This is a genomic window from Colwellia sp. F1 (genome assembly GCF_056238625.1).
Map to the genome: position 1 here is coordinate 156,672 of NZ_JBWDLI010000001.1, position 57,671 is coordinate 214,342.

At 37.8% G+C, this 57,671-nt stretch carries 50 protein-coding genes and 1 tRNA gene (1 of these 51 only partly in view); 25 read left to right on the forward strand and 26 right to left on the reverse strand.

Going from position 1 to position 57,671, the window contains the following annotated elements; translation table 11 throughout:
* Positions 1-373 precede the first annotated feature (373 nt).
* The 6 genes from AC0UA9_RS00765 to AC0UA9_RS00790 all read left to right on the forward strand — a co-directional run bounded on the left by AC0UA9_RS00765 (position 374) and on the right by AC0UA9_RS00790 (position 8,029).
* A complete protein-coding gene (locus AC0UA9_RS00765; protein ID WP_475655792.1) occupies positions 374-1,810 on the forward strand; it encodes a DUF3943 domain-containing protein in 1,437 nt (478 codons plus the stop codon).
* 181 nt (positions 1,811-1,991) lie between these two features.
* Positions 1,992-2,546, forward strand: a complete 555-nt coding sequence (locus AC0UA9_RS00770) for a phosphoribosyltransferase (protein ID WP_475655793.1) — start codon at positions 1,992-1,994, stop codon at positions 2,544-2,546.
* An 83-nt stretch (positions 2,547-2,629) separates the two neighbouring features.
* Complete coding sequence (locus AC0UA9_RS00775; RefSeq protein WP_475655794.1) at positions 2,630-3,895, forward strand: alkaline phosphatase family protein; 1,266 nt, start codon at positions 2,630-2,632, stop codon at positions 3,893-3,895.
* A 106-nt stretch (positions 3,896-4,001) separates the two neighbouring features.
* The gene (locus AC0UA9_RS00780) at positions 4,002-5,237 is read left to right on the forward strand and encodes an EAL and HDOD domain-containing protein (RefSeq protein ID WP_475655795.1); all 1,236 of its coding nucleotides are present in this window, start codon (positions 4,002-4,004) and stop codon (positions 5,235-5,237) included.
* Positions 5,238-5,380: 143 nt separating this feature from the next.
* Complete coding sequence (locus AC0UA9_RS00785; RefSeq protein WP_475655796.1) at positions 5,381-6,619, forward strand: tyrosine-type recombinase/integrase; 1,239 nt, start codon at positions 5,381-5,383, stop codon at positions 6,617-6,619.
* Between the two features lie 153 nt (positions 6,620-6,772).
* Complete coding sequence (locus tag AC0UA9_RS00790) at positions 6,773-8,029, forward strand: valine--pyruvate transaminase (RefSeq protein WP_475655797.1); 1,257 nt, start codon at positions 6,773-6,775, stop codon at positions 8,027-8,029.
* A gap of 183 nt (positions 8,030-8,212) precedes the next feature.
* Here the strand turns inward: AC0UA9_RS00790 and AC0UA9_RS00795 are convergent, their stop codons facing one another.
* Complete coding sequence (locus AC0UA9_RS00795; protein ID WP_475655798.1) at positions 8,213-8,461, reverse strand: DUF417 family protein; 249 nt, start codon at positions 8,459-8,461, stop codon at positions 8,213-8,215.
* 16 nt (positions 8,462-8,477) lie between these two features.
* Here AC0UA9_RS00795 and AC0UA9_RS00800 point away from each other — a divergent pair, with 16 nt between their 5' ends.
* Positions 8,478-8,618, forward strand: coding sequence for an AraC family transcriptional regulator (locus AC0UA9_RS00800; RefSeq protein ID WP_475655799.1), 141 nt, complete (start codon positions 8,478-8,480; stop codon positions 8,616-8,618).
* Between the two features lie 377 nt (positions 8,619-8,995).
* Here the strand turns inward: AC0UA9_RS00800 and AC0UA9_RS00805 are convergent, their stop codons facing one another.
* A complete protein-coding gene (locus AC0UA9_RS00805; RefSeq protein ID WP_475655800.1) occupies positions 8,996-9,571 on the reverse strand; it encodes an excalibur calcium-binding domain-containing protein in 576 nt (191 codons plus the stop codon).
* Positions 9,572-10,416: 845 nt separating this feature from the next.
* Here AC0UA9_RS00805 and AC0UA9_RS00810 point away from each other — a divergent pair.
* The 8 genes from AC0UA9_RS00810 (at position 10,417) to AC0UA9_RS00845 (ending at position 18,054) form a co-directional block, all read left to right on the forward strand.
* Positions 10,417-11,325 (forward strand): tyrosine-type recombinase/integrase, encoded by a 909-nt coding sequence (locus tag AC0UA9_RS00810; protein WP_475655801.1) that lies wholly within the window; start codon positions 10,417-10,419, stop codon positions 11,323-11,325.
* Between the two features lie 207 nt (positions 11,326-11,532).
* Positions 11,533-12,888, forward strand: a complete 1,356-nt coding sequence (locus AC0UA9_RS00815) for a sigma-54-dependent transcriptional regulator (RefSeq protein WP_475656159.1) — start codon at positions 11,533-11,535, stop codon at positions 12,886-12,888.
* A 32-nt stretch (positions 12,889-12,920) separates the two neighbouring features.
* Positions 12,921-13,169: a histidine kinase gene (locus AC0UA9_RS00820; RefSeq protein WP_475655802.1), complete on the forward strand. Its 249-nt coding sequence runs from the start codon at positions 12,921-12,923 to the stop codon at positions 13,167-13,169.
* Positions 13,170-13,224: 55 nt separating this feature from the next.
* Complete coding sequence (locus AC0UA9_RS00825; RefSeq protein ID WP_475655803.1) at positions 13,225-14,706, forward strand: sensor histidine kinase; 1,482 nt, start codon at positions 13,225-13,227, stop codon at positions 14,704-14,706.
* Positions 14,707-14,791: 85 nt separating this feature from the next.
* On the forward strand, positions 14,792-15,250 hold the full coding sequence (locus AC0UA9_RS00830; protein ID WP_475655804.1) for a response regulator: 459 nt from the start codon (positions 14,792-14,794) through the stop codon (positions 15,248-15,250).
* Positions 15,251-15,289: 39 nt separating this feature from the next.
* On the forward strand, positions 15,290-17,296 hold the full coding sequence (locus AC0UA9_RS00835) for a response regulator (protein ID WP_475655805.1): 2,007 nt from the start codon (positions 15,290-15,292) through the stop codon (positions 17,294-17,296).
* A 258-nt stretch (positions 17,297-17,554) separates the two neighbouring features.
* The gene (locus AC0UA9_RS00840; RefSeq protein WP_475655806.1) at positions 17,555-17,731 is read left to right on the forward strand and encodes a DUF1328 family protein; all 177 of its coding nucleotides are present in this window, start codon (positions 17,555-17,557) and stop codon (positions 17,729-17,731) included.
* A gap of 71 nt (positions 17,732-17,802) precedes the next feature.
* Positions 17,803-18,054 (forward strand): hypothetical protein, encoded by a 252-nt coding sequence (locus AC0UA9_RS00845; RefSeq protein WP_475655807.1) that lies wholly within the window; start codon positions 17,803-17,805, stop codon positions 18,052-18,054.
* A 106-nt stretch (positions 18,055-18,160) separates the two neighbouring features.
* Here the strand turns inward: AC0UA9_RS00845 and AC0UA9_RS00850 are convergent, their stop codons facing one another.
* The 9 genes from AC0UA9_RS00850 to yejK form a co-directional block, all read right to left on the reverse strand.
* Positions 18,161-18,670: a regulatory protein RecX gene (locus AC0UA9_RS00850; RefSeq protein ID WP_475655808.1), complete on the reverse strand. Its 510-nt coding sequence runs from the start codon at positions 18,668-18,670 to the stop codon at positions 18,161-18,163.
* Positions 18,671-18,677: 7 nt separating this feature from the next.
* On the reverse strand, positions 18,678-19,595 hold the full coding sequence (locus tag AC0UA9_RS00855) for a DUF7281 domain-containing protein (protein ID WP_475655809.1): 918 nt from the start codon (positions 19,593-19,595) through the stop codon (positions 18,678-18,680).
* Between the two features lie 46 nt (positions 19,596-19,641).
* The gene (locus AC0UA9_RS00860; RefSeq protein ID WP_475655810.1) at positions 19,642-20,886 is read right to left on the reverse strand and encodes a hypothetical protein; all 1,245 of its coding nucleotides are present in this window, start codon (positions 20,884-20,886) and stop codon (positions 19,642-19,644) included.
* Between the two features lie 52 nt (positions 20,887-20,938).
* Entirely contained in the window at positions 20,939-21,562 is a 624-nt protein-coding gene (locus AC0UA9_RS00865) for a hypothetical protein (protein ID WP_475655811.1), read from the reverse strand.
* Complete coding sequence (locus tag AC0UA9_RS00870) at positions 21,562-25,317, reverse strand: ATP-binding protein (RefSeq protein ID WP_475655812.1); 3,756 nt, start codon at positions 25,315-25,317, stop codon at positions 21,562-21,564. Before AC0UA9_RS00870 ends, AC0UA9_RS00865 begins: the two co-directional genes overlap by 1 nt.
* Before the next feature lie 164 nt (positions 25,318-25,481).
* Positions 25,482-26,312 (reverse strand): M23 family metallopeptidase, encoded by an 831-nt coding sequence (locus tag AC0UA9_RS00875; protein WP_475655813.1) that lies wholly within the window; start codon positions 26,310-26,312, stop codon positions 25,482-25,484.
* On the reverse strand, positions 26,305-27,186 hold the full coding sequence (locus AC0UA9_RS00880) for a 6-carboxytetrahydropterin synthase (RefSeq protein WP_475655814.1): 882 nt from the start codon (positions 27,184-27,186) through the stop codon (positions 26,305-26,307). Before AC0UA9_RS00880 ends, AC0UA9_RS00875 begins: the two co-directional genes overlap by 8 nt.
* Positions 27,187-27,337: 151 nt before the next feature.
* The gene (pyrC, locus tag AC0UA9_RS00885; RefSeq protein WP_475655815.1) at positions 27,338-28,396 is read right to left on the reverse strand and encodes a dihydroorotase; all 1,059 of its coding nucleotides are present in this window, start codon (positions 28,394-28,396) and stop codon (positions 27,338-27,340) included.
* 129 nt (positions 28,397-28,525) lie between these two features.
* Positions 28,526-29,662, reverse strand: coding sequence for a nucleoid-associated protein YejK (yejK, locus tag AC0UA9_RS00890; protein ID WP_475655816.1), 1,137 nt, complete (start codon positions 29,660-29,662; stop codon positions 28,526-28,528).
* Between the two features lie 94 nt (positions 29,663-29,756).
* Here yejK and AC0UA9_RS00895 point away from each other — a divergent pair, with 94 nt between their 5' ends.
* The 3 genes from AC0UA9_RS00895 to AC0UA9_RS00905 all read left to right on the forward strand — a co-directional run bounded on the left by AC0UA9_RS00895 (position 29,757) and on the right by AC0UA9_RS00905 (position 32,044).
* Positions 29,757-29,975, forward strand: a complete 219-nt coding sequence (locus AC0UA9_RS00895) for a YejL family protein (RefSeq protein WP_475655817.1) — start codon at positions 29,757-29,759, stop codon at positions 29,973-29,975.
* Positions 29,976-30,036: 61 nt separating this feature from the next.
* Positions 30,037-31,776 (forward strand): DUF3413 domain-containing protein, encoded by a 1,740-nt coding sequence (locus AC0UA9_RS00900; RefSeq protein WP_475655818.1) that lies wholly within the window; start codon positions 30,037-30,039, stop codon positions 31,774-31,776.
* Positions 31,777-31,967: 191 nt separating this feature from the next.
* A tRNA-Pro gene (locus tag AC0UA9_RS00905) sits at positions 31,968-32,044 on the forward strand.
* A gap of 282 nt (positions 32,045-32,326) precedes the next feature.
* Here the strand turns inward: AC0UA9_RS00905 and AC0UA9_RS00910 are convergent.
* The 7 genes from AC0UA9_RS00910 to tpx form a co-directional block, all read right to left on the reverse strand.
* Positions 32,327-32,971, reverse strand: a complete 645-nt coding sequence (locus AC0UA9_RS00910) for a hypothetical protein (RefSeq protein ID WP_475655819.1) — start codon at positions 32,969-32,971, stop codon at positions 32,327-32,329.
* 243 nt (positions 32,972-33,214) lie between these two features.
* Positions 33,215-35,431: a TonB-dependent receptor plug domain-containing protein gene (locus AC0UA9_RS00915; RefSeq protein ID WP_475655820.1), complete on the reverse strand. Its 2,217-nt coding sequence runs from the start codon at positions 35,429-35,431 to the stop codon at positions 33,215-33,217.
* A 132-nt stretch (positions 35,432-35,563) separates the two neighbouring features.
* Positions 35,564-35,893: a quaternary ammonium compound efflux SMR transporter SugE gene (gene sugE / locus AC0UA9_RS00920; RefSeq protein WP_475655821.1), complete on the reverse strand. Its 330-nt coding sequence runs from the start codon at positions 35,891-35,893 to the stop codon at positions 35,564-35,566.
* Positions 35,894-36,014: 121 nt separating this feature from the next.
* Positions 36,015-36,620: a pentapeptide repeat-containing protein gene (locus AC0UA9_RS00925; RefSeq protein WP_475655822.1), complete on the reverse strand. Its 606-nt coding sequence runs from the start codon at positions 36,618-36,620 to the stop codon at positions 36,015-36,017.
* A gap of 151 nt (positions 36,621-36,771) precedes the next feature.
* On the reverse strand, positions 36,772-37,185 hold the full coding sequence (gene rnk / locus AC0UA9_RS00930) for a nucleoside diphosphate kinase regulator (RefSeq protein ID WP_475655823.1): 414 nt from the start codon (positions 37,183-37,185) through the stop codon (positions 36,772-36,774).
* 301 nt (positions 37,186-37,486) lie between these two features.
* Positions 37,487-37,840: a DUF1428 domain-containing protein gene (locus AC0UA9_RS00935; protein ID WP_475655824.1), complete on the reverse strand. Its 354-nt coding sequence runs from the start codon at positions 37,838-37,840 to the stop codon at positions 37,487-37,489.
* 103 nt (positions 37,841-37,943) lie between these two features.
* Positions 37,944-38,438, reverse strand: a complete 495-nt coding sequence (gene tpx, locus AC0UA9_RS00940) for a thiol peroxidase (protein ID WP_475655825.1) — start codon at positions 38,436-38,438, stop codon at positions 37,944-37,946.
* Between the two features lie 359 nt (positions 38,439-38,797).
* Between tpx and AC0UA9_RS00945 the strand changes: the two genes are divergently transcribed.
* The 3 genes from AC0UA9_RS00945 (at position 38,798) to AC0UA9_RS00955 (ending at position 41,976) form a co-directional block, all read left to right on the forward strand.
* Positions 38,798-39,478, forward strand: a complete 681-nt coding sequence (locus AC0UA9_RS00945; RefSeq protein WP_475655826.1) for an alpha/beta hydrolase — start codon at positions 38,798-38,800, stop codon at positions 39,476-39,478.
* Between the two features lie 29 nt (positions 39,479-39,507).
* The gene (locus AC0UA9_RS00950) at positions 39,508-41,094 is read left to right on the forward strand and encodes an FGGY-family carbohydrate kinase (protein WP_475655827.1); all 1,587 of its coding nucleotides are present in this window, start codon (positions 39,508-39,510) and stop codon (positions 41,092-41,094) included.
* A 453-nt stretch (positions 41,095-41,547) separates the two neighbouring features.
* Positions 41,548-41,976, forward strand: a complete 429-nt coding sequence (locus AC0UA9_RS00955) for a type II toxin-antitoxin system HicB family antitoxin (protein ID WP_475655828.1) — start codon at positions 41,548-41,550, stop codon at positions 41,974-41,976.
* Positions 41,977-42,081: 105 nt separating this feature from the next.
* Here AC0UA9_RS00955 and bioD read toward each other — a convergent pair whose 3' ends face one another.
* The 4 genes from bioD to bioB all read right to left on the reverse strand — a co-directional run bounded on the left by bioD (position 42,082) and on the right by bioB (position 46,028).
* Complete coding sequence (gene bioD / locus AC0UA9_RS00960) at positions 42,082-42,801, reverse strand: dethiobiotin synthase (protein ID WP_475655829.1); 720 nt, start codon at positions 42,799-42,801, stop codon at positions 42,082-42,084.
* Positions 42,802-42,879: 78 nt separating this feature from the next.
* Positions 42,880-43,677, reverse strand: a complete 798-nt coding sequence (gene bioC / locus AC0UA9_RS00965; protein WP_475655830.1) for a malonyl-ACP O-methyltransferase BioC — start codon at positions 43,675-43,677, stop codon at positions 42,880-42,882.
* Entirely contained in the window at positions 43,678-44,934 is a 1,257-nt protein-coding gene (locus tag AC0UA9_RS00970; protein WP_475655831.1) for an aminotransferase class I/II-fold pyridoxal phosphate-dependent enzyme, read from the reverse strand.
* Positions 44,935-44,954: 20 nt separating this feature from the next.
* On the reverse strand, positions 44,955-46,028 hold the full coding sequence (bioB, locus tag AC0UA9_RS00975; protein ID WP_475655832.1) for a biotin synthase BioB: 1,074 nt from the start codon (positions 46,026-46,028) through the stop codon (positions 44,955-44,957).
* An 89-nt stretch (positions 46,029-46,117) separates the two neighbouring features.
* On the opposite strand from bioB, the gene AC0UA9_RS00980 reads away from it, so the two are divergent.
* The gene (locus AC0UA9_RS00980) at positions 46,118-47,506 is read left to right on the forward strand and encodes an aminotransferase class III-fold pyridoxal phosphate-dependent enzyme (RefSeq protein ID WP_475655833.1); all 1,389 of its coding nucleotides are present in this window, start codon (positions 46,118-46,120) and stop codon (positions 47,504-47,506) included.
* Positions 47,507-47,541: 35 nt separating this feature from the next.
* On the opposite strand, the gene AC0UA9_RS00985 is transcribed toward AC0UA9_RS00980, so the two are convergent.
* Positions 47,542-47,958, reverse strand: a complete 417-nt coding sequence (locus AC0UA9_RS00985) for a hypothetical protein (protein WP_475655834.1) — start codon at positions 47,956-47,958, stop codon at positions 47,542-47,544.
* 159 nt (positions 47,959-48,117) lie between these two features.
* Here AC0UA9_RS00985 and asnS point away from each other — a divergent pair, with 159 nt between their 5' ends.
* Positions 48,118-49,518 (forward strand): asparagine--tRNA ligase, encoded by a 1,401-nt coding sequence (asnS, locus tag AC0UA9_RS00990; RefSeq protein WP_475655835.1) that lies wholly within the window; start codon positions 48,118-48,120, stop codon positions 49,516-49,518.
* A 114-nt stretch (positions 49,519-49,632) separates the two neighbouring features.
* Here asnS and AC0UA9_RS00995 read toward each other — a convergent pair whose 3' ends face one another.
* A complete protein-coding gene (locus AC0UA9_RS00995; protein WP_475655836.1) occupies positions 49,633-50,196 on the reverse strand; it encodes an NAD(P)H nitroreductase in 564 nt (187 codons plus the stop codon).
* A gap of 155 nt (positions 50,197-50,351) precedes the next feature.
* On the opposite strand from AC0UA9_RS00995, the gene sppA reads away from it, so the two are divergent.
* Entirely contained in the window at positions 50,352-52,259 is a 1,908-nt protein-coding gene (sppA, locus tag AC0UA9_RS01000; protein WP_475655837.1) for a signal peptide peptidase SppA, read from the forward strand.
* A gap of 2 nt (positions 52,260-52,261) precedes the next feature.
* Positions 52,262-53,281 carry an asparaginase gene (ansA, locus tag AC0UA9_RS01005; protein ID WP_475655838.1) on the forward strand — a complete coding sequence of 340 codons (1,020 nt, stop codon included), beginning with the start codon at positions 52,262-52,264 and terminating at the stop codon, positions 53,279-53,281.
* Between the two features lie 270 nt (positions 53,282-53,551).
* On the opposite strand, the gene AC0UA9_RS01010 is transcribed toward ansA, so the two are convergent.
* Complete coding sequence (locus tag AC0UA9_RS01010; protein ID WP_475655839.1) at positions 53,552-54,538, reverse strand: transposase; 987 nt, start codon at positions 54,536-54,538, stop codon at positions 53,552-53,554.
* Positions 54,539-54,728: 190 nt separating this feature from the next.
* A protein-coding gene (locus AC0UA9_RS01015) for a DUF349 domain-containing protein (protein ID WP_475655840.1) crosses the window boundary here: on the reverse strand, positions 54,729-57,671 show its 3' portion. The gene runs 102 nt beyond the window's last position; 2,943 of the gene's 3,045 nt are visible here — the last part of the coding sequence; its start codon lies off the right edge, out of view; the stop codon is at positions 54,729-54,731.

Genomic DNA, 57,671 nt, shown 5'->3' on the forward strand with positions numbered 1-57,671 from the left:
TAAAGCACTGTTATATCTTGATATATATGGTGCTTGTTACTGAAAAGTAACAGGCAAGGGTTTGTAGCGCATAACCCCCGAGCTAGAGTTCAATCTCTATCTCACCGCCACATTTTAAAGCACTGTTATATCTTGATATATATGGTGCTTGTTACTGAAAAGTAACAGGCAAGGGTTTGTAGCGCATAACCCCCGAGCTAGAGTTCAATCTCTATCTCACCGCCACATTTTAAAGCACTGTTTTTTCTTATACTTGCTTGTCTATAAACAGTGCTTGTTATCAATACATAGCAATTTATAAAAAACCGCTTAAAGCGGTTTTTTTAGTTTAAACGAAAAAACAATAGTTTATATTTTTATAGTGAAGAGTAAAATGCTAAAGGAGATAGGAAGTAACACCTTACGTAAAAGGTTTATCTTTTTTGTTTTTTTATTTAGTGTTTTCTTCCTTTTCAGGCCTTTCTCTATTTCGGCTAAAGAAATAGCAACTCAAGTAAATCAAGCCCCTTATTTTAAGCCGGCGATTACGGAAGCTGACATCAGCGTAATCCCTTTAGAAAAATACCCAAATAGTCGTTGGGAAAACCGCCAAGTTAATCAAGAATACTATCACTCGCCTTATCAAGTAGCTTTGTTCTCTGCCGTTAACGATGAAGATAAAAAACGTCTATGGTCACAAACCAAATCTATTTTTGCTTATGGCTTTGGTGTAATTGGTTTTATATCCTTATTACCGGAGAAAATTTCCAGCTGGGATAAAGAACAAGGCATTATAAATGTTAGCAAATGGTCAGATAATGTTAAAGACGGCCCAGTATGGGATCGCGATAGTGGTACTTTAAACTTTATTGGTCACCCTTACTTTGGCGGAGCTTACTATCAAGTTGCCCGTAAGTCAGGTTACCGCCAATGGGATTCTTTTGTCTATTCAGCCTTAATGTCTACTTTTTATTGGGAGTACGGAATTGAAGCGTTCGCAGAAACACCGTCTATTCAAGATATTGTTGTTACGCCAGTGTTAGGTTGGGCTTACGGCGAGTGGGCTTTTACAACTGAAATGAATATTAGAGCGAATAATAATGAAGTATTAGGCTCTTCATTATTAGGTAGTACAGCACTAATATTGCTTGATCCGGTTGATAGCTTAAGTGTTGGTATAAATACTCTTTTTAATAAAGAAGTAATTAAAGCCGGTACAACTTATATCGGCATAAAAGAAGTCCCACTTGGCGCTGATGGTACCAGTGAAAGTCAAATTCAGTTAAATATTTCTTTAGCACTGGGCGATGGTGGAAATTATAGCACAACGAGAAAACACACTCGTGTCAAAGTTAAAGACCCTATTGATAGTGGTATTGTAGGAATATCTTATGGCCAAGGTAAAGTATTACTTGATGATCATTGGCAGTTAAAAGACAACCAAATAAAAGAATACTCCTTAGGTTTATATTTCCCTAACCAATTCTCTGCCCGTCTTTCTTATGCAAAAGCACAATTAAAACCTAAATATTTATTATCTGGCATCAGCGAAAAAACGTATGAAACTTATAGTGTTGATGGTCAGTATTACCTAAATGGTCACAGGCGTTTACGACCTTTTATTACCGCAGGTTTTGGTGAAATGCTTTGGGATAAAGATGAAGACTCAAAAATATTTCAAATAAATTTAGGGGCAGGGTTGCACTATAAAATAACCAATAAACTTGCTGCTCAGCTTGATTGGCGGCAGTATTACAGTAGTAATACAAAAACTTCTGAAGGTGGTATTACTGGTCGTCTTATTTATCGGTTTGGTCAAGGTGCAAGGTGAGTGGTCATATTCATTAAAATAGCAGTACTTTTATCATTTCCTTGTAACAAATAATACTTATGCTAAAGGCAAGACTGACTCGGTTTTATTAACTTGACCCTTTAGACAAGATTTTAAAAAATAAAATAATCGCGTTATACTAACCGTCTGTATAAAAAAGTACTCACTTAGCGAGAAGTTAATGGAAAAAAAATACATCACAGCACAAGAGTTACTCGAAGACTCTTTTCGATTAGCCGCGAAAGTCTATGAGGATGGGTTTAGGCCACAATTCATTGTAGGTATTTGGCGTGGAGGCGCACCTATTGGTATTGCCGTACAAGAATACTTTGATTATAAAAAAGTAGAAACAGACCATATTGCTGTACGTACCTCATCTTATTATGGTATTAACCAGCAAAGTAAAGAAATTAATGTACATGGTTTACACTATATTATTGAAAATACGAACTCTGATGATAGCTTATTAATTGTTGATGATGTTTTTGACTCGGGCCGCAGTATTAAAGCGCTGATTGCACAACTTAAATTAACCATGAGGAATAACTTTCCTAACGATGTTAGAATTGCCTGTCCTTGGTATAAGCCCAGCAATAAACAAGTTGATATCACACCAGACTACTACATACATGAATCAACACAGTGGTTAGTTTTCCCACATGAATTATCGGGTTTATCGCCAGACGAAATCATTAATGGCAAGGCAGATTTAGCAAATATTAAAGCATTATTTTAACGTTTACGTTAATAATTTTATTGGTTATCACATAGCAATTTGTTGTTAAATAAACATTGCTGCAGGGGCTTAAGGGCTATTAAATGCGTTTACTTACTTGTTTATTCGCTTTGCTAATTTCTTTTTCTAGCTACAGCAAAGCCGCTAAGCCCACTGTGGTTTTGTTATCTATTGATGGTTTTTCATTTAATTACCTTAAAAAATATCAGCCTGCTAATATCCTTGCCTTAGGTAAAGCAGGTGTTACTGGCCAACTATTGCCAGTTTACCCAAGTAAAACCTTTCCAAACCATTTATCCATTATTACGGGTAATTACCCCATTAACCACGGCATAAGTAATAATAATTTTTATAATGCTAACTTAGGTATGCACTATGTTAAAGGCGCCGGAAAAAAAAATGCAGCTTGGTTAACAGCCAACCCTTTTTGGTTTTTTGCTAAACAGCAAGGCATTAAGACAGCGGTATATTTTTGGCCTGAATCTGAAGTACAAAGCAAAACGCCCACCTACAATATTCCGTTTAATACCAAAGACTCAAACGAAGCAAGAGTAGAGCAAATAATAAAATGGTTACAGCTCCCAACTAACAAACGCCCACACTTTATTGCGAGTTATTTCTCAACTGTTGACACAGCAGGACACAGGTTTGGTCCTAATGCACAAGAAGTAAGACAAGCAGTAGCTGAAATTGATCAATTAATTGGAGAATTTGTTAACCGGTTAGCTGAAGAGGTGGCACAAGAGGTTAACCTGATCTTGGTGTCTGATCACGGTATGGTAGAGATCGATAGTCAGCAAGTGATAAAACCGTCAATGGTTTTTGATCCCTTGACCCAACAACTTATTAACGACAATGCTATCATTATTGCTCAAAATGATACGCAATTGTTTCTTTATTTTGCCGAGCCTACAGCAAAGCAGGCGAGAGCTGAACAGCTAAAAGTGATAAAGCGTATTAAGGACAGTCAACAAAAAAACAAACTTTTTCATTTGTACACTAAAGGTAATTACCCTGAACACTGGCAACTTAACAAAGATAGTACGTTAGTACCCGATGCCATTATTGAAGCACTACCTCCAGCTATTTTTGTCAACAAAAACTATGCTGCTAAGGCTACAATAAGCATCAATAAAAACCAAGGTACGCACGGTTACGATCCATTAAATAACAAAGACTTAACAGGGATATTTATTGCATCAGGGCCTAATATCATAAAAAATAAATATATTCCGCCATTTGAGAATATTCATGTCTTTCCATTTATGAGCGAACTGCTGAAGCTAAAGCAAACAGAAATAACAGATGGAAAAAGAACGGTTTTACTGCCTTATGTTATCAATAGGTAAACTTGAAAATACTAGTTTGTTGTTTTGTACTAGTAATTTCGTATAGTAGTGTTAATCTGGGCTATAATAAAGACAAAGTTAATTTCAACTATTCAACTACACTGCAATGAAAAATACTTATATCGCTAGGCAAGCAATTTTTAATGACAGCTTTGAAGCTATTGGCTATGAACTTTTGTTCAGAGATAGCCCTGAAAATAAGTTTCCAGAAATAGCTCAAGATATTGCTAGTTCAAAACTTATCATTCAAAACCATATCCATGGCGATATTAAAACACTCAGTATGGGTAAGTTGGCTTTTATAAACTTTACTGAAAACTGTTTAATTCATAAGTTTCCTCTCATGTTTGATAAAGATACTATTGTTATTGAACTTGTTGGTCATGAAAAACCCACCAAAAAACTGTTACAGATAATAAAGTTTTATAATGAAGAAGGCTACATGGTAGCCCTAACTCAATATGATCTAGCACCACATTGGGATATATTATTCCCCTATATTGATATTGTTAAAATTGACATTGAAAAGATAAACCCAAAACGTTTATTGGCTGCAGTCACCCGAATGAGGCATTTTAATATTGCCATAACAGCTGAAAAAGTTGAAACAAGAAACCAACAACAAACGTTAGCTGAAGTAGGCTTTGATTATTTTCAAGGTTATTTTTACCATAAACCTGAAATTATTGAAGGACAAACACTTGCCCCAATAAAAACCCAAATGCTACATTTATTAAGCGAAACATTTAATTCCCCGCTTAACTATGAAAATGTTGCTGAAATTATTAGCCATGATGTGAACTTAACCGTGGGCTTATTGAAAATGGTGAACAATGTTGCCATTAGTACGCGTGTTGAAATAACCTCACTTAAGCAAGCTGCTGCCTATTTAGGTGAAGAAAAACTCAGACAATTTGTTTCTATTTTAGCGCTATCTAATCTTACCTCTGATACTACTAATGAAATATGTAAACAAGCTTTAATTACCGGAAAAATGATGTTTTCGTTAAGCGAACAAGGGGCATTCAAATCAGTTAATGAATTTGCCTTTATTACCGGCTTACTTAGTGCAATTGAAGTAATGTTGTCCATGCCCATTTCAGAAATTGTGAAAACAATGCCGTTAGCAGCACCGATTAAAACAGCTTTAGTAGCGCGTACTGGCTTATTAGGACAATTACTGGATTTAACCACCAGTTATATATTAGGCCACGAAAAGTTAACGGCAGATGAAAACTTAGATCAGGTATTAGCGCAATACGCACTCGAGAAAGCATTTGTGCAAACTGAATTCTTAAAAGCTAGTCAATGGTGTCAAGATCTCAACCTTGAAGCGGTATAGTATAGCCATTACACATGGTTTAATCATTTTATATGTAAATGCCTCTCTATTTTGTTAATATCACTAACTATTAGTATTGGACTTAACAGATGAGGGTAATTAGAATGAGAGCGATTAACAAAACGCGATTTTAACTATTACTTATGTCTAAAACAGTCCCTGTCCCCTTATACCCCACCCATATAGCGCTATGTGAATTAACGTTTGAAGATTACCCTCAACTAAATAATTTTATTACCTCGCTACCTAAATGGTGTGCCACCCATTGGCAGTGGGGGCGAGACTTCCTAGAGTATACTGGTAGAAATAAATCTGCTCATACCTATGATAGGTTTAGAAATGAAATTGAAAAATTTCTTTTATGGGTGTTTTTAGAAAAAAAAATCCCTGTAGACGAATTACGCAAAGCCGATATTTTAGCGTATGCAGATTTCTGTTGGCAGCCATCAGTAAACTGGATTGGTACCAGTAACCAAGAGCGTTTTAAACTTACCAATAGTTACTTCATAGTGAATGAGTCATGGCGACCTTTTAAAATACAAGTGCCAAAAAGTCAGCTGATGAAAGATATTGATAAAAAGAAATATCGTCCATCACAACAAACGTTAACCTCTACCTTTACCGCTATTATTGTATTTTATCACTATTTAATGGGTGAGGAGTTTTGCTATGGTAACCCTGCGCAGATAGCCAAGAAAGATTGTAAATACTTTATTAATGACACCCAAGTCAAAGAAGTAAAGCGGCTGTCAAGCATACAATGGCAATACGTATTAGATACAGCTGTTGCTATGGCCAATGAAGATCCCATTTTTGAACGTAACCTATTCGTGGTTGCTGCACTAAAAACGCTCTTTTTAAGAATATCTGAATTATCTGAGCGCGAAAACTGGTCTCCCGTCATGGGACATTTTTGGCAAGATGAAGATGAAAACTGGTGGCTAAAAATTTTTGGTAAAGGCAGAAAACTTCGTGATACAACAGTACCACCTGACTTTCTTCCCTTTTTAAAACGTTATCGTGTATATCGTGGTTTATCTGGCTTACCCAGCCGAGGTGAAAATAACGTACTTGTGGAAAAAGTACGAGGTCAGGGCGGCATGACTGCTCGACATTTAAGACGCTTAGTGCAGCAAACATTTGATCAAGCATTTACCCGCATGAAGCAAGCAGAAGGTGAAAACAGCGCTATTAAACTCAAAGAAGCAACAACACATTGGCTTAGACACACGGGGGCAAGTATGGAAATAGAGCGTGGCCGTGCGTTAAAAGATCTATCAGAAGATTTAGGCCACGCCAGTATGGCCACCACTGATACAGTTTATGTTCAGTCAGAAAATAAGAAAAGAGCGCAAAGTGGTAAAACCCGAAAAGTTGATTAAACCAATGTCGTTATTCTTCTAAGAGCAGCCCAATATGATAGTGGCCGACTCAATTTGATCTGATTTCTGATAAAATACTACACTAAACTTTCGTTTATTATCATCAGCTACTTTTCAAAGTAGCTGTTCTCTTGTTATTTATAGGACACTTTTGTGAAACTCTCAAACTTTGGGCAAAAATTCAGCCAAAAATCTGGTATTGTCGGGTTAATGGATGATATAGGCAATGCACTTGACGAAAACCCTAATATGATTTTTATGGGAGGAGGGAATCCGGGTCAACTGGCAGATGTTGAAAATATTTTTCAACAAAAACTAACATTGCTGCTCGCTGACCCAATAAAAAGGCAAAGCATATTAGGAGTTTATCAAGCACCTCAAGGGGACAAAGCCTTTCGCATTGAAGTGGCTAATTTTTTAAATAAGCAATTTGGCTGGCAACTTAATCACAATAATATTGCTATTTCTAATGGTAGCCAACCCGCATTTTTTATCTTAGCCAATATGTTGGCTGGGCTAATGCCTAACGGTGAAGAGCATACTATCCACTTGCCTTTATCTCCAGAATATATTGGCTATAAAGATATCGGTGTTAGTGACAAGTTTTTCACGGCAACCCGGCCAACAATAGAGTTATTAGATGATAATTTATTTAAATACCATGTTGACTTCTCAACACTTGCACTGTCTGATACAACGGCAGCAATTTGTGTTTCTCGCCCTGCTAATCCAACAGGTAATGTTCTTACTGATGATGAAATTAATCATTTAGATGCGTTGGCAAAAGAAAAAAATATCCCTCTGATTATTGATGGCGCCTATGGCTTACCTTTTCCCAGCATTATCTTCACCGAAGCGACCCCTCATTGGAACCCGAATACGATTTTAACCTTAAGCCTTTCAAAGCTAGGATTACCCGGCTTGCGTACCGGCATTGTTGTGGCTAATGAAGCGGTTATTGAACACTACACCAAGGTCAATACCATAGTAAATTTATCTTGTGGCTCATTAGGGCCAGCATTAGCAAAAGAACTATTTAAAACAGGGGAAATCACTTCTATAACAGATGAGTATATAAAACCTTTTTATCTACAAAAAGCAAACTTTGCTGTGCAGTGTTGTTATCAGTATCTTAAAACGTTGCCGTATCGAATACATAAGCCTGAAGGTGCAATTTTTCTTTGGTTATGGTTTAAAGACTTACCAATAACCAGTCATGAATTATACCAACGTCTCAAGATACGTGGTGTTTTAGTGGTACCAGGCGAAGATTTTTTTGTTGGTATTGAGGATGAATGGGCACATAAACATGAATGTTTACGTGTATCTTATGTACAACCTGAACAGCAAGTAAAGCAGGGCATTCAAATTATTGCAGAAGAAGTGATGAGAGTTTATCAAGAAGTATAGCCCGCTGATGACTATTTATGCCTTAGATATCTTAAGGTTGGTATTTGGTATTGGGTATTTAATGATGAAAGTGTCAATTTAATTCAGATCAAGACAAAACAGATTACCAAAAAGCCAGCACTTAGTCGCTGGCTTTTACAAAAACTGTTATCTTGGTTGGCAGCAAATTTTAGTAGTAAACAATCACTTAGTTTTCATATTCAATGCTTTACCGAGTAACCAAACAGATGCCGCTAATAAAACTAAATCTTTCACTAAAAACTGCCCAGGGACTACATTGAGTGCTGGAAACCCACCTAAAGATGCTTCCCAAACAGGTGCTGTTAACAATAAACTTGACGTTATGGCAAAAGTTGCAATGGCACCGACACTCCCCACAATACCAAGGATACGGTTTAACGGTGTTAATGATGGTAATTTCAACTTACGCATTCAAAAGTCTAAGGAGATGATTGCTACTACGTCATTTTTTATTGATGATATTGCATTATCTGTGGGCTATGAATCAGAGCGTGCATTCACTAAAACCCTTAATAAATACGTTGGCATGACACCAAAACAATTTCGAAGTCAAAGAAAGCATAATTAGTATTCACTCAAGCAGATGAATAATATTTATATGACTCAATGTAACCATATAAAATATTAACGAGTAATTTTCCCATTAAGTCATTCACATTTCACGTAGCGGCATTTAAAACACATTGCGATGCGCGTGATAAACCTGACGAGAACTGCATTTTGAGGGTTATCGTTAGTGCAAACACTAAGTCCAGTACTAAAGAGTATCGGACTTAACTACTGAATTAATATCAACAAACAGGTGAAACTCTCGTGTAGCTATTACCTTTACAAATATAAATGCAGGTTCTAGATACTTTATTGTTAAACCCTATCATTTAGCATGATTAATATTTCCAAGCAACTTGCTCAGCGACTACAGCTAAATACCATCAAACGTAAATACTAAAACCTTGAATCATTTTCACATGGTATACCATCATTATCGCCATCCATTTTGGTATTAGGACAATGATTAATAAAATATACCGCTTCAGCACGTGATGACATTTGGCTACAATGTTGTCTACCATCACAAGAAAATTGAGCTTGATCATCAGAAAATGTGCCTTCTAATGATGTATGGCTTTGCTCTGATAAACTCGTTGGTTTTGGTGTAGAGGTATTTGAGCTAGATACTAAGCCTAGTCGTTGAAATGCAAACGCCACAATTGCTACAACGATAAGTACTGAAACAATTTTATGTTTGGGTCTAGCTGAATTTGTCGTAACTTTTTTAATACCCGGTTTATGCTTTAGCGTCGATTTGGCCGCAACACCTTCAATACGACAATTTATTGCCTTGGTTTTACCATTAGCGTCTTTTGCTACTTCAAAATAGATGAAATCGCCCATTTTAGGTTTTCTACTCATGGTTTTTAAAGCTGATATATGCACAAAGGTATCTTGTGCAAGTTCATCTGATTTAATGAAGCCGAACCCTTTATCATCTTTCCAGCTTATTAATTTTCCTCTAACCATCTTGGGGTTCCTATATAACTGCGATTTTATCACGATAATATATGACTAAAACTATATTAAAACCACAAAAAAAATATATTTTACAAGCAGATACTTATTTATTGAGATAAGGTTGTAAGTTATATTTCAGCTTATTTAGCCAGTTAGTCGTTACATACAAAAGATAAAAGTAGTAAACTATTAAAAAATGGTTATACACGCATAGCATAATTCATATATATTACCTTTTAAATTACATATTTTAATAAGTTATATTTATTATAATTAAATCCATATAATCAATAACTTATAACAAATCCATTTTTGTTTTCATAAAACTATTGATGCCAAGTAACCGCTTTAGAATAACAATGGGGTATGAAAAGTTTTTAGCAACTAATGCCATAGTGCAATGTTTTCAATTAATATATTCAATTGTTGCTGTAGCAGATTTTATTATTTTTAACAGTAGCGCCCTGTCTAAGTATTTTACTCAACAGGATGACAACAACATCGCGTACATACAATACCATTCGCACATTCATCATATATAGCGCTTAAATGCACTTAACAGTAAAAACTTGAGGCCTTTTACCTTACCTTCTTACCTTTCTATGAGATAAAGTTAAAATCTGTTGTTTAATTTTTTATTCACTGCAATATTTTTCTACGCCCGACTTACTTTTACTCCATTTAAAACCTTCTGTTAATATATGTCTCTGAAATAGTTAGAATTACTTTTATATCATATCCCATCATATTATACTTAACTGTCATTATATACAGTTGTCTGTGTTGTGGCGTGATTTAATCACTTCATATTACGAGAGCCACCGTTATTCATTAACATTATGTTAGGAGTGTTTATGCCTCATAAACTTTTTAGTACCCAAACCCCTTCAGAGATTTATTTACTTTCTTTGCAATCTAAGCAAAGTCGAGTCACGATACAATCACTGTTAAATATAATTGCGTTTAGGTTTGCTAAGCTAGATCGGCATCAGGATTACGATTGGTCACAACTCAATTATGAAAAAATTTTAATGTTACTGTCAGACTTATCTAATGAAGGAAAGTCCCCTGCCACTATTAATGTCTATCTCTCGGCACTTAAAGGTGTGGCAAAAGAGGCTTGGCGTAAAAAATTATTGTCGGTTGAAAATTATCAGCACATTAAAGAAATAAAACGATTTAAAGGAAGTCGTAGTATTAAAGGCCGGGCTTTAGAACTAGACGAGCTGAATGTTCTCATTGATCATTGCATGGCGCAAGAAGGCGTAATTGCCATGCGCGATGCCGCTGTTATTGCTTTAGTTTATGGGGCTGGCTTGCGACGACATGAAGCAGCAAGTCTAATGTTGTCTGATTTAAATAGTAAAGATGGTTCAATCAAGGTAATGGGAAAAGGCAATAAAGAGCGCATAAATGCCCTGCATGATCGAAATTTAGAAATTATTGATACCTGGTTGGACGAGCGAGGAACAGCCCCAGGACCGTTGTTTTTAAGAGCTAGAAAAGGTAACCGATTAATCAATGAACCCATTTCTGGACAAACAATTTATGATGTTGTTGTTCGTCGCTATAAAGAAGCCGGTTTACAGCGCCTAACACCCCACGATTTACGCAGAACATTCGCCACTAAGTTGTTAGAAAATGGTGAAGACGTATTTTTAGTACAAGACTTAATGGGCCACTCATCGGTTGAAACAACCAAAAATTATGACAGACGCGATGAACAAGCTAAAAAAAAGGCAGCCAAAGCACTGCCATTTTAACTGACAGTCACCAAGCGCGCTGCACCGCCCTATTCATTATCACCTATTTACCATTAATGATAACCTTTAAGGGCAAAATCAAAGTCATTTAACATTAATCTGGTTGTTTTTCAAAAACACCTTTATGACCTTGGTGCAAACGGTTAACATTACGGTAACCAAGCTAGTAAATAGCCTTAGTTAGCATTAAAGCACCTTAAGGGGTTAATTATTAATATATTATTAGTCGACGATGACCAAGAATTTAGTGAAGTCGCTTGTAACATTATCGAGTTTTTAGGCCATGATGTATGCACCGCTAGCGGATTGCAAGAAGCCTATGACTGGTTAGAAAATAATACCTTTGATCATATTTTCTTAGACTTTATGTTACCAGACGGCAGTGGTTTACATTTAATTGATCACATAAAGCAATACAGCAACACTCCTTATATTACGCTAATTACCGGCCACCCTTTAGTGAAAGGTTTGCTTGCTGGACTTTGTGGGCCGAAAGTTAACTATATTGCCAAACCCTTACAGCGTGAAGATTTAGAGCAAGCATTAGCGCGACAATCAACACCAAGGTCTGTTTATACCTCAAGCAAGCAGTCACCTAATAAACACTTTGACTACCTTATTGGTGAATCTGAAGCTATGCAAGAACTCTATACCATGATTTCTCGTATCGCCCTTACCCAAGCAAATGTTATGTTATTAGGAGAAAGTGGCGTAGGTAAAGAGCTAGTAGCACAAGCTATTCATAACGCAACGCATGCAAATCATGACAATGACAAGGTAACTAACTTCGTTGCGGTTAACTGCGGTGCTTTAGCAAAAGATTTAATTGCTAGCGAACTGTTTGGCCATGAAAAAGGCGCTTTTACTGGGGCAATTGCTAAGAAAGATGGGGTATTCTTACGGGCGAATAATGGCACATTATTTTTAGATGAAATAACTGAAATGCCCATAGAAACACAGCCCAATCTTTTACGCGTGCTCGAAAGTAACCGAGTAACGCCTCTAGGCGGAACAAACGAAATTTCTGTAAACTGCCGCGTTATTTCTGCGACTAACCGGTCAATTGAAGAAATAGCGCAAAGCAAAGTACTAAGAGAAGATATTTACTTTAGGCTTGCTGTATTTCCCATTGAAATTCCACCGTTACGGAAAAGAAAAGCAGACATTCCCCTACTTGCTGCTGCTTTCCTTGCAGAGCTAAATGAAGAGTATCACCGCCATTACCAGTGGAGTGCTGAGCAAATACAACGCCTAACCGACTACGACTGGCCAGGTAATATTAGAGAAATGCGACATGCTATTCACCGTGCCTTTATCATGTCTGATCCTGACGGGGATAATTTGGTTTTACCAAAAGATTTTCGTTCACCGTTTTCCGCTACCTCAGAAAAACAACATCAAGTTAGTGCCGGTCAAACCATTGAAGATGTAGAGCGAGAATTGATCAAAGTAACTCTCAACGATGTAGAGGGTAATAAATCGCTTGCCGCAAAAATGTTAGGTATTAGCATAAAAACCTTATATAACCGTTTGCATGCTTACGGCGAATTTGAAGAAGAATAGCCATGACACGAAAAAACAATGAGAGGTAAACAATGACTAACAAACCCAGTAGCAACTTACCTAAACAAGTAGCAGAGCAAGCAAGTTTTGACCAACTTATTCATGACGCCCGAGGCCCATTAAATCGCATTTCTATGCAGGCAGAGATGATTAAATTAGTGCTAGAAAATAATATGCCGCTTGAAAAAGCCAGTGAAGCGGCAAATAAAATAATTACGTCATGCCAAGCCTGTAGTCAAACCTTAGAAAACATAGCAAAAAAGGCTAAAGACTCCGTTTAGGCTAATGGCCAATAAAATCTACTAAAATTTCGTTAGTTAAGGTAAATTATTTGTCATGTTCGCGATAGAAAAATTATTAGAAAATAAAAAAGTCTCGTGGAGCCTAATTTACTTCATTGTGATTGGTGTCATTGTTATTAATGTGATTCTGGCAATAAAAACCATTGATGACTTAGCCATCACACAAAAAAATATCACCAACACGGGTGAAATCATTCTTAGTTTAGACAAGCTGCATAACCTAGTGTTAGCGGCAGAAACCGGACAGCGGGGCTACTTGCTAACCGAAGAAGAAGACTACCTACAGCCCTATCAAAGTGCGATTGGGCAAGTAATTGAACAAATAAAACTAGTGCAATCGCTCAATTCTGACATAGACAATCAAGCAAGTAACATAGCTGCCTTGACTAATTTAGTGGAAATGAAAATACTCGAGCTCAGCGCAACCGTTGACCTTGCTTTAAACAATAAAGAAGAGCGCGCCCTCACTATTATGATGAATGGCCGTGGTAGAAGTTTATATAAACAAATGGTTGTTCTGTTTGATGATATTAAACAACCCGAAGTAGCCTATAGAAACCAATTATATAAAAAGCTCGAGTTAATAAAAAAAGAAGCCAAGTTAACTTTTAGTATTTCTGCGATCACCAGTTTTTTATTACTTGTAGGTATTGGCGTCTTGGTGCGTTTTAATACTAAAGCTGAAGCGTTTTATCTGCAGTCGCTTGAAACTAAAAATGAAGAGTTAGCCGAAAAAGTAAAGATACGCACCAATGAGTTAACCCTATATGCGGAAGAGTTAGCCCGTAGTAACCAAGAATTAGAAGACTTTGCCTTTGTCGCGTCGCATGATCTACAAGAGCCCTTGCGTAAAATAAGAGCTTTTGGCGATAGATTATCCACCAGTTATACCGACGTATTAGACGAGCGAGGGTTAGACTTTATTGAGCGTATGCGCAATGCGGCTGAACGTATGTCTAACTTAATCAGTGATTTATTAGAGTATTCTCGTATTAATACTCGCGGAAAAGAATTTGTTAGTGTATCGCTTACACAAATAATTACTGACGTAATTGATGATTTATCAGTGGCAATTGAAGAAAGCTCAGCGGTTATTAAGTATCAAAACCTGCCAGACATTCACGGCGATATATCGCAACTTAACCAACTTTTTTTAAACCTACTCAGTAATGCAATTAAATTTAGAAAAACAACTGTCACGCCAAACATTATTATTAACCACAGTCTTGAGTCTGTAGCTGAGCCTAACTTAAACAAGGAGGTAATATGGCATGTTATTACAGTGAGCGACAATGGCATTGGCTTTGAACAAGCATTTGCCAACAAAATATTTATTCCCTTTCAGCGACTACACGCCAGAACAGCATACAAAGGCACCGGTATTGGTTTAGCTGTCTGTCGCCGTATTGTAGAGCGCCATGGGGGTACAATTACCGTAAACAGTCAGCTTGAACAAGGCAGCGTATTTACTATTCGTCTACCTGATGAATATACTGCCCCGATGGCAGAAGTATAGCTCAACTTGAATTTACATTAATAACTAAGGCGTCAGTAAATTCAAGTTCATTAAAACCAGTAGCGCACCAATAAAGGATTTACCCATGAAAAAAAGTACACCTATTGTAATATTAATGGCCGATGACGATGAAGATGACCGCCTACTTGCCAAAGATGCGTTATTTGAAAGCCGTGTAATAAATGAACTTCACTTTGTAGAAGACGGTGTTGAGTTACTTGAATATTTAACTCACCAAGGTAAGTTTCAAGACAAACAAAGTGCGCCACGGCCAGGGCTTATCTTGCTTGATCTCAATATGCCACGCATGGATGGCCGTGAAGCGTTGAAAACAATTAAGGCAAACCCTGAACTTAAAAGCATACCCGTTGTTATTTTAACCACATCAAAGCAAGAAGAAGACATGATAAAAGGGTATGATCTTGGCGCAGCCTCTTACATTACTAAACCGGTTAATTTTGAAGGCTTAGTAGACTTAATGAAAGCGCTAGGTAAATATTGGGTAGAGTTTGTCGAGCTTCCGCCACACCATGAAAAAGCATAAGTTGTCAATAACCCTTAGTTAATTTAGGTAACGTAAGCTATGGCTACGCTAACAAAACGAATTTTATTAGTAGAAGATGATGAAGATGATTACATTCTCACCTGTGATCACCTCCAACAAATGCCAAACCACCATTTTGATATTGACTGGGTTGACAACCCACAACAGGCGCTAGCGCTACTAAAAGAAAATTATCATGATATTTGCTTGCTTGATTATCAATTAGGCGGGCAAAACGGCTTGTCAGTGCTAAAGCAAACCAGCACTGAAGGCTGCACCGTCCCTATTATTATGTTAACAGGGCAAACAGACACTGAGTTAGACAATAGTGCACTAGATGCAGGTGCTGTTGACTACTTAGTAAAGTCTGAACTTAACAGCGCAAGGTTTAACCGCGCAATTCGTTATGCTATTGCCAGAAAAGACATTGAAGATGAACGCCTTGAACGAATAAAAGCGGAAACTAAAAGCCGCTCTAAAGATAAATTTTTAGCCCATTTAAGCCATGAGTTACGCACTCCACTGACGTCCATATTGGGTTACACAGAATTATTACTAAGTGATGACAATAACAAAGCAATACAACCACAATTAACGACAATATTAGCGAACGGCAACCATTTATTAGGTTTACTGAATAACGTGCTTGACTTGTCTAAAATAGCCGCCGGAAAGTTTGAATTAAATTACACCAGTATCCCGCTTGAAAGTTTTATCGTAGACGTATACACCCTAATGTCGGTAACCGCCGCAGACAAAGGCTTAGGTTTACACTTAACCGCTAAATCAGCACTGCCTATTAACATTTTTGCCGACTCACTTAGATTACGCCAAGTACTCATTAACATTATTCATAACGCAATTAAGTTTACCCAGCATGGCGCTGTAACTATAGACATTTGGTTAGATGAATCACCTGAGCTATACGGTTTATATTTTTCAATTACAGATACTGGCGTTGGTATTCCAAATGAGTTGTTAACGACTATTTTTAAACCTTTTGAACAAGTTCAAGACATTGTTTCACGTAATGAAGCAGGTACAGGCCTTGGTTTATCAATATGTAGTGAATTATTAAAACACATGGGTGGTAGAATTTCAGTAGAGTCAACCGTTGATATTGGTAGCAAATTTGTTATTGTTATTGACCCAGGAAAAATAACTGACACCAACAAAGAACACTTTAGCTTCAAACACAGTAATTCTCCCACCACCACAGAAACTGTCAATCAACTCTCTGCCAAGGTGCTTATTGTAGACGATATTAACGATATTCGGCGATTAATTGGCTATACATGCCGCACATTCGGCCTGAGTGTAAGTTATGCTAACAATGGCAAACAAGCCATTAGCCAAATAGTTTCTGCATACCAATCTGACAAGCCTTACGACCTAGTATTAATGGATATTCATATGCCTGTTTTAGATGGCAAAAAAGCAATATCACAATTAAGAGCAATGAATATTCATACGCCAATACTGGCCATCACAGCCGCAGCAATGAAAGGAGTACGAAAAGAACTGAATGACTTAGGCTTTAATGACGTAGTTGCCAAACCTATTGATAAAAACGAACTTTACAAAAAAATAGTGCAGCAGTTAACCCAACAGCCAAAATGCACTAACACTACCCAGCTTCACACAGACACATTTATACAAAAGACTAACAATAGCAATACAAACCAACGGGTACTGCTAATAGAAGATGATATTGACACTGCAGAGATAACCGCCTTATTACTGAACAAAATTGGTAAACAAGTTGAAATAGTCAATACAGCCACACAAGCACATAACACCATTAAAACTGACAACAATTGGCAGCATATTTTGGTTGATATTAATTTACCTGACGCTAACGGCCTAGAGATGATAGCAAAGCTTAAGCAAACAGTGCCTAGTGCTGCTATTACTATTGTGAGCGGGCACGATATAACCCAAGCACAATTAACGCAGTTAGGGGTAAAAAACGCCCTACTCAAACCTGTTAACTTAACCATGCTACAAAAACTGTTCTTCGATAACCCTGTACCGAAAAGATCTTAATGTTTTTGTTAGAAGATACTGATACACCTTCAAATCTAGGGGCTAATCCTTTAAGCGCTAACGCTTAATCGCTTTAGTAAACCAAGAGCAGATTAGTTCGGCTGGTAACTTCTACATAATGGCTTGTAAAATTTACCCGTTTAGGTTTTTTATAGCGACTAACTGTACAACAAAAACAAAATAAAACAATGAGTTAGAAAGTTGGCATACCTCTCGCTTAATTAAAGGTAAGTAATAATAAAGTAAAGGAGAAGTTTTATGTTAAGTTGGGCACTCACTTTTTTAGTTATCGCAATTATAGCTGCAATTTTTGGCTTTGGTGGTATAGCAGGCGCAGCAGCAGGCATTGCAAAAATCATCTTTTTTATTTTTGTTGTGTTATTAGTTATCTCATTAATAGCAAACGCATTACGAGGAAATGCACCTAAAGCTTAACTATTTATAGCTTAATTATTTATAGCTTAATTATTTAAATTTTTATATTTTAATCTTTTAAGGAAATACTCATGAACAATACAAATAAAAGAATTTCACTCATGGCCATTGCACTAACAACGGTATTAAGCTTAAGCGCCTGTAGCGACGACGATAAAGAACAAGTTAATAACACACTAGATAAGGCTATCTCTACTACACAAGATGCTGCCAAAGAGGCAAGCGAAAAAGCGAAAGATATGGCCACTGATGCCGGTAATGCCATTGAAGATGCGTGTGAAAATGCGAAAGAAAAATTAGATACGAAAGATACCGACTGTTAAAAGCCTATAGAGTTAAGCAATAACAAAGATTATAAAAACTGTTATTGAACAGCAAAACTTAAAAAGCTAGCACTTCGCTGGCTTTTTATTTGCCTGCCCCGACCTGTTAATCCCATGCTTGCTCTGCTGAATACGTAACGGCTTTATTGGCAATGGTGTATGAAAATCCTTTCGATATTAAGTGCCGCAATGCTTTTTGTTTGCGCTTAATATCGTCTATTGGCTCAGGCCCAAACTTTCTTATTTTTAACATTAACGCTCGGTCAAAATACTCTTGGTCACTGGTGTCTATTGTGCTAAGACAATCATTTATTATTTGCGAAGAAAAGCCTTTGGCATACAACTTCTCTTTTATTTTATTAGGTCCGATATTCTTTTCTGATAAACTCTCGGTTAGGCGTTGTGCGTAACGCTGATCATCAACAATTCCTCGCGTTATTAAGTAATCGAGAGCTTGCGTATTAAATTGTGTATCATCTTTAAATAATAGGTTAGCTTTTTGCAGTAGTGTCTTAGCGGAGTAATCACCATATCGTTCAATCATCCATTGCATATAACCCTTGACGCGCTCATAAGTAATTACTTGTTGCTTAGCATCTTGCTTTTTTTTATACATGGTAAGGTTAAGTCCTATTGCTTAGTTTTAATAATGTTAACGCAATATTATGAGTAACAATATGTTCTTGTTTGAGTGTTTTTTGCTGGTTTAATATCACGGTAAACAGTGACAGCCATGCAGGTTTTTGCTGAGATTGCGCTTCTGCTTTTCTGTGTGTATTTTGTAAAAACTTAATAGCAGCGCCCTGCTCAAACCATTCCTTTTCGCTCCCTTCAAGGCTATTAACAACTTGCTTGAACTCTTCAATGTTTTTAATTGTTAGCCAATAATCAGCATGACACGTTAACGCAATTTCAATGCCCTTGGGGTCAACATCACTAAAGCATATTCGCTGATGATTGTTAAAACGACGAAAAAATTTATAAGCAGTACCCGTGCTCTGCTGTTTTTTTAAATCGCCTCGATATAGCCACAATGCATCCTTTAATTCTTCATTTATTGAGGGTAAATTTAAAGCCGATAAACTGGCCATGACCGCAAGATTTTCTACCAGAACAATTGTTTTATGTTCAATTGATTGAATATCATCGGCTTTCACATAAATACCCAATGACGTTAATGAAGGTAGCTGATGGCGCGTTTGATTAATTTTGATCGTTGATAAACTATTGATTAAAATAAAGTCTTTACTAACAGGCAAGCTGTTTATTTTTTCATTTCTATTTTTATTGGCGTTTATATTTCTACTCTTTTGTTCCGGGTATTGATCATATTTGATATCAACACCAAGCAATTTTTGTATGTTTTTACTTAGCGCTAAAATATCATCTAGAGTAAAGCTTAAGTACATTTTACTTAAATCAAGCTGACCAAAGTTATGCTCGCTGTACAGTTTTGTCGCGAAAGCGGTATTTTTTATTTTACCGCCCTGTCTATGTTTTTGGAGCTTGGCTTGAGTGAAATTATAAAGATTTTTATTCATTAGTTAGTAACCCAGCTGTTAACTCTGACTTTAGCTCACGTTTACATTACGGCTTTAACGTAATGACTACATCACTATAACGGTAATTATCTGTTGTACCGCTGACGGCAACGCCTTTCATTTTTATATTGAGCGCACTTTGCTGTGCATTGGTTAATTTACAATAACAACTAAACACTAGCTCTATCCATGCCGTTGGCGAAATAATTTGTGACTGTTCAAGCCAAGTGTTTTGCTGTGTTTGATAAAAATTTAAAGCTGAAACAGCAGTGTTATTGATAATAACGTGTTCAAATAATTGTTCTGTTTGTTGTTCAAAAAAGTCTTCTTCTACCAGTAGTGTTTCTATCACATCAACACTTACTTCACTGCTTGTTCTTGTTTTAAGAGGTGAAGCTGTTACTTGTTTACGTAATGAGTGTACTAATTCAAGTAATGGTTGTTCAATGTCTGTTTGTTTCGTGTCAACATAACTTTTAAGTGGCATTGCAGGAGAATACTTAAGCGCCTGGGGTAAATTGGGTAATTCAAATAAATTCTCATCAAGCTCAAACTCAGGACTTTTGCGCAAAAAACGCGCCATGCTACGGAGTTGGTTTGCTTGCTTCTCATCTTGGCGCAAACGAAATAAACTAATGCGCATGTTATCAATAATTAACCGCAGCTTAGGTAGTATTTGGTTGTACCAGTAAACAAAGCTTGATATTTTGCGGGCAAACTCATTAGGACAAGGCCAGTCTAACCATTCATAGCAGTCGTGTGGGTCGATTTGTTGTAGTTCATTGAGTAATTTTTGTGCATGTGACAAATAACGTTCATTCTGACGAATTTTATTAGACAAGCTGGTTACAAAACCAAACTGACTGACAATAGCAAAATGCATGGTGTCTAAGTTGTTATTGAAATTATCTTTTGTTTCGTAAAGTAAATCATCAAGTTGGTCTAAGTAATACTCAGCGTCTTCTTGCTCTTTCGCCTGTGTCGCTAATTGATAATCTTTTACGACTTCATCAATTGCATCAATCACTTTACCCATATCGGTCAGTTGCCGATAACTGGTTTGTTTACGCATGAGTCGGTTTAACATGCGTTTAAGATCAGTGGTTATGCGATACTCGCCAGGCGATTCGTCTGGCCTGATCAAGCCAGATTTGTGCAATAAATTTAGTGTGTTAGCATCTTGCTCGTCACTTGCAATTGAACCATAAACATAAGCACTAGCCAGTAAGTCATTGTATGCACCAATTTGCCGCAGTAAACTGGCGACTTGGTTCGTGTCAAAACCCGCCATTATAATGTACCTATAACAAAGCTATGGTTAACTCGCTTAATTAAAAAAATCATTAAAACAATAACTCTTCTTGTTGGCTTTTTTCTTGTTCAGGTAAGGTGACTAGCTCGGCATCATTTAAAAACTCAATTAATAAATAAATTAAGTCAAAGCGCGCCGTAGCATAATATCGGCTACTGCCTGAGTTTTTACGAACAAAGTAATGCATTTCTTCAAGCTTTTGAAACACTGTCACTAATTGCTCGCGTGTTTCTGTTTTATTGGTTTTAAACGGCCTGATAGAGGTTAACCTATTTAATTGCTCGCTCAGGGTTTGATCATGCTCAAATGGTTCAAATAATTCATTAATATTAATGACTGATTTTGCTCGAATAGGTAAATCCGCTTGTGTTGCCGTCAGTAATAAGTCTAAAAACTCTACCAAGGGCCTAAAAGTGCCACGCATTTCACTAAATAAGTTACTTAACTCTTGGTGATTACTCTCGTCTACTTGGTTGAAAGTACAGTAATAGGCGTCAGCACTTTCAAGATAGGTAAGCTTGCGGTCTAGGTTAGCTAAAAAATCATTCACCTTGTCGTTATGGCTTTCAGCTTTTAAGTATAAATATTCAGCTTCGTAAGCTGTTTGACAAATAACCGCGCCACAGAGGAGCTTTTGAATACTTTGTTTAAACATTAGCTTAACTCCTGTGTTGTGCTTTGTTTGTTGTTAGGTATGTCGGCGCACTGATTACTTGCCGGTGTGGCATTGCGTTGGGCTAATAATTCATCTAAACGAGACTGTGGAATATCAGCGTGATAAATTTTATTGTCTTTTAATTTATAATGGCGAGCATATAAGGACAAAATATGGCGGTCTGTCGACGGAGACGCAGACAGCATACTGATATGATTATCATTAAACATTTGCAATAACAGGTCAATGTTTTCAGCGGCAAGCTCGCCTAATTCATCAACGGGTAGAATAACTTTACTTGGGTGTTTACTGTCGCCGCGTAACATTGCTAACAAACCCGCAAACAAGGATAACATGGCTAAATAAGACAAACCGGTTGAGCTCACCTTTTTAAGCTGCTTGGCATTACGCGCTTGTTTTACTTGGCCCTTTTCAACAATAGTAAATTCTAAATCAAACAAATTGTTATGCGCTAACACAAAACCTTCATTAGGTAAGTAACTTGCTAACGTTTGCATCGCAAAGACTAAATCGTCAGGCACTTCACCAATACCATCACGTAATTGATCTTTATATAGCTCAAACACTTCAGCAAATTTTTGTAATGGCCCCCAGTAATCAAGCTCTTCTTGTTTCATTACTGTGGTAACATTAATATCGGCTAGGGCTTCAAAATGCGCTAGTGCGGTTACCTTAGTAGACAATAATTTACCGATACGTTTTATATTGCGGCCAAAGTTTTCAATGTGTTGATAAAACTCATTGATCATTGTGGCATTCACTGTCACCAATTGATAAGTACTTTGCTGCTTTTGCTCAGCGCTGTTTAGTAACTCACTGATGGGCTCGCGGTATTTAAAGAGCGATTGAGCGCCAGAGTAATTATCGTTGTCTTGTAATAGTTTTTGCCAGTTTTCAAAGAGCTCACTACCTGAATGGTCTTTTCTAAAGCGTTCACTAAAAGTATTAAGTTGTGTGGTTAATCGCTTTTCAATTGTTTTAAACTGTTGATGATAATCAGAACAAAAACTAGCGGTTAAATCTGCTTGGTTTGACGGCTCCTGTGCTGACGTTTCACTTGCGATGGCAGACATTTCACATAAGCGTTTGTTGTCGTTGAGTTGCACTAGTAAATCTTCGGTTGCCTGTTTTTCTAGGTTGTTTTTTCTAATTAGCTGTTTTAACTCATTGATTTTTTCTGATAATTCAATGTGACTATCTTCAAAGCTTGATTCTAAATTACGTTTACTAATTTTTCTATTTTGATTCTGCTCCGCTAAAGCATCACGGTGGCAATAGCGCTCTGTCATAAAACTTTGATAGTCACGAGCCTTTTGTGCATATAAAGCACACTGCTGTAAATTTTGTTCTAATATAACCCGCTTAGCAATACATTTGTCTATTTCACCATCAGGGTCAAGATGGTTAATGTCACTAACTCGCTGTTTTTTAAGATCTGCTAGCCGTTGCTTGGTATTGCTGATCAAGGCTGAATGTTGTTCTGACAATAATGCTAGTTGGTTGTCTCGGTCGCTTTCAACTACCATGGACTTCTCTAATTTGTCATTAGTAAGTTCATGTAATTGTTCAGCTTTATTTTCTTCAAAGCTTTGTTGTTTTCGCTCAAGCGCTTTAAGTTGTTGCGTAAGCTGTTGTAATTGTGCTTCAACACTGGCTTTGTGTGCTTTTATTGCTAGTTGTTTTTTCACAACCAGGCTTTGTTGTTGCGTATTTAACTGGCTTAAGGTGAGTTTTTGCTGGCTTAAGTGTTGCGCTTGTGTACTGACTTGAGTTTTTAGTTGGCTAAGGTCTTTCGCTATTGATTTTAGCACAGTGTCTAACTGTGCCATTTTATCGGTTTGTGCTGCTAGCTTGGTTTCGATCGCTTGGCGTTTTTCACGCAGTTGTGCTTCGTCTAAAAATAATGAGTCGTCGCAAGGTAGCTGTTGTAAATCAATCGACAAGCCATAAAGACTAGGCGGTATGCTGGTATCGCTAGTATTTAACCACTGTGGATTTAAATCAGAGCGCGATAATTGTTCTGTTGTTAATAAACGACCAATAGTCTCTTGCCAATTAGTTGCTAGCGGTTCATTAAGCAGGTAATGATGTAAAGAGTCAACGTGCGGTAGTAACTGTAATTCAACTTGATGATAGTCTTGGCGCAGTTGTTCTAAATAACGGCTCACGTCGCTACGCTCATTTAAGCGTTGGTTTTGCTGTTTTTCTAAATGATGTTGCTGTTTTTGTAATTCTGCCGCTTGTTGTACAAGCTCATTATATTGCTGTTGTGCATGAGACAATGCTTCGGCATTTTGTTCAATGTCTTGTGCTAACTCTGTGGCAATGATTGGTTGTGCTAGTTGCTGCTTAGCCGTATCAAATTGATATTGTATTTTTTGATGATCTTTTTGCAGCCGAAGCTCTTCTTTGTGTAACTGGGCATTAAGCGCTTGTTCTTGTTGATGAAACACTTCATTAATGTGTGTTAATTGTTGATTAGCTTCAGCGCTAATTTCCCCAGCTTTTTGTTTATTGCGGTTGATACCTTTGAGCTTTTCCACTTCAATTTGTTGAATAAGCTTATCAAATTTCTGCTCGATTTTACTGATATTACCTTCAAAGGCATCAATAACCGAGATCACTTCATTAAGCTCTGCTTGAATTTGTGGCGCTTGGTCTGCTTTAATTTGATAACTACTGGCATCGTCATCATCGTAATTAAGTTTGTCTTGATCAAGCAATTCAATTTTACTTAAATCAGCATTAATTTTTGCTTCAAGATCGAACAAGGCTTTGTTATGTTCTTCAGTAATAGTGGCTAATTCATGCTCTACTGTGTTACGTGCAGCAATACTTGTTTTTTTCAGCTCATCTCGTTGTTGTTGCTTTAATTCAAGACGTGCTTGATGTGTGATAATTTCAGCATGCAGATGTTGTAGCTTATTTACTAAACTTGCAAAGGCACTAAAATCACTTTGCCAAACAGCAATTTTATCGGCTACTTTTTTAATGGCACGACTGGCCTGTATATCAGCAAGCCAGTGAGTAATATCGGCTTTATTTAAACTCAGTTGCTCTTTTTGCTCACTGGTGTTTCGTGCAAGGTAATCACTCGCAATGGCAACAAGCATATGCTTTACTGCTTCAAAATCGAGATTTTTTTCTATGGTGCCATTAATCACTTTATCAATGTGTGGGCAAGGTTGTTCACTAAAGGCGTACCGGTTTTGCAGTACTCGTATTTCTTTATGTTTACGACCGCTACGCAAGTGTTGAATAACTTGCCGGTACTTGTCTATGCCTAAGAACTTTGACGTGTCAGCTCCAGCATTACGGTAGTTTTTTTCTATTTCGCTTAGGGTAAAAGGTTTAGCCTTACCGCCCAAAGTGTTAGCGATAAAATGCTCGCTGTTATATGCAGCGTCAATAAATTTAAAATGTACACCTCGGCCATCGCTGCTGGCTAAAACTTGGCACACTTGCCCAAAAGGCCTAGCATATTCATACACTAAAAGGCTTGATTCTCGGGGTAAGTAAAAATCAGCAAAGTTTTTGGCTTGATCGACCTTACTCACAATATCACTAGGACGCATGCCATAAAAAAGGGGTAATAAACGCATTAATGATGTTTTGCCTGCGCCGTTAGTGCCTTCAAGTTGTGTGTGACCCGTTAGGTCAAGCTCGTTTACTTGCCCTTGCCAAAAACTGTCAATAATAATAATGCGTAGCAGAGAATAACCATGTTCGGCCATACCGTGTCCTTAAAGGTATACAGAGGCAAACCCAATGGTATACCTCGGTGATAATATAATGTTGATTACAAGCAAGTAGTTGAATATTAACGATAAGGTAATTGCGCATTACCAATATAAGTGATAAGCAAAAAAACCTTATTAGTATGGTTAAGTTTAATTTTCTATTTTATCGGAATAACTTTCATCGCTAATTCAGGGTCAAAGCGAACAGAGTGCCAATTCATCCGCCAATCTAAATGAGGCCCAGTAACTCGGCCTGAATTGCCTACTTTGGCAATAATTTGCCCTTGAGTGACTTTATCACCCACTTTTACCAGTGAATCACTTAGGTGTAAAAAGTTTGAAGTAATACCATGACCATGATCAATGACGAGTGTGCCGCCCGAATAAAACATATCAGGTACCCATAACAAAACAGTGCCACCGGCAGGTGCTTTTACCTCAGCACCAATAGCACCAGCATAATCAACGCCATAATGTGGATTTTTAGGGACGCCATTATAAAAACGCTGACTACCATATACCCCTGTAATACGAGATTTTCTTGGGGCGATAAAACCTTGCGAGAAGTCAGTTAAAGCACTTGAAATTTTACGTACTTTCACTATTGCAGCGCGATCTTGGCTAGCACGTATATTGGCTTTTTTATTTGGGTTCATAATTTTTTTACTAATACCCTCCACCCGTGATATTTTATACTCACGCTTTTTTGGGGTAAAAGTTTTTGTTTCTACTGTGCCGCTGGGCGAAGTAACCGTTAATGTGTACTGGGTTTTATCATCGCGAGAAAAAGCAAAAACATAATCCCCCTGGGGAGAGACAGTAAGGGTTTTGTCATTTAACATCACTGTATTGTTCGCATTTGTTTTACCAACAATTAAGCCCCCTTGTTGCATTTCACCAGAAAGTTGAATTGCGGCTTGTGCATTTGCCATCGGGAACATACTTAACCCTATGACAAACAGACCAGAAAGTTTTTGAAATTTAAACACTGACAATAGCCCCTTTTGCAACACCTTCATAAGCAACGACTTTAATTGTGTTATCAGGTAACTCTTTTTTAAGTTGTCTGGCGATAAAGTCAGCCAGTAATTCTACGGTTGAATCACAATCAACCACATCTAATATTTTAGTGTCTACCGCAATATCAAACCGACCTTGTGGTGCATGGTAGCTAAAATATTGATGATCGGGTGTTAAATTAGCCATTGCCTGTGCTGATAATTGAATCTCATCTTTAGCAACACGGTCGGCTTCACTGGCAATATAAATATCTTGCCAACGGACACACCATGCAGCTTCTAATTTTTGGTTTCTTTTACCATCAACGTAAACTTTTATTTTTGAGCGATGACCATGGGCAATACGCTGACAGTTACCGTCATGTAATTTTAAACCATGGGTATAATGATAGTAGTCACTTGGGATATCTTCAGGGCGTAACACCAATGTTAGCCCTTCTACATTCGTTGGTAATTGCGCGAGTATAATCTCTGTTAAGTACTTTGTTACTTCCGGTATGGTAATGTGTAAACAGTCAATCCCCGTAAAAGCACATGCGGGTGATTGTAGATGATAACTTGCTATATCACTTATAAAATCAACGGTTTGGTGCCCTTTATTATGACAAGACTCTGCCAAGGTTAAGGCTGGCTCTTGCATAGGCAGTAATAATTTATGATCAACGGCATCATCAATAATGGCTTTTATTTGCTTTTTTACCACAGCAAAATCTAGCACCATGCTCATATCATTTAAAGCGCCATCAAGTAATACATCTACGATCCAACTTTCACCTACAATACCGCGCTGTTTACACAGATATGAAAAATCAATAACGGTTAAATCATCTACAAATAATTGCATTTTTTTCCTTACTCTATTTATTGTGTTTTGTTACACAATGTATACCTAGTTTATCAATCGCTTTTACAGCCACGTTATAAATAGCAAACTTTAAAGCTTGTTAGCAATAATAGCGGCAAAACGTTACTTAACTAACAAAGCTTTTGGTATTTTAACCTTTTACTTGCCACTGTATCGCCTCATTTGCACGCACAGGTACAACGACATCATCACCAAAGCTCATGGTGGCAGGCACTTGCCAAGGTTTTTTAACTAATGTTATTTTGTCAGTGTTAATGGGCAGTTGGTAAAATTTAGGGCCATTTAAGCTGGCAAAGGCTTCTAATTTATCTAAGGCATTTTCCTGCTCAAACACTTCAGCATATAACTCAATCGCTGCGTGAGCTGAATATACACCGGCACAACCACACGCAGACTCTTTAGCTTGCTGTGCATGTGGTGCTGAGTCTGTACCTAAGAAAAACTTGGCCTGCCCGCTTGTTGCGGCTTCAATCAATGCTTGTTGATGAATATTGCGTTTTAAAATAGGCAAACAAAAATAATGTGGACGAATGCCGCCAACAAGCATGTCGTTACGGTTATACATTAAATGGTGTACGGTAATGGTTGCAGCGACATTGTTACTAGCGCTTTTCACAAAATCAACGGCATTTTTTGTGGTGATATGCTCTAGCACTATTTTTAAATCAGGGTAACTTGCGACTAACGGCGCTAAAATGGTATCGATAAAGACTTGTTCGCGATCAAAAATATCAATATCGCTCGTGGTCACTTCACCGTGAATTAAGAGTGGCATTCCCACACTTTGCATGGCAGCAAAAACATCATTCATTTTAGCTATATCAGTTACACCAGACGACGAGTTGGTTGTTGCGCCCGCAGGGTATAATTTAGCCGCGAAAACCAGCCCTGATTCTTTTGCCTCTATGATGTCTTGTGCACTGGTATTGTCAGTTAAATATAAAACCATTAAAGGTTTAAAGCGGTCATTAGCGGCAACGGCCATAATACGCTGATGATAACTTTTGGCCAGTTTAGCGTCTGTTACGGGGGGCACTAAATTAGGCATAACAATAGCGCGACCAAAATAACGACTAATGTCTGCTACGGTATTTTTTAACACAGCGCCGTCACGTAAATGTACGTGCCAATCGTCAGGGCGCGTAATTGTTAAGCTGTTTTGGCTGTTTTTTTCTATTGTGTTTGTCATGAAAGTTCTCTTTTCTTTTACATTAACAAATTAATTGTAATGCATTGATATTTATTGTGTTAACAAGCTGACAATGTCAATCAATCTTGGTAACGCGTAACTTGTTTATTGCTGATAGAGTAAAAAAAATTACTCATTTTCTATAACTTCATCATTGTTCGTGGCCAATAATGCTTGTAGTTGTTCTTTTAGGTTTGGGGGTATTTTAAAGATAGTAATCGAGTCATTATGCGGATTATAAACAACATCTTGACCAAAATGACTGCGCTCAAAACTCAAACTAATACCATTACCGTAACCCGAATATTTAGTAATTTTATTAACAACAGTTTGGTCATGCGGAAACGACGCTTCTATAGGGTAAGATTGCTGCTGACAAAATTGATAAAAGTCTTGTTCGTTACCGTGAGCATCAGTTGTTGTATGGCCTATAACCTTCCCTACTTCTTGTATTGAAACGTCTTGTGAACTGGCTTTTTGCTCTTTACAATAGTTCAATAATTCTTTACGCGTTTGTTGCTTTTCACCAGCGTCAAGTTGGTTAATTGCAACGTAATCTTCAACGGCCTGTACTAAGGTTTGTGTTTGTGCTTTTGCATTTAAGCCTTCTTCGCAGCCTAAAAAGTCAAGAAAAAAATCAGACACTTTACGTCCAGCACGGCCTTTAATAAATGAAATATAGCGGTTGCCACTAGCATTTTGTTGGTAGTCAAATAAATCAATGCGTGCGGCCAACTGCAATTTATTGGTGTCAAGGTGCTTGTCTGCAGAAATATTTAGTTCACCATCAACGCTATAATGCTCTGAAACTGGAATTACGGCCACTAATAAGTAACGTCCACCCATATATTCATAATGACAAACCACTAAATAGCCGCTTTCTTCTAGGTCGTATTTTTCTATTTCATTTTTAAGGGTGTTAGCGGCTTGTGCACTAAAGGCATAAAAACTTTGGCGCTCGTTTAAGTAAGCTTCCATTAAATCAACAAAGCGCGCGGTGCCTGTACTAATATTAGTTAATGCGTCTGTATCGGTGATAGCGTCAGTATTAATTGCGGTTTCGCTATTACTTGCTACTGGCGTGGCAGCAAAGCTACCATAAGCTTTACTACCTTTAGCATTATAAACAGTATGTAAACCATCAACAAAAGCGGTTATTTTAGCACCAACCTCTATGTTTTCAGGGCCTAAACGTAATTTAACCTCGCCAGACTCTTCTTTTTTAGAAATAAAGTGTAGTGCTATATTTGAAATAATTAAACTCATAAATAGGGGTCTATGTTAGGGATATAATAGTATATTGTTCAGTCATTTGATAAACTGCAAAAATATTATTTATCATCAGCAATTAAGTGCCATTATGCCCATTGTATCGAAATACTCAAACGAACGCGTAGAAAAAATTATCCAAGAACTTATGGATGTACTTGTTAACGAATCAGCAACAACAGATTTAGCACTGATGTGCTTAGGAAATACCGTAACTAATGTTATCAGTAAAATCCCTGCTGACAAACAAAGTGCTATTGTAGACAATTTTACGCGCGCATTAAATCAGTCTATTCAAAAAACTCACTAGTTGAATTTTTCGTGAATTAAGATCTTTTATAAATACATCAAAACAAGAAGAATAAAGTTCAATGGTCTCTTTTGATACAAAAACCTACAGCAGAAAGCTTTTACATTTAATTAGTTGGAGCCACTGGTTCACCTTTTTTAATATATTTGCGGCAATTGCCCTTTCCTCTTTCTATCTTTTTAGTGAAACAGCACCAGACACTATTTTAGGGTACGCTTACCTGATTACTACGTGGGTTAGCCATATAGCCTTTCTCACCTTTATGAGTTTTGTGTTAATTATCTTTCCGTTAACCATTATTTGGCCTAATACTAAGGTGATTCGCACCAGTGCCTCAATAATATTTACCTTTGGGTTGTTATTGTTACTACTTGACGGCTTTATTTATAGTCGTTTAGGTTATCATTTAAACGCTTCGTCAAGTGCCCAAATATTCGGCTTAATACAAGAAATAGCACAACAAAGTGCACTTTTTTATACGGTCAGTGGTATGTTGACAATTGCCCTTTTGGGTTTCCAATTCACCATGAGCAATTACGCATGGAAGCACTTGAAAAAACTACAAAAAACAGTTTTTGCTCGTTACGCTATTTTCGCTTTAGTTTTATCTTTCTTCTTTAGCCACTTAACCCACATTTGGGCAGATGCTAATTTAGATTATGATATATTGCGTCAAGACACGGTTTTACCTTTGTCTTACCCTGCAACTGCTAAAACGTTACTAACAAAGTATGGCTTATTCGATGTTGACGACTATATTAAGCGTAAAACCATTCCACTAGCGTTTAACAGTGCCATACCGCCTTATTCACAGTTACAAGGTGGCCAATGTAGCAATGATAATATAGCGCAATCTGTGTTTTTAGTACTAACCGACGAGCAGTTAAACACAGCGCAATTACAGCGCTTTAGTAATAGAGCCAACGGCAACAGTTACTTGTTTACCAATCACGTTGACTCAGCCCTGCACAATGAAACTTGGTTTAACTTACTTTACGCTTTGCCTAATATTTATCAGCAAGATATTTTAGCACAACAAACCCAACCTTTATTATTTCAAGCTATTGCGCAGCAAAACCTTGCTAGTTCTTTTACCTTAATTGATAAAAACACGCGAAGAACGCGCGAAAACCCTTGGTTTATTTCATTATTTGATAATGAAAGCTACCTCAATGACATCTCTAGCCTAGTATTTGCCAATAAGCTCAATAGTAACCAACCTGGATTACATATTATTTATTTTAAAAGTACGCGAGTTAGACCTGAACATACCCAGAAAAAACACGCCAGTAACAATAGTTATCAATTTGAATTATTTGTTGATGCTTTATTATTAGCCCAACAACAAAAACAGCAAAAAGATATCATTTGGATCGGCTCTATGGGCAACCTAACCAAAGACACCCAGTTATCGACTAAGCCGGCGTTATTGGTTGTCCCCACTACTGCAGCCAATAACCAGGTAAAAAAACAAACAGTAAATAAGTTAACCAGCAGTATGGATATAGCACCAACCTTGATGAAAAACTGGTTAAATTGTAAGATACCTAATGAAAAACACAGTAATGGCACAGATATCACCACATTAAATAAAGATCGTGTTATTGCCAATACAGCTAATAATGGTTTAGTAGTATTTAATAAAGACAAATCGGTATTTATTGACCAAAATGGCAACTTTCAAAGTTATTCAAGTCAATTAGATGCGCCGATTAGTGTTAATAATGATTTCCCTTTAATGATTGATGGCGTGCATTTTATTAAGCGTTTTAGCCAACAAGCACAACAAAGTAGCCAATAATTGTTTATTGGTTAGCCGGTTAACTCTTGTTGCCTCATTTAACTAACAATTGTCATTGCATTAACGGAAGAAATCATTATGATAGGCAGCGTAAATCAAAGCGGCATAGTACGCAGTAATCATCCCTAGGTTACTTTGATATTATAATTTACATTTTTATAATAATGCGTTGTAAGTTTTTGATGACAAATCGGGGTATAGCGCAGCTTGGTAGCGCGTGCGTCTGGGGGACGTGAGGTCGCAAGTTCGAATCTTGCTACTCCGACCATATTAATAAAAAAAGATGTCTTCGGGCATCTTTTTTTATGCCTGAATCCCAGTAAAACGTGACATTAAGCCACAAGCCTTGACGGCATAAATGCCGACCTACAATTGACCAATGATGATAATCAGGCTGAAGTGCTGATAGCAGCTTAATGTCTAACTGATGAACAGTCTGTAAATAAGTTTTTATGGTTGTTCTTTATAAATATTACTACCTCGCAGTAACGGTGGTAACTACTGTTACTGCGAGGTAGTTGAAAGGTAGCTGTCGTTTACTACAGCTTGTTTAAAACAAATAGGAAATAGATAGGCCTCCAGACATTGCTATATAAGCAATTGAATGAGTAGTAGTCGTTGAGTTATATGCATAACCACCTGTGTATATTATTTGATCTTCATATTCATCAGCTTTACGCAAAGTTAATACAAAGTCTAAGGCCACAGGCCCCCAATTATAGCCTAGCCCACCTCCAAGTTGAAAACCTGAAAAGCTTTTTTTGTAATGGTTGTTATACTCATCTTCATAATAAGAATAATGAATAGCGTTATCGCGCCATTCATCAGAAAAGTAGCCAATACCACCATACCCTCTAAAACCTTTTTTAGCGAAACCGGTACCACCATAAGCCATGATGTCATATCCGGTACTCTCGAGGTTGTCGGCATCACTTTCTTCTAATGAAAAGTAAGACGCTCTTATTTGAAAATGATTATTAAAAGCATAAGCTCCGTTTAGAGTAAAACCACCAAAAGTATAGTCACTAACATAACTGGTATTACTATCACTTGTAATAGCAAACGCATAAGAGCCTGCCCCGATACTCCAATGATTTAATGCTTTAGTTGGTTTAGTGTCGTCATTGGCAAGTGTTACGCTAGAGAAAAGTAGCGTTGTGGCCAGTATTGCTGGTTTTATAACAAAATTTGTCATTATATTCCTTGGATATAAAAAAGAGCACTTAATAGAAGTGTTACATGAGGGGTTTAACACGTAAATACTGTGTGTTAGGAATATTTTAACACGAGGGAGACTTTGAAAGTGTAAGCTAAAGCCTCAACATCACGTGAGACATTGGCTATAAAACACCAGTATTTGAACACTTTATGGTGAGAGAGATAAATAGCGTTGAGGGACAGATTTAGAACTGTCCCCCTTTATTTAAAAGCTTAGTAATTAAAACGCGTAGCTTACTGCAATATTTAGTGAGCGCCCTTGCCCAGCAATTTGTTGAAAACCTTTGGTATTATCTTGCTTATATTGAGCAATACTAACGCCCCCTAAAGGCAGCTGATAATATTCATTCAGTAAATTACTGAGTTCAACACTTAACGTTAACGTATCCCAAGAGGCTTTTGTGCTTAAGTTAACCAAATGATAACTGTCGGTTTTGTTTTCCAAGCGGTTAGTGTCAACACGGGTTTTGTCATCGACCCATTCCCATGTTAATGCGTTTTCAAAGTGACCAACTTTTTGAATAAGCCCTACTTGTGTTTGCCATGGCTTTATTTGATACAGCGCTTGGTTAGTATCTTCTCTTGTACCACGCGTATTGGTAATATTGGCTTTTAGTTGCCAGTTACCCATTGCGCTAGACTCAAAAATATTCACAAGTGCATCAATCTTTACGCCGTAGAGCCGGGCGTCAACATTAGTAAACTGTAAAATATGTCGGTTTGTCCCTTCTGTTGTGTTTTCAATTTCCGAGGCAACGTTTGCGTCAATATAGTCACTAACATCTGTGTACCAAGCATTGGCATTTACCTGCCAACTGTCATCATTGGCTACTTTAGTATAAGTAGTACTAACGGTATGCGCAGTTTCAGCAGTAAGATCTGGGTTGCCTAAATACCCATTACCGTCACCGTACCAACCAATCATTCGAGTAGACATGCTGGTGACACCCCAGCTATACCTTTCATATAAACTTGGTGCGCGGTTTTTACGCGCCAAACCAAATTGCAATGTGTCGTTGTGGGTTAGTTGGTAACTTAGCAATAGATTGGCGTCAACTAAAGTGTCGTCACGTTTTTTGTCAAGGGCGTTAAATGTTTTGGCCGCGCTAGCGTTGTCTGGCCCCATTGACATATGCATGCCTTCCATATCGTGCATGCCGTCCATATCGTGCATGCCTTCCATATCGTGCATGCCTTCCATATCGTGCATGCCTTCCATATCGTGCATGCCGTCCATGCTCATACCGTCATTATAGCCTTGCACCTCGCCAACATTGGCATGAACATTTTCAATACGAACTCCAGCGTTTAACCACCACTGGCTATTTAACTGGTTTTCATACTCTGCAAACGCTGCGATGCGTTGTCGCTTACCATTATTAATATTGATATAGTCATTTGGGCCCATCATCATTGAGCCTTCAATGCCAGGCCACCAATCGTCAATGCGATAGTCAAAATATTCCTGCCCTAATAATAACGTACTATTATTACTTAAGTTTACCCGCCATTTTAATTGGTAACTCACATCTTGTGCGTCTGTTTCCATTGGCATCATGCCCACTTTTTCAGGGGTGAAAAAACCCATCTCATGTTTTACGCTGTGCCAATTTAGCTGCCCTTCAAATTCGCTATTGTCCAGTTTACGTTTGTACTGGGCGACAACGCCATAACTGGTATTGTCAACCATATCCATGTATTGGTTAGCAAAACCCTGGTAGGGAATTTTTTGGTGCGTTAGCTTAACAACCAGTTGCTGCTTTTGGTCACGCATTGCTGCGGCTAAACTATGATTTTGTGAGCGGTATAACGTGTCGAGTACGGTTTTGCCATTCCCGTCTTCATAGCTGTCAGCATCAGTAAACGCGCCTTGATAGTTCACACTAATAGTGTCACTTGCTAAACGCGTACCAATTCCGACTGAACGACCATTATTCACCGAACGATATTGCCCAGAAAGGTAACCTGAATGCCATGCTAAGTCACTGTCTTTGCTATACACTGGAGAAATGGAGTTAACATTAATCACCCCTGCAATATTATCGCCCCCTGCACTAACGGGAGAAATACCAGCAACCACACTATAAGAGGATATTTGATTAGATGATATATAAGAAAGTGGCGGGTTCATTTGGTTGGCGCAGGCTGCAGTAACATCAGCACCATCGACTAAAACTTTGATCCTATCTCCCATCATGCCATTTAAAACGGGGAGATTGGCAACACCACCGGCAGCAGAAAAATCAACACCTGCATCACTTAACAGTGACTCTGAAGAGCCTAAGGCTAAATGTGAGTTTTGAGTATGCCCATGCACTTCGATAACCTCAAGTGAAGCATCGTCATCAGCAATAACTGAAGACGATAATAATGTGCTAATTAGAAGCGCTAAAGGAGAGAGTAAACATTTAATTTGAGAGCGTTTTTCAATATTCATAATAATAATTGATACCACTGTGAAAAGTGACAACAATTATAACTTTTTGTTCAAGCCCTAGCCTGCGACATATTGTCTCGTTTTTATAAAAAAATTACCTTGTTTGAACAAACTAAAGTTATGCCCGCCTCGTTAAATTGCCTGTATGCTATGGGCTAATTTAAGGCCGACAATGCCGATAAAAATAAAACCAATACTGACTTGTTTAAGCAGTGAAGTGGGCTCATTAAAAAGCAAAATACCTAATATCGCCGTACCTACCACACCAATACCAACCCACACAGCGTATGCCGTACCAACAGGTAAGTTTTTCATGGCTAAACCCAGCAATACAAAACTGAATACTAATGCCGATAGGGTCCATACGGTAGGCCATAATTTGGTGAAGCCTTCGGTATACTTTAAACCAATTGCCCAAACTATTTCAAGCAAACCTGCAATAACTAAAATAAACCAACTCATAATTACATCTTATCAAGGCGGGGTCGTCCCCATTGTTTATCTGAGTGAAGAGGTCGTCCCCATATCATTTACTGCGTTACCTTTGCGTAGAATTTTACAGCATTAAAATACTGAAGGAGCTTTACTCTTGCAGCTTTATGCCTAATGAGTCTAGCAACCGTATTGCTTGGTAACGAGAAAAGGTTGCGTTGTTAACCTTATTGTTTTTTATATTAATATCATAATTTTCAGCACCACTAAAATTGGCGTTGGTAAGATTAGTGTTATTAAATAAGCTATTATTTAAATCGCTATGAGCAAAGCTTGCACCTTGTAAGTTAGCTTCTCGAAAGTCTACATCGTATGCACGGCAATGTTCAATAGTTAATTCCTCTAGACTTAGCCCATGAAAAGAAGAGAAATTAATCATACACTCTGTAAACATTAATGGAGCTGACAACATTAAATCTCGCCAATAAGCCATGGTCCAATTAATGCCAATAACTTTACATTGGTGAAACACAACATCAGCAAACTTGCTATTCGTTACACTAATATTATTAAGGTTGCAGGCAATAAATTTACAGTGTGTAAATTCACAGTGAGTAAAGTGGCTTTCATTAAAGTCACATGATTTAAAAGTGCAATTATAAAACTTTTTCGCTGTTACTTTTGCTTGAATAAGCTTTAAATCACTAAAGTTTTGCTCATGGAAGTCTTGGTTATCATTGTTGGTGAGCGTTTTCACAAATTTTACCCTAGTCACCAAGTGACGTTAACACCATAAATAAAGGGAACAAGCTTGCTCCCTTTATTGGATATAAAAAAATATTGTTATGGCTGTATTCTACTCGCGTCGTTGTTTTTAACCCCCGTGTACTACTGCCGTATGATAAAGTTTATCTATGCAGCTCACCCGCTCTTTCTGGCTGGTATGTGATTTCAGTGATAATAACCTTAATAAGCCCGCCACCTGGTTTAGGCCATTCAATTTGATCACCTTGTGAAAGCCCAAGTAAGGCACTACCAACAGGAGCTAAAATCGATATTTTTTGGCCACTGGAGTCAATATCTTTTGGGTAAACTAATGTGAGTGTAAATTCTTCATTTGACGACTCTACAGAGAACTTCACTGTAGAGTTCATCGTTACTATTGTTGCTGGCACTTCAGAAGGCTCTACTATATTTGCACGTGCAAGCTCTTTTTCCAGTTCATTGATACCAACCACTACACTCTTAGGTTGGGCTTCAATTAAGTCATATAATCTGTCTGCGTCTAAAGATGAAATAATTATTTCTGGTTGTTTACTCATTTTCGTTCTCGATAATCTATAGTTTTGGTTTTTTACAACTAGCTTGTAGAACACGCGTTGTTTTGTTTCACGGATCGTACTACTTTAACTGCAAAGATGTGTTTTAACAATAACGAACATCTGCGGTGCTAAAAATAGTTATATCTTAGAAAGCGCTAATGGTAAATAACCGGTTAATTGATAAAAAACACGACCCTAACTTCAACATGCATGCTTATAACATTGAAGGCGGGGTCGTGTTAAAGGTATGTAAAGCTTTTAGCTTGTTTGGTAACTTAATTACCCATTAAGTCAATGCTGATTATGCACTGTGAATTATATTAAAACCGCCATAAATCAGTCGCTTGCCATCAAAAGGCATAGGGTTTTGCTCTGGTTGCATTCGTGGATCATCCATTATTGCCTGCCAACCTCTGTTGCGTGCTTCTTTAGTTGGCCAAGTGACCCAAGAGAATACAACAGACTCGTCTTCTGCTTTTTTTACCGCCATTGAAAAGGATGTACTTTCGCCTGCTGGTACATCATCCTCCCACGTTTCTACCACGCTGAGTGCGCCATGGTCTTTAAACACCACAGCCGAAATTTTAGCATGCGCTAAATACGCGCTTTTATTTGCATTAGGGACTGCAGCAACAAAACCGTCAACGTAAGACATTTGGACTCCTTTTTTAGCAATAGATAAGTGTAAGGTAAACAAAGCGCAAGCGACTGTGTTTCAAATCTATAACACTTTAGCCTAATTATTGTAAAAAGCTAGTTTATAATGCCGCCATTGCTTTGTCGTAATTTGGCTCATCGGTCACTTCAGAAACTAACTCACTATACACCACTTCATGTTGCTCATTGAGTACCAAAACAGCACGTGCATATAAACCGTCTAATGGGCCGCCTTCCATTTTAATGCCATAGGCTTCTAGGCTACGGTGGCGGTAATCAGACGCTGTAATTGCATTACTTATCCCCTCAGCGCCACAAAAACGGCTAAAGGCAAAGGGTAAATCCAGTGAGGCAAATAATAAAACTGCATTGTCAGTATTGCCAACCGCTTGGCTAAATTTTTTCAGCTGCAGTGCGCACACAGGCGTGTCGATACTTGGGAATATATTAAAAATAACTTTTTTCCCTTTTAAATCCGTTAGCGATAACTGAGATAAATCACTTTGCACTAATGTAAAATTTGGGGCAGTTTCACCTACTTGAGGAAAGTCTCCATTGGTTGCTATTGTATTACCTTTAAATGTTAATGCTGTCATTTTATATACTCATGGTTAGATAGAAAATACTTACTCTGCTAAATAAAACATAAATAAGTGGCGATTAAATTAATTGTAATGATAACACTTCCCAGTTAAATATGTGTAATCAACAAGTTATAAAATTACTATTGTTATGTTTACTATAAAAATAGTGATTACTTATTTATAGCAGTAAAAATAGTATTACTAAATATTTTATTACCTGTTTTGTTAAATATTTCTGACTGGGTGCAACAATTTTTACTCTAGAGCAAAAGCAATACTTTTGCATTTCTCTATTATAACCTGCTATTTTAACACCAATTACGGTATATTAGCGGGCAATACAAACTTGCTACTAAACCGAAAGAGAAATGATGAATAAATCTACAGCCCTATTAGACAGAATTACCGTTGAACCCAATACAGCTGCTACTGCTTGTGTTATTTGGTTGCATGGCTTGGGTGATTCTGGTGCAGGTTTTGCGCCAGTAGTGCCCTTATTAAACTTACCTGCAAACCATAGTATACGCTTTATTTTTCCTAATGCACCAAAACAACCTGTAACGATTAATAATGGCTTTGTTATGCCCTCTTGGTACGATATTAACGACCAGAATCTACATAACCGAGCTGATATGGCGGGCGTGCTTATCTCTGAAACCTTAGTGCAAGCACTGATAGTTGAACAAATTAATAATGGCATTGCTGCAAGTAATATTATTTTGGCCGGCTTTAGTCAAGGTGGCGTAATGAGTTTGTTCACTGGTTTAAGGTTTGAGCAAAAATTAGCGGGCATACTGGCTTTGTCATGCTATTTGCCAATAAAAGACCAATTACCAAGTGAATTAAGTGCTGCCAATAAAAACACACCTATATTACAGCACCATGGCGCACAAGATAATGTAGTGCCAGTATCGTCAGGTAAAATGGCAAACGACTTATTACAAAACAATGGCTACAATACACAATGGAAAACATACCAAATGCCCCACAGTGTACTGCCAGAGCAACTTAATGACATTGGCGCTTGGCTAACCAAACAACTTATTAACTAACAGGTTAGCGTAATAATGAAATACTGCCCATGAACAAAAATGCAAAACCTAAAACCCCGCAATATGTGTTAGCACTTGATAACGGCACACAAAGCATTCGTGCTTTATTGTTTGATCTACAAGGGCAGCTTGTTGCTAAAAGTAAGGTAGATATTGAACCTTACTTTTCTAAGCAGCCAGGTTGGGCAGAACAAGAGCCAAATTATTATTGGCACATGCTCGCGAAAGCTTGTCAGGCATTATGGCCAGAGCTTGAGTCTTTACATATTGAAAAATCACAAATAAAAGCAGCGGCCTTAACTTGCCAGCGCGCCACAGTAATTAACTTAGATAAAAATAACCAACCGTTAAGGCCTGCCTTTGTTTGGTTAGATCAACGCGAGCAACACACACTTGATAAGATGAGTTGGTATTGGCGTGTTATTTTTACTTTTGCAGGTGAAAAGCGAACGATTAACTACTTCAGAGAACAAGCAAAAGCTAATTGGCTTTTGCATCAACAACCTGACATTTGGCAAAAAACGGATAAGTTTATGTTGCTGTCAGGTTTTCATAGTTTAAAATTAACCGGAAACTATGTCGATTCAATCTCTAGCCAAGTTGGTTACCTCCCTTTTGACTTTAAACACCATACTTGGTCAAAACCCTGGAGCTGGCGTTGGCAAGCCTTACCTATAAAAAAATCGATGTTACCAAGCTTAATTCCCTGTGGTGAGGAATTAGGCAAAGTTTGTGAACAGGCGGCAAAAGAGACGGGTATTCCAGTTGGCTTACCTCTTATTTCAGCAGGATCCGACAAAGCATGCGAAGTACTAGGCTCAGGCTGTTTAACACCAAATGTTGGCAGTTTAAGTTACGGTACAACAGCAACCTACAACACGGCAAACACCAATTATATTGAAGCCATAAAGCATTTACCGGCCTACCCTGCAGCAATGCCTAATGCTTATAATACCGAGTTAATAGTACAACGTGGTTACTGGATGGTGAGTTGGTTTAAGCGAGAATTTGCTTTGAAAGAACAACAAATGGCTAACCAGCAAGGCATGATAGTAGAAAGCTTATTTGACAAGTTATTGCAGCAAGTTCCCGCAGGCTCAATGGGCTTGATATTACAACCCTACTGGAACCCAGGTATTAAAGTGCCTGGGCCAGAAGCAAAAGGCGCTATGATTGGCTTTAGCGATGTGCATACTCGAGCACATATTTATCGTGCGATTATTGAAGGAATAGGCTACGCGCTTCGTGAAGGAAAAGAACTGTCAGAGAAAAAATCTAAGGTAAAAATTACTAAATTAATGGTGTCGGGTGGTGGTTCACAAAGCGATGAAGTCATGCAGATCACCGCGGATATTTTTGGTATGCCAGCACAACGCCCCCATACTTATGAAACGTCTGGACTTGGCGCAGCAATAAATGCAGCCGTGGGGGTCGGTTTATATAATAGCTACGAAAGCGCGGTTGCAAAAATGACCCATTACGGTGCTATCTTTACACCTATTGCTGAGAATAAAAAAATATATGACAAGCTTTACCACAGTGTTTACAAAAAAATGTATACCAGACTTAACCCTTTATATAAAAATATACGTCGTATTATGGGTTATGCAAAATAGCGTTTGATATTAACAAGCATGTTGTTGGCCAATCAGTAACTAATACCTCGCATAATAGTTTAACAATAGTATCAATTAATTTTGTTTTAACGGATTTAATTCATTAATATATACTTGGTTTTACCGTGTCATGTTTCAACTTACCTCGGACAATAATAACCCTAGCGTTATAGGCTTCATTTAATTCATTCAATAAGGTTTTCGCCAAATTACTTATCCTCTCGTTATGCCGACTAAATTTAACAATACCCGATTAAAAAGGCCAATGGACGTAGTAAATAGTCACTCACGGCAATTTTAGGGTTATCAGAGTTACCACAAGCCAATTACTTAGAGTTACTAGGGTTACCATCATCGAGTCGCACAGAGTTGTCAGGGTTACTTTAAACTTGCTCTTTAGGGGTGCTGGAGGTATTGTTGGTAAGCTACCCTATAATGCATAAAAGGTGAAAGATGAAATACGCAATCGTTTTTTCTAAAACACAAAAATCAGCGTTATACCAGATCACAGCTCCTGACCTACCCGGCTGTAGTATTCAGGCAGAATCGATTGATTTGGGATTAGAAAATATAAGAGAAAGTATAAAATCACATTTAGCTATTCTAGCTGAGTACGGGGAAAAAATTCCAACTGCAGCAACTATCGAAAGCGTTAGACAGCAATATGCTATTGACAACCCGCATACCTACACACAAGCTTTCTGGGCAATTATTGATATTGATATAACGGCGTATTTAGGCAGAAGCCAAAAAATTAATGTCACCTTACCTGAGTTATTAATTAAACAAATAGATGAACGAGTAAACAAGAGTTCCGCTTATAAAACACGATCAGGATTTATCGCCAGTGCTTGCTTAGTGGAATTAGAAAGTAATAATTAAGCCAACAGTTAAGCAACCATTAACCACGCCAACGCCTTAAAGAAGTCTGAAGAAGATACATCGATGCTTTGGCGTAGCCTGGTACTACTCTGGCTAGGTCATTGGTTAGTTAGGCAAACTAAGCGGTGATAAGTTTATTAGTTTTGCCGCCGCATTAATTTTATCGTGGAAAGTCATTTGGCTATCATGATAAAAGCAGAGTTGAGCAATGTTAGGTATAGGAAGCAGTTGCGCAAGACTGGCAATGTTCTCCTCTAGGTTGGGCATTACTATTTCACTGGCGCTGTTTGCAATCCATGCAATGCAGTTCAAGCCATCAGCAATAATGGCTTGATAAGTTAACAAGGCATGGTTTAAACAACCTAATTTCATATTAACAACAAGAATAACGTCTTGGCTGGTGTTAATGACAAAGTCAGATAAAAAAATGGCTGAAGGTCGGTGAATACTTAGTGGTACTCGCCAGCCCCCTGCGCCTTCGGTTATATTAACATCAGACTTTAACGCCAACACTTGCTGATAACCTTGTATGATGCTATTGAGCGAAATATTTTCACCAACACGCGCCGCTGCAATATGTGGTGCTATAGCATCAGCCAAGGCAATAGGGTTCACTTCATTAATTTGTTGACCCGCATTGGCAAACTCAGTGAGTAACTTAGCGTCTTCATTAATTAAGCGATTGTTTAGTTGTTGGCAACCAGCAGCAACGGGTTTATAAACAGCCACTTTTCTACCGGTATTAATTAACGCTTGTGTTAGCGCACACGCGACAAAAGTTTTACCGGCATCGGTGTCGGTTGCGGTAATAAAGTAATTCATCATTCTATTTTGCTCTTGCCTTGGTTTCTTATCGTATTGCTTAATTTAGTTTACTTTTCAGGTGCTTATTACCACCAAAAACTAGCTATTTAATTTAACGGCTAAACCAGAATACAAGCAGTATGTCGCCGGATAAACATTATTAGGCTCAAGAAAATCTTTGTAGTGCTCGGTCATAGCAAACCATTTGTCTTTACCCGACAAGCCACGGTTTTTTTTCTTTGGTAGGTGGTTCGCTCCCAAGCCTTTTAGCTCACGTGCTAAGTGAATAACATTTTGGTATTCAAGAACGATGTCTTGGCACTTATGCTCTAATAGTTTGGAGTTTGCTGTAGTGAAATGTTCTGCTAATTGCGCTTGGTTTTTAAAGTCAATAACATGCTGATCATCGTCAACTTTGCTCCACGATGCTTTAAGTTCGTGTAATGTTCCATTGACCAAAGTAGTAAATATAATAAGACCACCAGGCTTTAATACCCTCAGCATTTCTTCTACTGCTATATCAAGTGGTTCAAACCATTGGATCACTAAATTAGAATAAATAAAGTCAACACTTTCATCTTGAAGGGGAATTTTATAAGCATCGGCTTCAAGCCAAACTATTTTTTTGTTTCGGCAGTTTTGTGCAAACTGCAGCATTTTTTTAGAAAAATCTAACCCGATTACTTGCTGATAAGAGCTGGCTAACAAGTCAGTAAAAAAACCAGTGCCTGCGCCTAAATCCAGTACGGTTAAATTATTTTTATTCGGTAGCCATGGCATTAAGTGTTTCCCTGAAAAACGCTGCAACCTGGCCGATACATCATAAGATTTACTAGCAGAGCTAAAGCTTTTTGCTATTTTAATTTGATTTGTACGATGTGTTGTTGTTATCGCCATCTAACTCAATGCCTTATTTAAGTTTTCTGCTAATGTAATGATATCATTAACGTTATGGTTAGCGCATATGGTTACGCGTAACCTAGAACTACCCATGGGAACTGTTGGTGGGCGAATAGCCGCTAGCCAAACACCCTGTTTTTTTAATTGTTCACTCACCGTTAATGCCTTTGCTTCATCACCAATAATAATGGCATGAATAGATGAATTAGAAGGAACTATTTTAATGTTATCGTTTAGTTTACTGATTAACAAATGACTCAGTTCAATAATTTTATCTCGGCGCCATTGTTCACGCTGAATAAGTTCAATACTCTTAATTGTTGCCCAAGCAATTGCCGGTGAAATTGCCGTTGAATAGATATAGTGTCGAGCAAAATTAACGAGATAGTCATGTAAACTTTCATCACAGGCTAAAAAAGCACCACTGGTTGCAATAGCTTTACCTAAGGTTGCCATGATAATAGTAGGTGGTATTTTTTTATTTGCCACTGTATTTAACAAAGCTGCACTGCCTTTTCCCTGCTCGCCAATCACACCAATACTGTGCGCATCATCTAGATAAAGCCAAGCATTATACTGTGACGCTAGCTGTGCAAGTTGTTTGAGGTCGGCTTGGTCACCGTCCATACTAAAAATGCCTTCCGAAGCGATCAGTAGGTGACTTAATGTCATGACAGACCGAGTTTCTGATGCATTATTTAATGCTAATAGCCTCGACAGTTGGCGCATATCATTGTGAGCAAAGCGCTTCACTTTAGCTTTACTAGTAAAAGCGCCGTCAATCATAGAGGCGTGAGAAAGTTTATCAAGCAAAAAGTAACATTGTTGTTGCTGTAAACTTAAACCAGCTTGCGCGTTATTTTTTTTATCCGGTGTTTGACTAAGCGTTTGAAATAACGCCACATTGGCCGCAAAGCCACTGGAGAACAACAAGCATTTAGGTTTGTTTAACCACTGACAAATAGTCTCTTCTAATGCTTGGTGAGCATAATTAAACCCTGTCAACAAACTCGATGAGCTCGCGCATATACCAAATTTAGCAACGCCCTCTTGCATGGCTTGGTTAATTCTTTTATCGCCGTTAAGCCCTAAATAATCATTTGAAGAAAAGTTTATATACTCTTTCCCCTCAACCCGTATTTTGGCTGAGTGCCCTATACCTTCTGTTTTTATGGGTTGTGTACAAATGCGTTGTCGGTAACGAGACTGTGATTTTTGTCTCGCTAACTTGTCTTGAGTAAATTCAAATGCCATGAGTATGTTCTTATTACAACTTAATGAGCAGCATTATAAAATAAGTCTTTGTGTTGTTCATTCATTAATGATGTTTTTAATGCTTGGTCATGTATAGCACTTTCATCCACAATGGTTTCTGTATTAATGCCCAGCTTTTTAAAAAGCTGTGTGTCTAGATCCGTTTCTGGGTTTTCGGTGGTGAGTAATTTACAGCCATAAAATATTGAGTTAGCCCCCGCAAGAAAACATAACGATTGCATTTGTTCATTCATTTCAGAACGCCCTGCTGATAAACGCACATGCGATTTAGGCATCATAATACGTGCCACCGCGATACAGCGGATAAAATCAAAGTTATCTAAGTCGTCTACATTCTCTAACGGTGTTCCAGCAACTTTAACCAACATATTAATCGGTACACTTTCAGGTTGTTGTGCTAAGTTAGCCAATTGTACTAAGAGCGAACACCGGTCAACCGCACTTTCTCCTAACCCGACAATACCGCCGCTGCAAACTTTCATACCTGCATCACGAACATGATCCAATGTGTCTAATCGATCTTGATAGGTCCGTGTTGTAATGATTTGGTTATAATGCTCTGGTGAGGTATCGAGGTTATGGTTGTAATAATCTAAACCCGCATCTTGTAACTGCTGTGCTTGATGTTTATCTAACATGCCTAAGGTCATACAAGACTCAAGCCCTAGTGCTTTCACTCCTTTGATCATGTCTAGCACTACCGGCATATCACGTGCTTTTGGATTACGCCAGGCCGCGCCCATGCAAAAACGAGTTGAGCCCATAGCTTTAGCTTTTGCCGCCGCTTCTAGCACTTTTTCAACTTCGAGTAAGCGTTCTTTTTCTAAATCTGTTTTATTGCGAGCGCTTTGTGAGCAGTATTTGCAATCTTCTGGGCAAGCCCCTGTTTTTATTGATAATAAAGTGCTAACCTGCACTTCATTAGCATTAAAATTTTGGCGATGAATGCTCTGGGCTTGAAACATTAAATCGTTAAAAGGTAGTGCAAATAACGCTTGAACTTCTGCTATAGTCCAATGATGGCGCACATTATTATTAGACTGAGACGTTGAATTAAAAACAGCTTGTGACATAGAAAACTCGTTTGCATATGATTTAGGAAGCAGGTAGTCTAGCGACCATAATTTTGATGTCAACGACCTGCAGCGCACTTGGTTTACATATGATCACTAAACAAACAAAAACAAGCCATTCTAGTTTATTAGCCTTTGATAAAAAGCATGTATGGCACCCGTATACTTCTATGTCGTCGCCTTTACCCACCTATTTAGTTGACAGTGCTAATGGAGTACATATTCACCTGGCCAGTGGGGCCTCGCTTGTTGATGGCATGTCTTCATGGTGGTCTGTATTACATGGTTATAATCATCCTAAATTAAATGCCGCCTTGTTAGCGCAGTCGACAAAAATGTCTCATGTGATGTTTGGCGGTTTAACCCATTCCAGCGCTATTGAGTTATGTAAAAAGCTAACACTACTAACACCAGAAGGTTTAGATAAAGTATTTTTGTCAGATTCAGGTTCTGTTAGTGTAGAAGTCGCGATAAAAATGGCGCTACAGTATTGGCAAAGCAAGGGGCAAAGCCAAGAAAATAGTAAAAATAATAGTAAAGACACCCATGAATATAATAAAGACACCCATCATAATAAACTTAAAAATAAAACAAAACTATTAACAGTTCGTAATGGTTACCATGGTGATACTTTCGCCGCGATGTCGGTTTGTGACCCTATTACGGGTATGCATCAAATTTTCGATAAAGTGTTAATGAAGCATATATTTGCACCTGCCCCTACAATAAGGTTTGGTGAGCAATGGCAACCGACTGACGTAGAGGCACTTGCCAACTTATTTGCACAACACCATCACCAACTTGCAGCCTTTATTATAGAGCCAATCGTTCAGGGGACTGGCGGTATGCGCTTTTATCACCCTGAATATTTAAAAGCCTGTAGAATATTGTGCGATCAATATAATGTATTATTGATTGTTGATGAAATAGCCACAGGATTTGGCCGTACCGGTAAACTTTTTGCTTGTGAATGGGCTGACATCAGCCCTGATATTATGTGCTTAGGCAAAACGCTCACTGGCGGTTATATCACACTAGCAGCCACTCTTTGCAGTGATGAAATAGCACAAACCATTAGTGCTGGAGAAGCAGGATGCTTTATGCATGGCCCTACTTACATGGGGAATGCTTTAGCCTGCGCTGTTGCCAATGCCAGTATCGATTTATTATTTGAAAATAAGTGGCAGCAACAAGTCAGCGAGATTGAACAACAATTACGCACATTGTTATTGCCGCTAAAATCCCATAGCCGAGTAAAAGACGCCCGTGTACTTGGCTCTATTGGCGCAGTTGAATGCAAACAAACAGTGAACGTTGGCGTTATTCAAAAGCGTTTTGTTGAATTAGGTGTATGGATCCGCCCTTTTGGCTCGCTCATTTATATTATTCCCCCGTTAATTATCAAGCCAACACAGTTATCATTACTGGTAACTGCCATAGCAACAGTATTAAAAGAAGACGATTGTTTTGAGGGCTAGTTTGTTGTTAAGCCAATTTTAAGTGGGTTAAGCCATTAAGTTATGATGTTCGCCATTGTTAAGACATGATGTAAAATAACCGACAACCAAAACAGGTTCATGCAAAGTAAAAAATAGGCGCTGTAGTGGCTATTGTCACATTGTCTTCTCGCACGGTATTTATTAATAAGGATAACAGCATAAATGGCGGCGGCACTAAACCAAATAACAAGGTATAAATACCCAGTCAATGGTGTGAGCCAAAACTGCCTAACATCAATATCATGATAGCGTAAAACACCATAATTTGTTTCTGGCGCAGCAAAATAAGAGAAAATAATAGCAAACCAAAATGCTAGCCAACTTGCAAACGTTAAGAGGCGCGCTAAATAAACCCAAAAATCGGTAGATTTTCTTCGCTCTTGCGCTAATGGCGTTTGCGCTATTTTGCTTGTATCTGGCACTTTTTCCATCGTTATAATTCTTTTTTCACTTTTTATAGAGAATAGTTAAATAATTTAGCAATTTTTACTTGTGAAAGATAATAGTCACGGTAACATATCCCCCTTAAAAAATTCTGAAAACCTTCTCGCATTAAATAGTCTTAAACATAAAATATAAGAGGTCACTACATGTCAGTCATAGCAATTACTGATGTATTAGCAGGTAAATACCCTGTTGATGAAACTATCACCGTACATGGTTGGATTAGAACACGCCGTGATTCAAAAGCCGGTATTTCTTTTTTAGCTATTCATGACGGTTCATGCTTTGATGCTATTCAAGCTATTGTACCCAGTGATCTTAGTAATTATCAAGCAGACGTACTTAAGTTAACAACTGGTTGCGCAGTAAAAGTTACCGGCGTATTAGTGGAGTCTATGGGTAAAGGCCAGTCTTTTGAAGTGCAAGCAACGTCTGTCGAAGTACTTGGTTTTGTAGAGGACCCTGACACTTACCCAATGGCAGCGAAAAGACACAGCATGGAATATTTACGCGAGCACGCTCATTTACGTGCCCGTACTAATATTGGTGGTGCCGTAACACGTGTTCGTAACTGTTTAGCGCAAGCCATCCATAGATTCTTGCACAACAAAGGTTACTTCTGGATTAGTACTCCACTTATAACCGGTAGTGATTGTGAAGGCGCTGGCGAGATGTTTCGAGTTAGTACCTTAGACATGGAAAACTTGCCACGTAATGATGCTGGCACCGTTGATTACAACCAAGATTTTTTTGGCAAAGAGACTTTTTTAACAGTATCTGGGCAATTAAACGTAGAAACTTATTGTAACGCGTTATCAAAAGTATACACATTTGGCCCCACATTTAGAGCTGAAAACTCTAATACTTCTCGTCACTTAGCTGAGTTTTGGATGGTAGAGCCAGAAATTGCTTTTGCTAACTTATCTGACGCAGCTGATTTAGCTGAAGAAATGCTTAAGTACGTGTTAAGTGCGGTGCTTGAAGAGCGTCCTGATGATATGGCCTTCTTTCAACAGCGTGTTGATAAAACTGTCATTGAGCGCCTAAACTCGGTTATTAATACTGAGTTTGTTCGCCTTGATTACACTGAAGCGATTACTATTTTAGAAAACTGCGGTAGAAAATTTGAAAACCCAGTTTCTTGGGGGGTTGATTTAAACTCTGAGCACGAGCGCTTCTTAGCCGAAGAGCACTTTAACGGACCTGTTGTTTTACAAAACTACCCTAAAGACATTAAGTCTTTTTACATGCGTTTAAATGATGACGGTAAAACTGTTGCTGCGATGGACATTTTAGCACCAGGTATTGGCGAAATTATAGGTGGGAGTCAACGTGAGGAACGTCTTGACGTACTTGATAGTCGCTTAGAAGAAATGAACTTAGACGCTGATGATTATGGTTGGTATCGTGATCTTCGTCGTTACGGCACGGTGCCACACTCAGGTTTTGGCTTAGGTTTTGAACGTTTAGTCGCTTATGCTACAGGTATGCAAAACGTACGTGACGTGATCCCTTTCCCAAGAACACCCAACAACGCAACATTCTAAGTTGTTATTAATACCAGTTAGCCTAAAAAGGTCACTACTTCTTTAGGCTAACTGGTGTAGTTTGTCATTTATATTACAATAAAATGCAAGTGAAATTGCATACCTTCGTAATCGTTACTCATTCACCGCATTTTTCTCGTGCCAATAACTCACTTTGTCGGTAAAACTTTTACTTGCTTTAAGCGCTTGCGTTTTACAGGGCGTGCCAATATATAAAAAGCCAACAATTTCCCCTTGCTCACTTACGCCTAACCCCTGCTTCACTTTATTATTATAAGCAAAGTCTCCTGTACGCCACATAGCACCATACCCCAAGGTAAACGCCGCCATTTGCATTGCATGAACACTACAGCCTGCGGTAATTAATTGCTCTTGCTTAGGTACCTTGTCGTGCTGAGTAAATTCAGCACTAACCACAATAATCATCGGCGCTCGAAATGGCATTTTAGTTATTTTTTCAATATTTGCTGTTTGTGGGTCACTACTAGCAACAAAAAGATCACTTAAACGCTGTAAGCCCTCGCCTGTTACTACGGTAAAATGCCATGGTCTCAAACAAGCATGGTCAGGCACACGCATACCTGCCGCTAGAATTTTTTCAAGGGCTTGCTTATCAGGTGCTGGTGCTGTAACAAGTGGGTTAGATTGACGTTGTAAAAGTAATTCAATGCCTGTCATAAAAATACATAAGTAAAATAAGTGGTAAGGTCTAGTATAACGACGATTTGTTTATAAACAATTTAAAAACCATTTATTTACAATCTAGTGATTAATTTATTATTCGATTGAGGTAGTATATGTCAATCTATTAAACTTATTTTGAATAAAATTTTATGAACGCATTACGTACTTTCTTTAAACGTATTTTCTCAACTTTTTGGCGAATATTCACTTTCACTCGCTCAATTGTTTTAAATTTAATTTTTATTATTTTTTTTGTTGGTTTTATAGCCATGTTAAGCAGTGATTCAGAACAACTTATTGTGCCTGAAAATACAGCCTTGGTATTAAACCTAACAGGTGATATTGTTGAGCAAAAACATGAGGTTAACCCTTTTGATGCTTTACTAGTTGAAGCAATAGGCGAAAAAGAAGAAAAACCAGAAATTTTACTTGCCGATATTCTTCAGGTGATTGCACAAGCCAAAAATGATGATCGGGTACAAATATTAGTACTGCAGTTACAAGGTTTAGGCTCAGCAGGGTTAACCAAACTCAAAGACGTTGGTCAAGCGCTAGTTGATTTTAAAAGCGCCGGCAAGAAAATTATTGCTTTAGGTGACCAATACACACAAAACCAATATTACCTAGCGAGTTATGCAGACAAAATTTGGTTGAACCCTCAAGGTTTTATGTTAATTGAAGGCTATGGCCGATATAACATGTACTTTAAATCGGCACTAGAAAAGTTATCAGTTAATCAACATATTTTTCGTGTTGGTACTTTTAAATCAGCAGTTGAACCCTTTATACGCGATGATATGTCTGATGAAGCAAAGCAAGCAAATCAGTTATGGTTAAATGATTTATGGAGCCAATATAAGAGTGATGTTGCTGAACAAAGAGGTTTTAACATTGATAACTTTGATGAAAGCATTAATGATTTAGTAACAAAAATTGAAAATGTTAAGGGTAGTTTTGCTGATTACGCATTGTCAAACCAATGGGTTGATCAATTAAAAACACGTACACAAATGCGTGAAAAATTAATTGAAATAGTGGGTAAAAATAAAACTGGAGATAGCTTCAACCAGATAAACTTTAACGATTATTTAACGGTAATGAAAACCAACAAAGCGTTAAGTAACAGTATAAATATGTCTTCCTCTGATCAAGTCGCCATAATTGTTGCTAAAGGTACTATTTTAGACGGTACGCAAAAGCCAGGGTCTATCGGTGGTGACTCAACAGCAAAACTATTACGTAAAGCACGTACAAATGATAAAGTGAAAGCGGTAGTGTTACGTGTTGACAGCCCAGGAGGGAGCGCATTTGCTTCTGAAATTATTCGTCAAGAAGTTGAATTATTAAAAGCTGCTGGGAAACCGGTCGTCGCTTCTATGGGCACTTATGCTGCGTCGGGTGGCTATTGGATTTCAGCACCTGCTGATAAAATATATGCTTCCGCTTCTACCATCACGGGCTCTATTGGTATTTTTGGTATGATGATGACCTTCGAAGACTCACTGAGTGAGGTTGGTATATATACTGATGGCGTAGGTACAACCGATATATCAGGTTTTGGTCCTACCCAACCGTTAACACCAGGGATGTCTAAATTATTCCAGCTGAGTATTAATAAAGGCTACCACGATTTTATTACCTTGGTTGCTGAAAACAGAAACATGACCTTAGCGCAGGTGGATGCTATTGCACAAGGCCGTGTTTGGTCAGGTAAAAAAGCAAAAGAAATAGGCTTGGTTGATGAGTTAGGTAATTTAAACGACGCTATTGCTGCAGCAGCTAATTTAGCTAAGCTCGAACAATATGATACCTTGTTAATTGAAAAAGAAATTTCAGACCGTCACAAGTTGATTCAAAAAATGTTGGGGGAAGCAAAATCACTTGTGTTTGCTAATACTTATTTGTCTAGTGATAGTGACTTAAGCACTTCTCACAGTGTTCATGCTAAACCCATGACAACGTTCATTGCTCAATTAAAAAATGAAATAACTAAGATGAACCAATTTAATGATCCGCAAGGAATATACTCTTTATGTTTGGTTTGTAGTGTGCAGTAATTATGCTAAAAAAGAAAAATATTTATGTCGCCTATACAGGCGGCACTATCGGTATGAAAAAAAGTAAGCAAGGCTTTATTCCTGTTAAGAGCCACTTAACTGATTCTATTAATGCATTACCTGAATTTTATCGGGACGAAATGCCGTCATTTACAATTAATGAATATCATCCGTTAATCGACTCATCCAATATGGCGCCAAGTGATTGGCAGCATATTGCTGATGATATCAAGCGTAATTACGACCATTATGACGGTTTTATCGTATTGCATGGCACAGATACCATGGCATATACCAGCTCAGCTTTGTCTTTTATGTTTGAAAATTTAAGCAAGCCTATTATTGTCACAGGCTCACAAATTCCGCTAAGTGAGTTACGCTCTGATGGCCAGGTCAATGTATTGAATTCTCTATATATTGCCGCTAACTACCCTATTAACGAGGTAGGATTATTTTTTAATAATAAACTCTACCGAGGTAATCGCTCGATCAAAGCTTATGCCGATGGTTTTAATGCTTTTGACTCACCCAACATGCCCCCCTTGCTTGAAGCGGGTATTAATATTAACGTTATTGCGGGCAAAGTCTGTAAAGACCATGCTAGCGCACCCGCAGTAATAGTTCGCGATATAACACCACAGCCCATTGGGGTTGTACATTTATACCCTGGTATTAGTAGTAATGTTATCGACAACGCCATTCGACAACCTGTAAAAGCACTTATTATTCGAAGTTATGGCGTAGGTAATGCACCACAAGACCCTGCACTCCTCGCTTGTTTAACCAAAGCGAAAGAGCAAGAAATTGTGGTGATCAATTGCAGCCAATGCATTAAAGGCACGGTTAATATGTCGGGCTATGCCACAGGAAACTCCCTTAGCCAAACAGGCGTTATCAGCGGGTATGATATGACTTTAGAAGCAACCTTAACCAAACTACATTACTTGCTTAGCCAACCGTTATCTTATGATGAGATATGCCATTTAATGAAAACGAACTTACGCGGCGAGCTAACCGCCTAACCCCAGCTATTGAGCCACCCATATTTTAATTAAGACAGCCATTACAATAACTAGTATTTATTAAGGCCTCTTATGAAGACAGCCATAAATGTTATTAAATTTTTGAAATAAATAACTGAGTGACTTATATTTTTAGGTGCAAGAATGATCAAAAATCAGCTTTTTCAGGATTTTTATAGTAATTTATGAGGAAAAATTAGTGAATGGGCACGCTCTAAAGCAGCTTCACATTAATTAAGAGTGCTGTGGTTTTAACATGTATTCGCAGGTTTATTTTACAATACTCAAGAGTAATTTTGCTTTAACTATACCTCGAATGCGTTGATGGCCTGTATGTGTTTTAAATTGATTCATCATAATTTCTGAGCCCGCAGCATAGTAAAAATGTTTTTCAAACGTTGTTGTTAACGTTATCCATTGTTTTTCTGATAAACCTAACTTCTTCAATAAAGGCTTTTGTTGCTGGTCTATGTGGCCTGCCTTATCATTTCTAATGATCCTTCCCGTCATATCAACTAATTCACAGTAATCCTTAACTGAAAAAGATATGCCTCTTTCAAGTTTTTTATTGTGATTACCGCCAAAAGGCATTAAAACTGAAGTTCCTATATTGGGTTTGTTAATTGATTCCAACCGTTTTGCTATACTAGTATGCTTTGACTTCTCTAGGCTGCTGGCTAATTTGGCTCGTATTGGGTTTAAGTCAACATAGGCCATGCAAGCAATTACCGCCGCTTCATCTAACAAAGCTTGTGATTTAAAGCGTCCTTCCCAGAATCGTCCGGTACATTGATCTTCTTTATTAGCTGCTCTAGCAATGTACTCATTTAAGCTACGCATAAACCAGCTGATGTCCTGTAAACGTCTACGGTATTCGGTTATTGTGTCGTTTAATGTTAGCTGTTGAGAGCGGTTTAAAGGGTTGCCGTTAATAAACATTTGTGTCAGCAATGTGCCTTTATGTAAGCGGTGCCAACGTTGTACAACTTGTTTATCAGACCAACTTTTTGCTAGCTTTATATTTATGTGTAATACAGCATGAACATGATTGCTCATCACTGCATAAGCGCAAATATCTATAGCAAAAACTGACGATAAATATAGTAACCGTTGTTCAACCCACCCTCGGCGATGTTCGTAGCTACGGCGTGAATGGCTATCAAATCCGCACAGAAAAGAATGGCGTACACATCGGGAAACACAATGGTAAAAAGGGGTATCGGTTAGACTAATTTGGCGACTTCGAGGTTGTGGCATGACATCAATCCTTTGATTTATTTCCTAACCTAAGCCTAGCCTATAATACTATTTAAGCAAGTTTTTATAAAATAAGATGATAAGCTGTTCTAATTAAGACACCCATCAAATTAACATGGGTGTCTTCCTATCTATGGGTGTCTTCCTATCTTTCCTATCTATATGGGTGTCTTTCTATTGATCGTTTGACTCAAGAAATAAAAACCTTTTTTAAACGGGAAAGTAAGGCTAGATCTGAAGCCTCTAGTGTTCCTAAACGTAACCAGTCAACTAGACGCTGTTGTAAATCTATAACTTCAGATGATTGCATTTGCTCTTGCATCAATTTAACTTGTACCGCCATTCGCTCCGTCGCTAATGCTTTTGGCGATTCTACTTGCGCTAAAATTTCTAGCTCTAATGTTTTGTGTTTACGCGTGTCTGCGTTAGCCTGAGTTTTAATTAGGCAATGTTCCGTTAAACGTTTTTGCCAAAAACTGGTTAGATCTTTATATTCTTCAACACTAGAGATATTTTCTGCTGAAAAGACAGGCTCTGGTTGAGCCATTTTCTCGAGTAACAAGAATAAATTACGCCAATTTTTATTTGCTGCCTCAGCATTTATTTCAGCTAAAGTTGAATTAAGCTGTTTTATAAATAACTCTATCTCATTAGCAACAGACTTAATAACAGGCTTGTTAGCAATAACTTGACTTAACAACTGCTCTGCTTGCTCTTTAGCCTTGATCAAGCTAGGTTTTTCAACTAAAACCGTCTGGTAGTCATCTTTACTTGCATTAACCCTAGCGCTAATATTGGCGAGTGCTTGGCTATACTCTTGTGCCATTTGCGCTAACTCAAATTTTTGCTCAGACTTCACTTGCTCACGCTTAGCAAAAACTTGGTCATTAATCGTTCTAAACTTTTGCCATAATTTAGACTCTTGGTGAGCGCCGGCAAAACCAATTTCTCGCCACTGTTGTTGTAATTTTTTAACCTGGATAATTGCTTGATAATTATCATCAGCAGCTAATGCTTGCTCTGCCTGAGCAATCAATAACTGTTTTTTAGTGGCATTCGCATCATGATAGTTTTTAATTAAATTTTTAATTGGCTGAAGGGTGTTTTTAAATTGTTTAAATAATTTTTGATATTCTTCTCTATCCACCTCACCAGCTTGCTGCCAGCGTTGTTGTAAATTATTCAGCTTTTTATCAAGTGCTTTAAAATCTACCGACGCGTTATCATCAGATTCAGCGATTGTTTGCTCAGCTAAAAGCCGTGCTTGCTCTAATATGTTGTTTCGGGTAACTAAATGTAATGCCCTCATTTTTTCTTGTTCTGCATAATATAAACGGCAAGGAGCAAAGGCCTGTTCACACGCAAGATTGAATTGACTATTCAATTCCTTATCAATGTCTTCCTCAGCATGCCCTAAAGAATTCCATACTTTTCTATACTGTTTTACCTTATCTGCTTGTGCATTAGGGTCATCTAAAGGGGTGGTGACTAAGGCATTAATTTCTGCTAGTAACTCTTGTTTACGAGGTGTTGCAATATAATGTTCCCAATCACTTATCTCTGCCATTTGTTCAGTAACCATATCAAGATCTCGCTGTAACCGCTGCAGTTGCTTATTTGACAATAAAGTAATTGCTTGGTTAACCCCTTTAAATAATCCAAAACAAACTTTATATTTACCACTAGCCAAAAGGCGTTTTAAGTCACTTAGTTTTTTCTTGGTTTGAGCAAATAATTGTTTTTGCTCCTTTTGCAAGGGCTTTAAGCCATCTTCCCATGTGCGTGTAATTTCTTCATGGGCATCAACAATTGACTGTGGCAACACGCCACATGCTTTTTTATTTACAGCTTTATAGCGGGTTACCCAATCATTAAATGTTTTTTGCCGATCATTCAACTCATGTAATGAACTTGGCAAAGCGAGTTGAGAGATGTGTGAAATAAGTTGAGTCGCTTCACTTACTGATTCTGCTATTTGAGGTAATTGTGTTAAACGCTGTGCCAATTGTGACGACTGATGTAAGAAGTCAGCTTGCTCCACTTTATTTAATACACTATTGGTAATGTTAGCATTAAGTTGATTCAGTGTATTAGAGAATTCTTGCTGGTTAAGCAAAACCGCCTCAGAGGAATTAGCTAAGAGATCTCCCTCAAAAACAGCTGTGGATATTTCTTGATTTAACTGGGTAATTACTTGGTTAAATTTAGCCTTGGCTAATGATTTATCTTCTGCCAGTTTTTCTGCTATTTTTGCTTGCTGATAAGCTTCTTCTTTTGGAGCAAAAATATGCGTTAGTTGTTCAATGATTTTATGATACTTATATACTAAGTTTTGTTGTTCTTCTTCTGTTAAACAGTTTAAATCTACTTCATTTTCTTGCCATTGTGCAAGCAAAGCTAACTTACTCTTTTGATAGTGGCCGTAATCAGACTGTTCTTTTAAGGCTAATAGTTTTGAAAGTATCAGCTGCATTTGTTTAAGCAGCTTCTTTGGTTTTTCTTTTGCTAACGTTAATTGTGTTAAACGTTCATCAATTATGCTGTTTATTTCTTCATTCACTGACCTTTTAGCCAGTTTCACTAGTAGCGATGCATCTTGCAAGATATTTAATTCTAGTGAAAGTAATGATCTTTGAACATCAGCAGTTTGCTTTTTAGTAAATACTTGTAAGAAAAATTGGCCAATGTTTCTTTTTTTAGCCAGTATTTCAAACAGTTTAAGTACTAATGTTGGGTCATTTTCATGATCAAGCCAATAACTTAGCATGGCTGTGTCGATAACTTGTCCCCAATTTATTATGGGTGTCTTAACAACTTCATTAACAACTTCTGTCTTTGGGCTGGCTGTTTCGGTAATTTCTGTTTTTGGTTCAGCAGTTATTATGGGTGTCTCAGTAACTTGCTCAGTAACTTGAGTTAATAAGGTAAGTTTTTCGTTGATAGATAATTTAATTTTATGGTTATCGGCTAAAATATCTTGTACTTGGCTAACAGCAAACTCTCGGACATTTTTATTATTATTTGTGATGCTGGCGTTGAGGTAATGGTCAAAGCTGTTAAGTTTTATGAGCGCTGCGCGACGAACTAATTCGCTATTATCTTCATTGAGCAGCGATAACAAAGTAGTTACATT

Coding starts and splice junctions, on each gene's coding strand:
- AC0UA9_RS00895 (WP_475655817.1), top strand. CDS start 29,757: ATGCCCATTGTATCGAAATACTCAAACGAACGCGTAGAAAAAATTATC.
- sppA (WP_475655837.1), top strand. CDS start 50,352: ATGAACGCATTACGTACTTTCTTTAAACGTATTTTCTCAACTTTTTGG.
- AC0UA9_RS00845 (WP_475655807.1), top strand. CDS start 17,803: ATGAACAATACAAATAAAAGAATTTCACTCATGGCCATTGCACTAACA.
- bioC (WP_475655830.1), bottom strand. CDS start 43,677: ATGGCGATAACAACAACACATCGTACAAATCAAATTAAAATAGCAAAA.
- AC0UA9_RS00910 (WP_475655819.1), bottom strand. CDS start 32,971: ATGACAAATTTTGTTATAAAACCAGCAATACTGGCCACAACGCTACTT.
- AC0UA9_RS01010 (WP_475655839.1), bottom strand. CDS start 54,538: ATGCCACAACCTCGAAGTCGCCAAATTAGTCTAACCGATACCCCTTTT.
- AC0UA9_RS00765 (WP_475655792.1), top strand. CDS start 374: ATGCTAAAGGAGATAGGAAGTAACACCTTACGTAAAAGGTTTATCTTT.
- AC0UA9_RS00785 (WP_475655796.1), top strand. CDS start 5,381: ATGTCTAAAACAGTCCCTGTCCCCTTATACCCCACCCATATAGCGCTA.
- AC0UA9_RS00950 (WP_475655827.1), top strand. CDS start 39,508: ATGAACAAAAATGCAAAACCTAAAACCCCGCAATATGTGTTAGCACTT.
- AC0UA9_RS00825 (WP_475655803.1), top strand. CDS start 13,225: ATGTTCGCGATAGAAAAATTATTAGAAAATAAAAAAGTCTCGTGGAGC.
- AC0UA9_RS00770 (WP_475655793.1), top strand. CDS start 1,992: ATGGAAAAAAAATACATCACAGCACAAGAGTTACTCGAAGACTCTTTT.
- AC0UA9_RS00915 (WP_475655820.1), bottom strand. CDS start 35,431: ATGAATATTGAAAAACGCTCTCAAATTAAATGTTTACTCTCTCCTTTA.
- AC0UA9_RS00935 (WP_475655824.1), bottom strand. CDS start 37,840: ATGTCTTACGTTGACGGTTTTGTTGCTGCAGTCCCTAATGCAAATAAA.
- AC0UA9_RS00860 (WP_475655810.1), bottom strand. CDS start 20,886: ATGGCGGGTTTTGACACGAACCAAGTCGCCAGTTTACTGCGGCAAATT.
- AC0UA9_RS00970 (WP_475655831.1), bottom strand. CDS start 44,934: ATGGCATTTGAATTTACTCAAGACAAGTTAGCGAGACAAAAATCACAG.
- bioB (WP_475655832.1), bottom strand. CDS start 46,028: ATGTCACAAGCTGTTTTTAATTCAACGTCTCAGTCTAATAATAATGTG.
- AC0UA9_RS00780 (WP_475655795.1), top strand. CDS start 4,002: ATGAAAAATACTTATATCGCTAGGCAAGCAATTTTTAATGACAGCTTT.
- AC0UA9_RS00795 (WP_475655798.1), bottom strand. CDS start 8,461: ATGCGTAAGTTGAAATTACCATCATTAACACCGTTAAACCGTATCCTT.
- AC0UA9_RS00945 (WP_475655826.1), top strand. CDS start 38,798: ATGAATAAATCTACAGCCCTATTAGACAGAATTACCGTTGAACCCAAT.
- AC0UA9_RS00805 (WP_475655800.1), bottom strand. CDS start 9,571: ATGGTTAGAGGAAAATTAATAAGCTGGAAAGATGATAAAGGGTTCGGC.
- AC0UA9_RS00900 (WP_475655818.1), top strand. CDS start 30,037: ATGGTCTCTTTTGATACAAAAACCTACAGCAGAAAGCTTTTACATTTA.
- AC0UA9_RS00835 (WP_475655805.1), top strand. CDS start 15,290: ATGGCTACGCTAACAAAACGAATTTTATTAGTAGAAGATGATGAAGAT.
- AC0UA9_RS00865 (WP_475655811.1), bottom strand. CDS start 21,562: ATGTTTAAACAAAGTATTCAAAAGCTCCTCTGTGGCGCGGTTATTTGT.
- AC0UA9_RS00880 (WP_475655814.1), bottom strand. CDS start 27,186: ATGCAATTATTTGTAGATGATTTAACCGTTATTGATTTTTCATATCTG.
- AC0UA9_RS00985 (WP_475655834.1), bottom strand. CDS start 47,958: ATGGAAAAAGTGCCAGATACAAGCAAAATAGCGCAAACGCCATTAGCG.
- AC0UA9_RS00775 (WP_475655794.1), top strand. CDS start 2,630: ATGCGTTTACTTACTTGTTTATTCGCTTTGCTAATTTCTTTTTCTAGC.
- AC0UA9_RS00850 (WP_475655808.1), bottom strand. CDS start 18,670: ATGTATAAAAAAAAGCAAGATGCTAAGCAACAAGTAATTACTTATGAG.
- AC0UA9_RS00955 (WP_475655828.1), top strand. CDS start 41,548: ATGAAATACGCAATCGTTTTTTCTAAAACACAAAAATCAGCGTTATAC.
- bioD (WP_475655829.1), bottom strand. CDS start 42,801: ATGATGAATTACTTTATTACCGCAACCGACACCGATGCCGGTAAAACT.
- ansA (WP_475655838.1), top strand. CDS start 52,262: ATGCTAAAAAAGAAAAATATTTATGTCGCCTATACAGGCGGCACTATC.
- AC0UA9_RS00840 (WP_475655806.1), top strand. CDS start 17,555: ATGTTAAGTTGGGCACTCACTTTTTTAGTTATCGCAATTATAGCTGCA.
- yejK (WP_475655816.1), bottom strand. CDS start 29,662: ATGAGTTTAATTATTTCAAATATAGCACTACACTTTATTTCTAAAAAA.
- rnk (WP_475655823.1), bottom strand. CDS start 37,185: ATGAGTAAACAACCAGAAATAATTATTTCATCTTTAGACGCAGACAGA.
- AC0UA9_RS00810 (WP_475655801.1), top strand. CDS start 10,417: ATGCCTCATAAACTTTTTAGTACCCAAACCCCTTCAGAGATTTATTTA.
- asnS (WP_475655835.1), top strand. CDS start 48,118: ATGTCAGTCATAGCAATTACTGATGTATTAGCAGGTAAATACCCTGTT.
- AC0UA9_RS00995 (WP_475655836.1), bottom strand. CDS start 50,196: ATGACAGGCATTGAATTACTTTTACAACGTCAATCTAACCCACTTGTT.
- AC0UA9_RS00870 (WP_475655812.1), bottom strand. CDS start 25,317: ATGGCCGAACATGGTTATTCTCTGCTACGCATTATTATTATTGACAGT.
- AC0UA9_RS00820 (WP_475655802.1), top strand. CDS start 12,921: ATGACTAACAAACCCAGTAGCAACTTACCTAAACAAGTAGCAGAGCAA.
- AC0UA9_RS00800 (WP_475655799.1), top strand. CDS start 8,478: ATGATTGCTACTACGTCATTTTTTATTGATGATATTGCATTATCTGTG.
- AC0UA9_RS00855 (WP_475655809.1), bottom strand. CDS start 19,595: ATGAATAAAAATCTTTATAATTTCACTCAAGCCAAGCTCCAAAAACAT.
- AC0UA9_RS00830 (WP_475655804.1), top strand. CDS start 14,792: ATGAAAAAAAGTACACCTATTGTAATATTAATGGCCGATGACGATGAA.
- tpx (WP_475655825.1), bottom strand. CDS start 38,438: ATGACAGCATTAACATTTAAAGGTAATACAATAGCAACCAATGGAGAC.
- pyrC (WP_475655815.1), bottom strand. CDS start 28,396: ATGACAAACACAATAGAAAAAAACAGCCAAAACAGCTTAACAATTACG.
- sugE (WP_475655821.1), bottom strand. CDS start 35,893: ATGAGTTGGTTTATTTTAGTTATTGCAGGTTTGCTTGAAATAGTTTGG.
- AC0UA9_RS00980 (WP_475655833.1), top strand. CDS start 46,118: ATGATCACTAAACAAACAAAAACAAGCCATTCTAGTTTATTAGCCTTT.